General features: G+C 30.8%; 48 protein-coding genes (1 of these 48 running past the window's edge). 32 read left to right on the top strand and 16 right to left on the bottom strand.

The features are described 5' to 3' along the window. On the top strand, nt 1–637 hold the 3' portion of the coding sequence (locus L1S47_RS11840) for a hypothetical protein (protein ID WP_238883743.1). It extends 155 nt beyond the left edge of the window; only the last 637 of its 792 coding nucleotides appear in the window; its start codon lies beyond the left edge, outside the window; the stop codon is at nt 635–637. A 144-nt stretch (nt 638–781) separates the two neighbouring features. On the opposite strand, the gene L1S47_RS11835 is transcribed toward L1S47_RS11840, so the two are convergent. After that, nucleotides 782–1,393: a LysE family transporter gene (locus L1S47_RS11835; protein WP_238883742.1), complete on the bottom strand. Its 612-nt coding sequence runs from the start codon at nt 1,391–1,393 to the stop codon at nt 782–784. 195 nt (nt 1,394–1,588) lie between these two features. Here L1S47_RS11835 and L1S47_RS11830 point away from each other — a divergent pair, with 195 nt between their 5' ends. From L1S47_RS11830 to L1S47_RS11820, 3 genes are all read left to right on the top strand, one after another. Continuing rightward, nucleotides 1,589–1,930, top strand: a complete 342-nt coding sequence (locus L1S47_RS11830; protein WP_238883741.1) for a hypothetical protein — start codon at nt 1,589–1,591, stop codon at nt 1,928–1,930. 249 nt (nt 1,931–2,179) lie between these two features. After that, nucleotides 2,180–2,446, top strand: a complete 267-nt coding sequence (locus L1S47_RS11825; protein WP_238883740.1) for a CD3324 family protein — start codon at nt 2,180–2,182, stop codon at nt 2,444–2,446. Nucleotides 2,447–2,598: 152 nt separating this feature from the next. Beyond that, nucleotides 2,599–3,399 carry an alpha/beta fold hydrolase gene (locus L1S47_RS11820; RefSeq protein WP_238883739.1) on the top strand — a complete coding sequence of 267 codons (801 nt, stop codon included), beginning with the start codon at nt 2,599–2,601 and terminating at the stop codon, nt 3,397–3,399. A gap of 52 nt (nt 3,400–3,451) precedes the next feature. Here L1S47_RS11820 and L1S47_RS11815 read toward each other — a convergent pair whose 3' ends face one another. Genes L1S47_RS11815 through L1S47_RS11800 form a run of 4 tightly spaced genes read right to left on the bottom strand, consistent with a single transcriptional unit; the run spans nt 3,452 to nt 7,473 of the window. After that, nucleotides 3,452–4,639 carry an NAD(P)/FAD-dependent oxidoreductase gene (locus tag L1S47_RS11815; RefSeq protein WP_238883738.1) on the bottom strand — a complete coding sequence of 396 codons (1,188 nt, stop codon included), beginning with the start codon at nt 4,637–4,639 and terminating at the stop codon, nt 3,452–3,454. A 2-nt stretch (nt 4,640–4,641) separates the two neighbouring features. Next, complete coding sequence (locus L1S47_RS11810) at nt 4,642–5,088, bottom strand: 4Fe-4S dicluster domain-containing protein (protein ID WP_275297835.1); 447 nt, start codon at nt 5,086–5,088, stop codon at nt 4,642–4,644. 24 nt (nt 5,089–5,112) lie between these two features. After that, the gene (gene cooS, locus L1S47_RS11805) at nt 5,113–6,999 is read right to left on the bottom strand and encodes an anaerobic carbon-monoxide dehydrogenase catalytic subunit (protein ID WP_238883737.1); all 1,887 of its coding nucleotides are present in this window, start codon (nt 6,997–6,999) and stop codon (nt 5,113–5,115) included. A gap of 60 nt (nt 7,000–7,059) precedes the next feature. Continuing rightward, a complete protein-coding gene (locus L1S47_RS11800) occupies nt 7,060–7,473 on the bottom strand; it encodes an Rrf2 family transcriptional regulator (protein WP_238883736.1) in 414 nt (137 codons plus the stop codon). A gap of 304 nt (nt 7,474–7,777) precedes the next feature. On the opposite strand from L1S47_RS11800, the gene yjeM reads away from it, so the two are divergent. From yjeM to L1S47_RS11785, 3 genes are all read left to right on the top strand, one after another. After that, nucleotides 7,778–9,268 carry a glutamate/gamma-aminobutyrate family transporter YjeM gene (gene yjeM, locus L1S47_RS11795; protein WP_238883735.1) on the top strand — a complete coding sequence of 497 codons (1,491 nt, stop codon included), beginning with the start codon at nt 7,778–7,780 and terminating at the stop codon, nt 9,266–9,268. A gap of 78 nt (nt 9,269–9,346) precedes the next feature. Beyond that, nucleotides 9,347–10,153, top strand: a complete 807-nt coding sequence (locus L1S47_RS11790) for a class I SAM-dependent methyltransferase (RefSeq protein ID WP_238883734.1) — start codon at nt 9,347–9,349, stop codon at nt 10,151–10,153. A gap of 152 nt (nt 10,154–10,305) precedes the next feature. Continuing rightward, nucleotides 10,306–11,205: an AraC family transcriptional regulator gene (locus tag L1S47_RS11785; RefSeq protein WP_238883733.1), complete on the top strand. Its 900-nt coding sequence runs from the start codon at nt 10,306–10,308 to the stop codon at nt 11,203–11,205. Nucleotides 11,206–11,235: 30 nt separating this feature from the next. Here L1S47_RS11785 and L1S47_RS11780 read toward each other — a convergent pair whose 3' ends face one another. After that, on the bottom strand, nt 11,236–11,814 hold the full coding sequence (locus tag L1S47_RS11780) for a hypothetical protein (protein ID WP_238883732.1): 579 nt from the start codon (nt 11,812–11,814) through the stop codon (nt 11,236–11,238). A 218-nt stretch (nt 11,815–12,032) separates the two neighbouring features. Between L1S47_RS11780 and L1S47_RS11775 the strand changes: the two genes are divergently transcribed. Beyond that, nucleotides 12,033–12,791 (top strand): NYN domain-containing protein, encoded by a 759-nt coding sequence (locus tag L1S47_RS11775; RefSeq protein ID WP_202765755.1) that lies wholly within the window; start codon nt 12,033–12,035, stop codon nt 12,789–12,791. A 108-nt stretch (nt 12,792–12,899) separates the two neighbouring features. On the opposite strand, the gene L1S47_RS11770 is transcribed toward L1S47_RS11775, so the two are convergent. From L1S47_RS11770 to L1S47_RS11760, 3 genes are all read right to left on the bottom strand, one after another. Next, nucleotides 12,900–13,115 (bottom strand): DUF2922 domain-containing protein, encoded by a 216-nt coding sequence (locus L1S47_RS11770; protein WP_202765754.1) that lies wholly within the window; start codon nt 13,113–13,115, stop codon nt 12,900–12,902. A gap of 38 nt (nt 13,116–13,153) precedes the next feature. After that, complete coding sequence (locus L1S47_RS11765; protein WP_202765753.1) at nt 13,154–13,378, bottom strand: DUF1659 domain-containing protein; 225 nt, start codon at nt 13,376–13,378, stop codon at nt 13,154–13,156. Between the two features lie 95 nt (nt 13,379–13,473). Then, nucleotides 13,474–13,644, bottom strand: a complete 171-nt coding sequence (locus L1S47_RS11760; RefSeq protein ID WP_202765752.1) for a YvrJ family protein — start codon at nt 13,642–13,644, stop codon at nt 13,474–13,476. 147 nt (nt 13,645–13,791) lie between these two features. Here L1S47_RS11760 and L1S47_RS11755 point away from each other — a divergent pair, with 147 nt between their 5' ends. From L1S47_RS11755 to L1S47_RS11740, 4 genes are all read left to right on the top strand, one after another. After that, nucleotides 13,792–14,010, top strand: coding sequence for a DUF1659 domain-containing protein (locus L1S47_RS11755; RefSeq protein WP_238883731.1), 219 nt, complete (start codon nt 13,792–13,794; stop codon nt 14,008–14,010). Between the two features lie 162 nt (nt 14,011–14,172). Then, nucleotides 14,173–14,484 carry a PTS sugar transporter subunit IIB gene (locus L1S47_RS11750; RefSeq protein WP_202765750.1) on the top strand — a complete coding sequence of 104 codons (312 nt, stop codon included), beginning with the start codon at nt 14,173–14,175 and terminating at the stop codon, nt 14,482–14,484. Between the two features lie 160 nt (nt 14,485–14,644). Continuing rightward, nucleotides 14,645–16,522 carry an APC family permease gene (locus L1S47_RS11745; protein WP_202765749.1) on the top strand — a complete coding sequence of 626 codons (1,878 nt, stop codon included), beginning with the start codon at nt 14,645–14,647 and terminating at the stop codon, nt 16,520–16,522. A 230-nt stretch (nt 16,523–16,752) separates the two neighbouring features. Then, entirely contained in the window at nt 16,753–18,621 is a 1,869-nt protein-coding gene (locus L1S47_RS11740) for an APC family permease (protein ID WP_238883730.1), read from the top strand. A gap of 56 nt (nt 18,622–18,677) precedes the next feature. On the opposite strand, the gene L1S47_RS11735 is transcribed toward L1S47_RS11740, so the two are convergent. The 4 genes from L1S47_RS11735 to L1S47_RS11720 all read right to left on the bottom strand — a co-directional run bounded on the left by L1S47_RS11735 (nt 18,678) and on the right by L1S47_RS11720 (nt 23,550). Further along, entirely contained in the window at nt 18,678–19,232 is a 555-nt protein-coding gene (locus L1S47_RS11735; protein WP_238883729.1) for a hypothetical protein, read from the bottom strand. Nucleotides 19,233–19,655: 423 nt separating this feature from the next. Next, nucleotides 19,656–20,912, bottom strand: coding sequence for a Ger(x)C family spore germination protein (locus L1S47_RS11730; RefSeq protein ID WP_238883728.1), 1,257 nt, complete (start codon nt 20,910–20,912; stop codon nt 19,656–19,658). Further along, nucleotides 20,909–22,003 (bottom strand): GerAB/ArcD/ProY family transporter, encoded by a 1,095-nt coding sequence (locus L1S47_RS11725; protein WP_238883727.1) that lies wholly within the window; start codon nt 22,001–22,003, stop codon nt 20,909–20,911. Before L1S47_RS11725 ends, L1S47_RS11730 begins: the two co-directional genes overlap by 4 nt. Nucleotides 22,004–22,059: 56 nt before the next feature. Continuing rightward, entirely contained in the window at nt 22,060–23,550 is a 1,491-nt protein-coding gene (locus L1S47_RS11720) for a spore germination protein (RefSeq protein WP_238883726.1), read from the bottom strand. Between the two features lie 180 nt (nt 23,551–23,730). On the opposite strand from L1S47_RS11720, the gene L1S47_RS11715 reads away from it, so the two are divergent. From L1S47_RS11715 to L1S47_RS11670, 10 genes are all read left to right on the top strand, one after another. Continuing rightward, nucleotides 23,731–24,525, top strand: coding sequence for a histidinol-phosphatase HisJ family protein (locus L1S47_RS11715; protein ID WP_238883725.1), 795 nt, complete (start codon nt 23,731–23,733; stop codon nt 24,523–24,525). A 271-nt stretch (nt 24,526–24,796) separates the two neighbouring features. Continuing rightward, nucleotides 24,797–26,677 carry an APC family permease gene (locus L1S47_RS11710; protein ID WP_238883724.1) on the top strand — a complete coding sequence of 627 codons (1,881 nt, stop codon included), beginning with the start codon at nt 24,797–24,799 and terminating at the stop codon, nt 26,675–26,677. 165 nt (nt 26,678–26,842) lie between these two features. Next, nucleotides 26,843–27,232, top strand: a complete 390-nt coding sequence (locus tag L1S47_RS11705) for a hypothetical protein (RefSeq protein ID WP_238883723.1) — start codon at nt 26,843–26,845, stop codon at nt 27,230–27,232. A gap of 31 nt (nt 27,233–27,263) precedes the next feature. Continuing rightward, nucleotides 27,264–27,962: a response regulator transcription factor gene (locus L1S47_RS11700; RefSeq protein ID WP_238883722.1), complete on the top strand. Its 699-nt coding sequence runs from the start codon at nt 27,264–27,266 to the stop codon at nt 27,960–27,962. A gap of 1 nt (nt 27,963) precedes the next feature. Next, on the top strand, nt 27,964–28,899 hold the full coding sequence (locus tag L1S47_RS11695) for a sensor histidine kinase KdpD (RefSeq protein WP_238883721.1): 936 nt from the start codon (nt 27,964–27,966) through the stop codon (nt 28,897–28,899). Nucleotides 28,900–29,156: 257 nt separating this feature from the next. After that, nucleotides 29,157–30,080: an ABC transporter ATP-binding protein gene (locus tag L1S47_RS11690; protein WP_238883720.1), complete on the top strand. Its 924-nt coding sequence runs from the start codon at nt 29,157–29,159 to the stop codon at nt 30,078–30,080. Continuing rightward, nucleotides 30,073–30,750 (top strand): ABC transporter permease, encoded by a 678-nt coding sequence (locus L1S47_RS11685; protein WP_238883719.1) that lies wholly within the window; start codon nt 30,073–30,075, stop codon nt 30,748–30,750. Before L1S47_RS11690 ends, L1S47_RS11685 begins: the two co-directional genes overlap by 8 nt. A 189-nt stretch (nt 30,751–30,939) precedes the next feature. Next, complete coding sequence (locus L1S47_RS11680; RefSeq protein WP_238883718.1) at nt 30,940–31,293, top strand: PadR family transcriptional regulator; 354 nt, start codon at nt 30,940–30,942, stop codon at nt 31,291–31,293. Beyond that, nucleotides 31,277–32,230 carry a permease prefix domain 1-containing protein gene (locus tag L1S47_RS11675; RefSeq protein ID WP_238883717.1) on the top strand — a complete coding sequence of 318 codons (954 nt, stop codon included), beginning with the start codon at nt 31,277–31,279 and terminating at the stop codon, nt 32,228–32,230. Before L1S47_RS11680 ends, L1S47_RS11675 begins: the two co-directional genes overlap by 17 nt. A 160-nt stretch (nt 32,231–32,390) precedes the next feature. Next, nucleotides 32,391–33,260 carry a methionyl aminopeptidase gene (locus L1S47_RS11670; protein WP_238883716.1) on the top strand — a complete coding sequence of 290 codons (870 nt, stop codon included), beginning with the start codon at nt 32,391–32,393 and terminating at the stop codon, nt 33,258–33,260. Between the two features lie 36 nt (nt 33,261–33,296). On the opposite strand, the gene L1S47_RS11665 is transcribed toward L1S47_RS11670, so the two are convergent. Beyond that, nucleotides 33,297–33,944: an MBL fold metallo-hydrolase gene (locus L1S47_RS11665; RefSeq protein ID WP_238883715.1), complete on the bottom strand. Its 648-nt coding sequence runs from the start codon at nt 33,942–33,944 to the stop codon at nt 33,297–33,299. 222 nt (nt 33,945–34,166) lie between these two features. Here L1S47_RS11665 and L1S47_RS11660 point away from each other — a divergent pair, with 222 nt between their 5' ends. The 4 genes from L1S47_RS11660 to galU all read left to right on the top strand — a co-directional run bounded on the left by L1S47_RS11660 (nt 34,167) and on the right by galU (nt 38,552). Then, nucleotides 34,167–35,204: a DUF2935 domain-containing protein gene (locus L1S47_RS11660; protein ID WP_238883714.1), complete on the top strand. Its 1,038-nt coding sequence runs from the start codon at nt 34,167–34,169 to the stop codon at nt 35,202–35,204. 101 nt (nt 35,205–35,305) lie between these two features. After that, nucleotides 35,306–35,872: a GNAT family N-acetyltransferase gene (locus L1S47_RS11655; protein ID WP_238883713.1), complete on the top strand. Its 567-nt coding sequence runs from the start codon at nt 35,306–35,308 to the stop codon at nt 35,870–35,872. Between the two features lie 131 nt (nt 35,873–36,003). Further along, complete coding sequence (locus L1S47_RS11650; RefSeq protein WP_238883712.1) at nt 36,004–37,578, top strand: [Fe-Fe] hydrogenase large subunit C-terminal domain-containing protein; 1,575 nt, start codon at nt 36,004–36,006, stop codon at nt 37,576–37,578. 113 nt (nt 37,579–37,691) lie between these two features. Beyond that, complete coding sequence (galU, locus tag L1S47_RS11645) at nt 37,692–38,552, top strand: UTP--glucose-1-phosphate uridylyltransferase GalU (protein WP_202765731.1); 861 nt, start codon at nt 37,692–37,694, stop codon at nt 38,550–38,552. Between the two features lie 49 nt (nt 38,553–38,601). Here the strand turns inward: galU and L1S47_RS11640 are convergent, their stop codons facing one another. After that, the gene (locus L1S47_RS11640) at nt 38,602–38,844 is read right to left on the bottom strand and encodes a GNAT family N-acetyltransferase (protein WP_373689076.1); all 243 of its coding nucleotides are present in this window, start codon (nt 38,842–38,844) and stop codon (nt 38,602–38,604) included. Nucleotides 38,845–38,875: 31 nt separating this feature from the next. Then, on the bottom strand, nt 38,876–39,082 hold the full coding sequence (locus L1S47_RS11635; protein WP_238883711.1) for a hypothetical protein: 207 nt from the start codon (nt 39,080–39,082) through the stop codon (nt 38,876–38,878). 194 nt (nt 39,083–39,276) lie between these two features. Here L1S47_RS11635 and L1S47_RS11630 point away from each other — a divergent pair, with 194 nt between their 5' ends. From L1S47_RS11630 to L1S47_RS11595, 6 genes are all read left to right on the top strand, one after another. After that, entirely contained in the window at nt 39,277–40,197 is a 921-nt protein-coding gene (locus L1S47_RS11630; protein WP_238883710.1) for a metallophosphoesterase family protein, read from the top strand. A gap of 16 nt (nt 40,198–40,213) precedes the next feature. Then, nucleotides 40,214–41,014, top strand: a complete 801-nt coding sequence (locus L1S47_RS11625) for a hypothetical protein (RefSeq protein WP_238883709.1) — start codon at nt 40,214–40,216, stop codon at nt 41,012–41,014. 150 nt (nt 41,015–41,164) lie between these two features. After that, nucleotides 41,165–42,946 carry a S8 family peptidase gene (locus L1S47_RS11620; RefSeq protein WP_238883708.1) on the top strand — a complete coding sequence of 594 codons (1,782 nt, stop codon included), beginning with the start codon at nt 41,165–41,167 and terminating at the stop codon, nt 42,944–42,946. Between the two features lie 54 nt (nt 42,947–43,000). Then, nucleotides 43,001–48,301 carry a S8 family peptidase gene (locus L1S47_RS11615; RefSeq protein WP_238883707.1) on the top strand — a complete coding sequence of 1,767 codons (5,301 nt, stop codon included), beginning with the start codon at nt 43,001–43,003 and terminating at the stop codon, nt 48,299–48,301. Between the two features lie 111 nt (nt 48,302–48,412). Continuing rightward, nucleotides 48,413–50,227 carry a S8 family peptidase gene (locus tag L1S47_RS11610; protein WP_238883706.1) on the top strand — a complete coding sequence of 605 codons (1,815 nt, stop codon included), beginning with the start codon at nt 48,413–48,415 and terminating at the stop codon, nt 50,225–50,227. 46 nt (nt 50,228–50,273) lie between these two features. Beyond that, nucleotides 50,274–57,578: a S8 family serine peptidase gene (locus L1S47_RS11595; RefSeq protein ID WP_373689075.1), complete on the top strand. Its 7,305-nt coding sequence runs from the start codon at nt 50,274–50,276 to the stop codon at nt 57,576–57,578. Nucleotides 57,579–57,671 lie beyond the last annotated feature (93 nt).

Here is a 57,671-nt window from a genome sequence, read left to right as displayed (position 1 = left end):
TATAATTTTCGACAAGCCTGTTTCCAAGAACTTTTCAGGAGTTCATTTTCATATCAAGGGTATTCCTGTTGATTGCATGCTCTTATCAGTGGAAGATTTTATGTCAGAGGTTGTACTAAATGAATTTTTATTAGTACATCTTAATTGTAAAATATTATACGATAGAAACAATATAACAGCAGATATATTGAGGAGAATTCAAATTACTTGGTCAACCCCAAGAGAATTATCCGATTTTGAAAAGATGCTATTTAGATTTACATTTAAGCATATACTTGATAAATTAAAACATAGATTACATGATAATGAACTCTACACAAGGTATTTTATTTATTCGCAATTTGATTGGTTTTTATCATGTTATGCACGAATTAAAGGATGGGAAGTTGGCAAACCCAAACTATACTTAAAACTTATTGAAACTCATGAGCCTAACTTATTTCGTATAATTTCAAATTTATATTCGGAAAATCGTTTAGAAGTACAATTTGAGTTGCTTAATCAATGTGCAAATTACATGATTAACCCTATCGGTGGTTTATGGGAAGAAAATGAGGTTTTGTTTCATTTATTACCAGATGGAGAAAATGATGAAAATGAACAGAATACATTTTTGAAAGTATTAATGAAAGAATAAAATAACTCTATTTGCAGTAGCCTATAATAAATTAATAACAGTTTTTAAATACAATTTAAAGGAACTCTTTGGTGAGTTCCTTTAAAAAAGATTTATTATCAACACTATTCTTTAACATAGCCTTAATAAAAAATCTTTTTCTATTTAAAGATATAGTTGAATAAAGGAATATCCCAATTTTATACCGTAAATAATCAATATTGTTCCGCAACCTATATTAATCCATTTGATAATATTAGTTAATTTGCTACGAAATATTGTTACGAAAGTTGCAAGAGCATTAAACCAAATAAATGAAGCAAAACAAACTCCAATTATAAAGTATTGAGACATATCAATTGGCATAGAGGCACGAAATCCACCTAGAAGTAATGATCCATCTATTATTGCTTGAGGATTTAACCAAGTAACTGCAAAACAAGATAAAATGATTTTAAAAAGAGAGTTGTCCACTTTTTTCTCATCAGAAATTTGAACCGAGGAACGTATTAATCCTACGCCAATATAAGCTACAAGTATGCACCCAGATAAAAGTAACAATCCTTTTAATATTGAAAACTTGTCAATAAGAAAACCAAATCCAAAGAAACATGAAATAGCTAAGGTTATATCAAAGAAAATCGTTATAAGTGCAACTTTATAGGTCTCTAGCCCACTTTTTATAGTGGCAGTATTAATTACATATAAGTTTTGTGTACCAATAGGTGCCACATAGGCAATCCCAAATAAAAATCCTTGAAGCAAATATTTAAACATGTAGGTATTCTCCTAAAAACAATATATTGAAATGTCTTTTCATATTATAATAATGAGGGTGGATTAAGTCAATTTCTTTACTAAATAGAACACAGGAGTCCTTTTTAGTATACACTAATTGCATGGAATGTTATAATTAGTAAATAGGGAATTTAAGATTAGTAAGTGCTTAATAATCTGAAGGGGTGTGTTAAATTGAATTGGCTCGGGATGATATTGATAGGTTTAGGGTTAATATACTTATTATATTCATTATTAAATAAGAGTAAGATTAATTACTACTTCAAGGGATATGTCAAACGAAATGAAATGAAGATTATAAAGCCAAGTGAATATTTTAAATTACAATTAAGTTTTTCAATATTTAACGCTCTAGTATTTGTAGCATGTGGGGTATTAATAAGCATTTTTGCTCCAAATGATATATTCTTTATTGTTGCATTAGTACCATTTCATTTTATAAACTTATTGCTTATGATTGAAAGTAAAAAACGAGGATATATAGATTACAAGGCATATAAAACCTATAAATCATGAGAGTATTTCATTGAATACAACTATAATTTTTGTTATTATTTATAAAAGATAATGGGGGGGAGAGAATATGAGATCACAACTTTTAGAAAGACAGAATACATTATTGCTCTGTGCAAAGTCTGTAGGTATGACAGATGGCGACAATTTGCATAGAGAGCGTAGAATTAAATATTAGTCGCATAATAATAGTCATTTATGTACAGGCTTTGCCTCTTAAATTTTAAGTATAAATTTAAGGAGCTGAGCTTTGTGAGATATATTAAGGCAGAAACAATTTTACCGGTGGATTTAGTTAAGGAAATCCAAAAATATGTTCAAAGTGGATATATTTATATACCATCTGAAGCAGAGAAAAGAAAAAGATGGGGAGAAAACTCAGGTACTAGAGCTTATATACAATGTAGAAATGAAGAAATTTTTATGAAGTATAGAAGCGGCTATAAAATTAAAGAGTTAGCTGAAGAGTTTTTTCTATCTGTTGAGAGTATAAAGAAAATTATTTATTCTAAAAAATAAATATTACAAAAGCTACTACATTTTATAGACTTAAAAGGTAGTAGCTTTTCTTAAGTAAAGAATAGTATAGAAATGTTTATTAACTATTATGTTCACGTATAAGAATATTATAATTAACTTAGAAAAGTAATATGTATAAAAGGAGTAGCGGTATGGAGTGTGTAGTAAAAGATTTAACTTTAAATTATGAAATAATTGGTGAGGGAAAACCCATACTTATGATACATGGTTATGGTGTAGATCATAGGATAATGACTGGATGTATGGAACCTATTTTTAGTGAGAAAGAAAATTATAAAAGGATATATTTAGATTTGCCTGGTATGGGGAAATCCCAGTGTGCAGAGTGGATAATTAATTCTGATATTATGCTAGAGATTGTAATGGAGTTTATTAATAAAATAATTCCTAATGAAAATTTCTTAGTTGCAGGTGAATCCTACGGAGGATATATTACAAGAGGGTTAGTATATAAAATGGCTGATAGAATTGAAGGGGTTTTATTAATATGCCCAGTAATATTACCTAAGTATAGCGATAGAAATGTTTCGGAACATATTGTTTTAGTTAAGGATGAACAAGTTTTATCTAAATTAACTACTGAAGAAGCTAGTTCTTTCAATGATAGCACAGTTGTTCAAAGTGAAAGAATTTATGAAAGATATAAGAAAGAAATTATAAGTGGTGTAGAATTGGCTAATGAGGAATTTATAGAGAAGTTTATAAAAACTGGATATAGTTTCACTTTTGCAGTTGATAAGCTAGATAAAAAATATAATAAACCAACTCTTATTCTTCTAGGTAAGCAAGATGATTGTGTAGGATATAAAGATGCCTGGAACGTCCTTGATAATTACCCAAGGGCAACCTTTGCAGTTTTAGATAAAGCAGGACATAACCTGCAAATAGAACAAGAAGAACTTTTCAATGCACTAGTTAAAAAATGGCTTTAAGAGTAATAAGAAGGTTATGTTTGCATTATTAATCAAACATAACCTTTTAATTTTAGAAATCAGCTGAGTTTAATTTAAATATACTTTTGTTTATGTGAGAAATGTTAGTCTTATTTTTTATTAGATTAGTTAAAATCCCACAGTAAGATATATCTCCTTGAAGCAAAGCACCATAAATTATTCCATCCTTATGAATAATTTTTTTGTATACATTTTTTGTTTCACAAATCTCAGTAGTGTAAGTGCTATCTGGAGCTTCAATTGTTCCAATTGAAACTGACTCAAGACCTAAGAATTTCATTGAATTTAGGTATGCAAAATTGTCATCACAAGTTGCTTCTTTACCTAACATATTAAGTGCAGCACATTTACCTTGTCTGGCTGCAACTGGCCATATTGGGGATAGGGCAGTCACATCACCAGCAGAAAATATGTCTTTTATATTTGTTTTGCAAGTATTATCTATTAAAATACCTCTATCTGTCTTAATCTTAGTATCTTTTATAAAATCTATATTAGGTCTAACTCCAGCTGCAACAATAATTAAATCACATGAAATTTCAGAGCCATCACTTAAGGCTAATGCAGCAGCTTCCCCTTTTTCATTTAAAATAACTTCTTTTGCTGAAGAATTAAGATATAACTTAACATTATTTTTAATAAGAAGGTTTTCGTATTTTGAGGAAGCAGTTTTATCTAATTGAAGAGGTAAGATTCTATCAGCCATTTCAACTAAATGAATACTAGCACTTTTGTGAATTAATCCAACAGCCGCATCAATGCCAACAAGTCCTCCACCTATTATAACTACATTATCTCCATATTTATATCTCTTTGCTATAGAGATAGCATCTTCTATATTTCTCAATGGAAATACATTTGTAGCTTCTCTTAGATTTTTAACTGGAGGAATAAAAGCTGAAGCACCAGAAGCAATTAGAAGTTTGTCATAGCTTAAAGTTTCATTATTACTTAATTCTAAAGATTTTAATGTGTCGTTTATTTGCATAACACTTAATCCTTTAAGCCAAATTATTTTATTTTTATCAAAGAAATCATTTTCAATAAAGGAAAGAGAATTTAAGTTTCTTTCACCACTTATATACAAATGAAGCATACATCTAGAATATACATTTTCATCTTTGGAGATTAATACTATTTCACATTCTGAGTCTGTTTCTCTTAGAGTTTTAGCAGCATTTATACCAGCAGCACTAGCCCCTATAATTACATATCTCATTTTCATGCCTCCTTACTTAAGGAAATAGCTCCAGTTGGACAATTCTCAACACATCTAGGAACTGATCTTCCATTACATAAATCACATTTTAAAATAACTTTTTTTGTATTATCGTCAGCTTTAAGAACTCCATATGGACATGACATTACACACATAAAGCATGATGCACATTTGTCTTTATTATAGGATACAACACCAGTTATTGAGTCTTTAGTCATAGCTCCACTCATGCAAGCATTGACACATTCAGGTTCATCACAATGTCTGCAAAAAATAGGAGATGCTTTACCATTAGAATCCAAGGTTATATAACTTCTGCTTTCATTTTTTGTATCTTCAAGATCTAAGCTGAAAATTGAAGTCCCATTATCATTGTGTTCAGCCATACAGGCAAGGGTGCAATTTAAACACCCTTGGCATATAGCTTTATCTATTACTATCCTATTCATAAGCATTATCCTCCTAAAATTTAATTAGGCTAAGCCTAGACTATTTCTTCTATTAAGAATAATCTCTTCAAGACGATCCGCTGCTTTAATTACATCATCTTCAAGAATAAGCTGTCCACCTGTAATATCTTTTAAGTCTTCAGTTAAAACCTTAGTAACAACCTTACTTCCAGTTATAAAAGGTGGAATCGCAAGATGTAGGGGAAGCCCTAAAGCAAGTCCAAATGCCCCATCAGCAAGAGCTTGTTCTTCTAGCCATTGAGGTGCAGATAAAACTAATGGAAGTTCCGGAATATCTATTCCTAAGTATTTGGCAAGCTCAGATGCAACTATTTCAAGTCTACCTATAGCTAAGCATGGACCGAAGTTTAAAACTGGAGGAATTCCCAAGCTTTCACAAACAGCTTTTAAGTTATCACCAGCAAGGGAGGCAGCAGAAGGTGACATTAAGCCAACGTTTTCTAAACCACCACTTGAGCAACCGGCAGATAAAACTATGATATCTCTTTTAATAAGTTCTTTTGTAAGTTCAACTGTAAATACATCATGTCCTTTAGCAGTAAGATTTGAACAACCAACAACACCAGCAACCCCTTTGATTTTCCCACTAGCTATTAAATCAACAAGAGGCTTCCAAGTGCCACCTAGGAATTCTCTAAGTGAATTTTCACTAACTCCAGTGATTACATCATCAAAACCATGATCCATTGGTATATTTATACCAACATTTTTTCTTCTATCTGAATAGCTTTTAACAGCTTCTTCAATTATTTTTAAGGTTATTTCTTCTCTTTCCTCATAGCTATAGTTTATATAATCTGCATTCGCTTTTTTGGCAACATCATCAAGACAAATCATTTTAACTTGGAATTCATCAGCAATTGGCTCTATACCAGGCAATGTACAGTTAAATTCTGATAGAATTATATCTATACCGCCTGTTGTAATAAGAGCTTCACTTGTGAAATTATTTCCTGCATGGCCAGAGAAAACATCTTTGTAATGTTCACCTCTAAGTTGTAAGTCTTGTCCTACACAAGTACATCCTACAAGTTTAAAGCCTTTAGCGCCAATAGCGTTAGCTTTTGCTACAATGTCCTCATCTAAAAGTCTATCTTGCATGTGGGCAAATATTGAATGTTGGTGTCCAGTTATCATTATGTTTATATAATCTGAATCTACAACTTTAAATCCAACCTTTGCAGGACGAATAACTGGTTCTCCAAGCATAACGTCATTAAGTAGATTTGTTAAAGTAAGTCCATAGAGACCAGTGGATATTCCAAGATTTAAACAGTTAAGTAGCATATCAACGGGGTCACTGTTTAGATTTGTAGATGTTTTTACTACAGCATCAAAAACTTCGGATTTAGCACCGCCAGGAAGTATATTAAGTTCTTGCCATTTTTTAAATCTTGGAGCATAAGCCATTTTTTCTGTTAACTCCATTTTTTCATATCTTGGTTTATATAAATCTTTTAAAACAGCTTCAGATACTAAGATGGCTTTCTTATGCATATCATCTTCTTTTATATCAAAAAGTTCTGCAAGGTGATTTAGGGCATTTACACCTTTAATAGTTCCATTGTTTTCTCCTGTTTTCTTTAAGTTAAGTGCAGTTGATTCAACAATATGAAGATAACATCCAGCTCCAGCAGCTACTGCTCTCAAAAAATTGCGGGCAACAATTGTATCAGCATTAGCTCCACATACTCCACGAGGTGATTTTGGAGTTATACGGCATGGTCCATTTGAACAAAGACGGCAACAAACACCTTGCTGACCAAAGCCACACTTAATGCTTTGAGTTTCCACTCTATGATGAGAGGTTTCAACATCGACCTTTGCAATAAAATTCTCAAGAACTTTATCAGCACTTGAGCATGTTGTACAGTTTCCACAAGTATTCATTTAAAACTCCTCCTTGAAAGTATACCAAAATGGTATAGTATTAATTATAAAAAATGGGGATTAGTATTTCCCCTCTTTTAAATCTTTAAAATTAACTCCTTGAAGCTTAGATACGAGGCTTTCCTGTATACCTCCTAAAGCTCTATGGATTTCACAGCGATTACCTTTATGAGCATTACAGTAGGAAGGATCAATCATGCAACGATTTACGTAAATAGGACCATTTATTGATTCTATAACATCCTTAAGTGTGATTTCTTCAGGAAGTTTGTTAAGAGAATAACCACCATTAACACCACGAAAGGACTTTATAATTCCACTGGCAATAAGTTTCCTTAAAAGTTTAAGTAAAAATCTTAATGGCAAGCCTTCATGCTCTGATATAGTAGCTGCGTCAACTTTAGCCCCTTGCTCTAATTTTGATAAATAGAGTACTACACGTAATCCATAATCTGCCTCTTGTGTTATTTTCATATAATCTCTCCTAATGTATACTGATTTGGTATAGTATTAATGTAATACTTTGAGATATTTTTGTCAAGAGATGGGAAAAAAGTTTTTGCTATTTTTGGAAGGAGTATTTTTTGCATTTTAAATAATATGAATCAATTTCGAAATGTAATTAATGATATATTAAAAAACAGATAGTTACTTTGCTAAATTCGATATATTAAACCATTCTATTGATAAAATGATTTTTAATGTATTTGAAAATGGTTTGCTTTTATTTTATAATCTCTACTTATGTGGAAAAATATCATCAATAGGGGAGTTCAAAATGGAAAATAAGAAAAAATTAACATTAGTACCATTAGTATTAATGGTTTTTACATCAGTTTTTGGATTCAATAATATTTCAAAAGCTTTTTATAAGATGGGATACGCGGCAATTCCGTGGTATATATTATCAGGATTAACCTTTTTCATTCTTTATGCATTTATGATGGCAGAGTATGGAACCGCATTTAGAAAAGAAAAGGGCGGAATATATTCTTGGATGGAGAAGTCCGTTGGAGGTAAGTTTGCGTTTATAGGAACCTTTATGTGGTATTCATCCTATGTAATTTGGATGGTAAGTGTTGCAACGGAGATATGGATACCTCTTTCAAATCTAGTCTTTGGTAGGGATATCACTGATGAACTTTCATTTTTAGGTTTAACATCAACGCAAATACTTGGAATACTAGCAATATTATTTGTTATTTTAGTTACGTTTATTGCGTCTAAGGGGTTAAAGAGTGTAAGCAAGGTAACGTCAGTAGGTGGAACAGCAATTGCATTACTTAATGTTGTATTACTAATTGGAGCAATTTTAGTTTTTGCATTACATGGTGGAAAACTTGCTGAACCAATTACATCAGTAAGAACATTTATTAACTCACCTAATCCAAATAGTAATTCATTAATAAATATATTATCATTTTTGGTATTTGCAATATTTGCATACGGCGGTATCGAAGCAGTTGGTGGACTAGTTGATGAAACTGAAAAACCAGAAAAAACATTCCCAAAAGGAATGATTATATCTGCAACAATAATTGCTGTTGGATACTCATTAGGTATATTTATGTGTGGTATGTTCTTAAATTGGAATGATTTAAGTGCAACTAAGGGTATTAACCTTGCTAATATAACTTATATAATAATGAATAATTTAGGTTATACAATAGGTACTAGTTTTGGATTAGGACAGGCAACAGCAGTTAGCATGGGAGCATTTTTTGCTAGAGTAGTAGGGTTATCAATGTTTTTAGCATATACAGGCTCATATTTTACATTAATATATTCTCCTATTAAGCAAATAATAGAAGGAACACCGAAAAAGCTATGGCCAGAAGCCATTAGTAAAATAGATGATGATGGAATTCCAAGAAATGCTATGTGGATGCAATGTGGGTTAGTATGTGCATTTGTAATGCTTACAGCATTTGGTGGAGATGGAGTATCACAGTTTTTCTCATATATAGTACTTATGACTAACGTTGCAATGACGCTGCCATATTTGTTTATAGCAATAGCGTTCATTGGATTTAAAAAGAAGACAGAAATAGAAAAACCATTCGTAATATTCAAAAGTTATAGAAGTGGAGTAATTGCAGCAGTAATAGTTACAATTACAGTATTTTTTGCAAACCTATTTACAATAATTGATCCTATATTACAGGACAAGCCAGATTTTAAATCAACTTTGTGGATGATTATAGGACCAATATTCTTCTCATTTGTGGCATTTATAATGTATAGCAGATATGAGAAGAAAATAAAATAAGGTAAAGGGACATTTTGTTTGTGAAGCAAACAAAATGTCCCTTTGTGCTATAATAAAAATAGAAAGGGATGAAATATAATGAAAGAGAATTTACAAATTAATGCAGATAGGTTTTCTGGATTTGCCGATATATATGATAGTGCAAGACCGAGATGCCCTGAAAAAGTTACACAAATTATACTGAAATATTTAAGGAAAAAGCCATTGCTTGTGGTGGATTTGGGCTGTGGCACAGGACTTTCATCAATGGTTTGGAGTAAAATAAGTAATAAGGTTATTGGAATAGAACCAAGCAAAGATATGATTGAAATAGCAAAAGAGAAAGCTTCTGACTTAGAAAATATTACATTCATTTCTGCATTTTCAGATAAAACTGGACTAGAAGATAATTCAGCAGATATTATAACATGTTCACAATCCTTTCATTGGATGAATCCTGAGACTACTTTAAATGAAGTACAAAGAATATTAAAGAAGGGTGGAATTTTTGCAGTTTATGATTGTGATTGGCCACCAATATATAAATTAGAGATAGAACTTGAATATACCAAACTCTTTGAAAAAGTGCATGAAATAGAATCTAGACATCCTGCTATTAAAGATAAATCTATTAGATGGGATAAAGATAAGCATCTTTCAAATATAAAAAAAAGTGGGCATTTTCAATATGCAAGAGAAATAGTTTTCTCAAATACTGAAATTTGTAATGCTCAAAGAGTTATTGAGATGGCTTTAAGTCAAGGAGGGTTACAAGCTATTATCAAAGCAGGGATAAATGAAATTAATCCTTATATAGATTCATTTAAAATGAAGATTTTTGATGTTTATGGAAATGATGAATTTGAGGTGGAATTTTGTTATCGTATGAGATTAGGTATTAAATAAGTATATTTTTACATGGAATAATATCAAAAATTAGGACCTTATTCAATAATAAAGATTCTAACAAAGTATAGTACCCTTGCAAATTGGTGCATAATATGCAAGGTATTATTAATACTTTCTGGCTATAATTGTAAATGAAGGGGAGTGGGTGAATGGATTGGCTTAAGAGAATGAACGGAGCTATAAATTACATTGAGGATAACTTAACTCAGGAAATTGATTATAGCAAAGTTGCTAAGATAGCTTGCTGTTCAAATTATCATTTTCAAAGGATGTTTTCTTTTATAACAGATGTACCTTTGGCTGAGTACATTAGGAGAAGAAGACTTACTTTAGCAGCATTAGAACTGCAAAATAGCAGTATTAAGGTAATAGATCTTGCGCTAAAGTATGGCTATGAATCTCCTGAGGCATTTACTAGAGCATTTAATAAAATGCATGGGGTTTCACCAACTATAGCCAGAGAAATGGGAACACTTTTAAAAGCTTATCCACCATTATCCTTTCATATTTCAATAAAAGGAGATGCAGAGATGAATTATAAAATCGTAGAAAAAGGTTCATTTAAGGTTTTTGGAGTAGAAGAGGTTATTGACTTAACAAATGGTAACAACTTAATTAGGATACCTAAGTTTTGGGAAGAATGTTATGAGGCTGGTATTCTAGACAAATTAAGTGAGGTACAACAAAAAGTTGAGACTGAAAGTGAATTTAAACTTTGTGATGCTAATGGAATTATGGGATATAGAGATACAGGAAAAGATACTATGCCATATATGATAGGTGTTGTTGATTTTGAAGATGAACTTAAAGTTCCAGAAGAATATACCTCAGTTTCAGTTGATCCTTTTACATGGGTAGTATTTAGAACAGAGGAGCACTATGAATCAGAAGTTACAGATAAGATTCAAGAATTATGGAGACGTATATTCCAAGAATGGTTCCCAAGCTCAGGTTACGAGCATGCTGAAGGGCCAGAAATGGAATTATACTATACAGCAGACGATGATAGATTTTTCTCAGAAGTGTGGATACCAATTATAAAGAAATAGAGGACTACACATGCACATAAAAAACTGTTATTACATAGCCTTACTTTGTAATAACAGTTTTTCTATTATTTCATATATTTCATTCCAGTTATGAACTCTTGTGATATTTTCATTTAAAGTATGTCTATTGTAGTTTGTATTAAGCAGCAGAACTTTGAAGCCAGCAGTTGATAGCTGAATAGCATTTTCATAATTATCTTCTATAAATATATCACAATTTAAATCTTTTGCTTTATCTACCTTATAGTGGCTACCTAAAACAAATAAATCATTATAGTGAATATTATTCTTTCTTAAGTATCTGTGTGTAAGCATACTAAGACTTTTATCTCTTGCAGTAACAAAATATATACTATTATCTTCAGATAATTTAGCTAATATTTCTTGAACATTTTCTCTTAAGGGCTGATCCTCATGGAGTATAAACTTATTTTTATTATAAAATTTGTTGTATGATTCTTCCTCAATGCCTAGCACATTATGAATAGCATATTCAGTTACTTGTTCTTTCGTTATATTAGTATTAAAGTATTCATTACAAAAATCAAGCCAATAATAAGCATCTGTTATTGTACCATCGATATCAATGCAAATATTTAAATTAACCATTCGTTGCACCTCCTTTTATTTTAATAATAACATCTTAATGTTAAGATATAATTAAGTAGAAGTTAAGTCATGATATTATAGTATAATATCATTTATAATAAGGATTACATTCAAAAAGGAATGATAGAATGAAGGAAATATTAGTCAGTTTGTAGAATAAATAAAGATAGGTATAAGTTAAGTGATAAGTTATCGCTTAAGAAAGAAGGAGATAAATAATGGATAAAGATAAGGATAAGAGAATAGCTGTTTTGATAGATGCAGATAATGTGTCAGAAAAATATATAAAATATATCATAGATGAAATTTCAAATCATGGAGTACCTACTTATAAAAGAATATATGGAGACTGGACTAAGCCACAGCTTGCACCTTGGAAGAATGTGCTATTGAACTATTCCATAACTCCAATTCAACAATATAATTATACAACGGGAAAAAATTCAACTGATGCGGCATTAATAATTGATGCAATGGATATATTATATTCAAAAAATGTTGATGGGTTTTGCATAGTTTCAAGTGATAGTGATTTTACAAGATTAGCGTCAAGATTAAGAGAAGCTGGAATGTATGTAATTGGTATGGGGGAGAAGAAAACCCCAACTCCATTTATTGCTGCCTGTGAAAAGTTTAAATATCTTGAGGTGCTTGCATCTATGGCATCTAATATTGAAGAAACAGAAAGTGTTAAGACTGTTCATAAGAATCAAGAGAATAAGGTTGGTACCATAAGTAGAGAAAAACTAATAGAAGCTATTAAAACTATAATTACTGAAATTTCTGATGAAGATGGTTGGGCATTTTTAGGTGAACTTGGTAGTACCCTTAATAAGAGGTATCCAGATTTTGATAGTAGAAACTATGGATATACAAAGCTTACTCCATTTGTAGCATCATTAAATAAGTTTGAAATAAGATCAATTAAAACCAGTAATCCTAGTATAACTTTAAAGTATGTTAGAAATAAAGAATAATTATGTGTTTTCTGCAATTAATATAATGAAACGAAAGAGTTCAACTGATAAGTTGAACTCTTTCACTTTTTTAACTATTAATATTCAAATGTAGATAGTAATAATATACTAAAGATCAAATTTTGTGACTTGTTTTTCAGTTAATTGTGCGCCGTATTTAGATACATAAGAACCACTTTTAGTAATAAATATATCTTTAGCAATTATTGTATCCATTAATGCTGAGACTTCTGCTTCAGTTATTGACTCTTTTACTCCAGTAATAGAAAAAGAAGCTTTATCTCCACCTGAAGTTACGAAGGTCATTGAAAGTACATATTCCATTATTTCACCTACTTTCCATAATAAATTTTAAGTTGAATTTAGTTGTTTGATAGCTTAGAAGTTTCGTTTAAAAATAAATCTCTGGTAGGATTGTTTAAAATACCTTTAATAGCTTGGGCAACATCCAAAACATTTTCTGGTGCTGCAGTTAGCTTAATTCCAGAGAAATTCTTTTTTCTGAAAACAGGTGCACCAGCTGCATCTGTTCCACTTTGAACTTCTAGACTAAGAGTGGTGGAATTTATAACTTTGTTTATAGCCATTTACATAACCTCCTTTCTGAACTCTACATTAAGGATATATGTCCTTATTGTGAAATTTACCAAAATGTTGAAAATTTTTCAAACAAGCATTCTTATTACTCATTTTCAATAACTACTCCAAGTTTTGTTGAAATAATTGTATTGAGTTTATTAATAGATAAGGTCAAGCCAATTATGTTTTTCTCAAGTCTAATTAATAAATAAGCAGAAATAGCAACTGGAAAACCAACATTACCTATTAAATTAATTAGTTCATTTACTTCCATAAAAAATCACCTCCTTCATGAAATATATATGTTATGAAAAAATGTTTTGATTTTTAAATTTTCAATGTGATGGAATTGCCTTAAATGTAGATAAGTATAATTGAAGCATATATTCATGATGTAATTGATATAAAGGAGGTGATATATATGGCTGAAGCAATTTTATCATCACTTTCATTAGTGATAAAATATAAGGCTGGCATAGATAAAGAAGGACATGACGTTTTTAAAAGACAAGCTTTTTTGAATATATCTGATACCGCATCAGATGATGATTTAAGTATTGTTGGTCACGCAATTGGAGAACTTTTAAATACACAGATTTACAGCATTCTTAAAGAAAATAGATTTGAGATACTTGGTTAATAGTGCTAGGGGATGACTAAACTGGAAATTTATGAAAAAAGAGCAGTAGAACTTAAGGATAAAAATAATAAAAAATGTAGTTATAAGAAAAATATGTAAACATTGACATTTATTCTTTATAACTATAAAATTTATATATGTTGTTTTGAGAGGAAGAGGTTTATGGTGAATATACTTTTAGTTTGCGCTGGTGGAATGTCTTCAAGTATGTTAGCAGTTAGAATGAAAGAAGCCGCAAAAGAAAGGCAATTAGATATTTCGATTAATGCATTTTCAGAATTTCAAATTGAGAAGCATTTAGATAATATTGATGTAGTTTTGGTTGGTCCACAGATTAGATTTAAGATTAAACAAATAGAGAATGTATGTATTAATAAAGAAATTCCAGTAGCTATTATGGACATGTTTGATTACGGAAGAATGAGAGCAGATAAATTAATAGATCAAGCATTGGCTTTGGTACAAAAAAAATAAAATTTTTAATATAAAATCTTTAGAATTAATTCTAAAGGTTTTTTTCTTTTTAAAATTTCCATTTGCTTATGTTTTTTTTTATTTAGGTTAAAATAACATAAATGATTATTTGAAAAAATTATTTTAATATGTTAGCAGGATATTATTTGGAGGTAATCATATGCTAGATAAGTTTATGGATATATTACTAGGTGAACCTTTATCTAATGAACAAGGTGCGCATGAAAAATATAATGTTCCTTTTGGACTTGCGATTATGGCAAGCGATGCAGTTTCATCTGTAGCATATGCAGCAGAAGAAATTTTGTTTGTTTTGGTGCCAGTCTTAGGAGTTGCCGCATTTAATTGGCTTACATGGACATCTTTAATGATAATAGGGCTACTTTTAATACTTACAATATCATACATACAGATTATTAGAGCTTACCCACATGGTGGTGGAGCTTATATTGTTGCAAAGGAAAACTTAGGAGTTAAGTCTGGACTTGTAGCAGGAGCAGCACTTCTGATAGATTACGTACTTACAGTTGCAGTAAGTGCAAGTGCAAGTGTGGCGGCAATAACTTCAGCTTTTTCTGAACTTAATAGATATAAAGTTCTTATAGTTATCACCTTAATCATTATTTTAACAATTTTAAATTTGAGGGGTATCAGTGAATCCTCAAAAATTTTCAGTGTACCTACTTACATCTTCATTGTTAGTATGATTTTTATGATTTTATATGGATTATTTAAATTTTTAGTTTTGCATATTGAGCCAAATCAATTGGTTCACATACCTAAAAGAATGGATGTCATAGGAAGTGTAAGTGTATTTTTGATTTTAAAGGCTTTTGCATCAGGATGTTCTGCGCTTACTGGATTAGAAGCCGTAAGTAACTCAGTACCTAATTTCAAACAACCAGCCCAAAAGAATGCAAAGATTGTAATGATATTATTAACTGGGTTAATATTATTTATTTTTGGTGGAAGTTCTTTTCTTGCAAGGTTTTATCAGGTTTTTCCTTTACATGAAGGACCAACTGTAATTGCTCAGCTTGCATATGGGGTTTTTAACAATGGAATTATGTTCTATGTTATTCAATTTAGTACAGCAATTATTTTGCTAATGGCATGCAATACTGCTTTCACAGGTTTTCCGATGTTGATGTATGTTGTTGGTAAAGATGGATATGCACCAAGACAGTTTACTATAAGAGGTAAAAGACTAAGCTTTACAGTGGGAATAGTTGCGCTAGCTTTTGTAGCATGTTTCTTAGTTATAGCATTTAATGCAGAGACTCATCTCTTAATCCCTTTATATTCAGTTGGTGTTTTTATGTCATTTACTTTAGCTCAAGCAGGTATGGTAATTTATTGGAGAAAAAGTAAGGAAACTAGATGGAGAATACGTGCATCTATAAATGGATTTGGTGCATTTGTTACACTAGTAACTACTGGCATTATTGCATACGAAAAATTTATTCATGGTGCTTGGATAGTCATAATACTCGTTCCTATGATAGTTTATGTTATGGTTATGATACATAGACATTATAGTAGGGTTGCCTGTAGGTTAAGGGTAACAAAGGCATCTTTAAAAAATACAAATTTAAGGGTTAAGTATAATCATATTGTTGTTGTTCCACTTGCAAGTTTAAATAGTGCTACTATTGGGGCTCTTCAATATGCACAAAGTATTAGTTCGAATGTAATTGCACTAAATATATCGACTAGTAGAGAGGATTTAGAAAAATTAAAGCATAAGTGGGAATTACTTGATACAGATATATTATTAGTAGCAAAGTATTCTGCATTTAGAGCTGTGGTTACACCTATCTTAGATTATATAGATAAAATATCAAATGCAGCAGGTGAAGATGAAAAAATCACAGTTATTTTGCCTGAATTTGAAACCCATGAGTGGTGGGGAAGTTTTTTACATAACCATACAGGTTTCTTTTTAAGAGAAACCTTACTTAGAAAGAATAATATAGTGGTTGCAACATATCCATATCATTTATCTGAGGCAGATGTTTGTGAATTGGAAGATGATTAAAAATAATAGGACTATAAGCGGATTTATGCAAAAAATTCACTTATAGTCCTTATTTTTTACAATATTCATCAAATTTTAATAAATTAAGATAATTTTTAGATATTTTTTTAAAAAAATGTGATAGAATTATGACTATGTTTGCTGTCAGATATAAATGAACAATTTGTAAAACTTAAGTTGTTAACATTTAATTTAAAGAAATTATTCAATACTAACGGGGGTAAAATAATATGCTTGAAAAATTTATGAATCTACTGATAGGAGAACCTTTAGCGAATGAACAGGGAGGTAGTGAAAAGTATAACATTCCTTTTGGATTAGCAATTATGGCAAGTGATGCTATTTCTTCAGTAGCATATGCGGCTCAAGAAATTCTTTTTGTATTAATTGTTTTAGGAGCTACAGCTTATCAGTGGTTGACATGGACATCCTTTATGATTATAGGATTGTTAATCATATTAACAATTTCATATATTCAAATTATTAGGGCGTATCCTCAAGGGGGAGGAGCATACAAGGTTGCAACAGAGAATATAGGTACTAAAGCTGGTTTATCTGCTGGAGCAGGTCTAATAATAAGTTACATACTTACAGTTGCAGTTAGTGCAAGCGCAGGTGCAGATGCTATAATTTCTGCATTTAGTGGCCTATCAGAATACAAGGTATTATTTGTTGTTAGCATTATTATAGTTTTAACTATATTAAATTTAAGAGGTATCAGTGAATCATCAAAAATATTCGCAATACCAACTTACATTTTCATTTTCAGTATGGTTTTTATGATCGTTTATGGATTGTTTAAATATTTTGTACTAAATATTCATCCAGAACCAATGTACACAATTCCAAGTACTGCAACAGAAAATTTATCGTTGTTTCTTATCTTGAGAGCATTTTCTTCAGGATGTTCGGCATTAACAGGAGTAGAGGCAGTAAGTAATTCTGTTCCAAACTTTAAGGAGCCAAGCCAAAAAAGTGCAAAAACAGTAATGATTTTACTTGCAGGATTGATATTCTTTATATTTGGCGGTACCTCTATACTTACAATTTTCTATACTGCAGTACCAATTACTAATGGTCCTACAGTAGTATCACAAATAGCTTCAGCTATATTTCATAATGGATTTATGTATTATGTAATACAATTTAGTACAGCAGTAATTCTACTTATGGCATGCAATACTGCTTACACAGGATTTCCGATGCTAATGTACATAGTTGGAAAGGATGGCTTTGCACCTAGACAATTTACAATAAGAGGGAAAAGACTAAGTTTTTCTTTTGGAATTGGTGCATTGTCTTTTATAGCTTGCCTATTAGTTATTATTTTTAAAGCTGATACTCATAGACTAATACCATTGTATGCTATTGGTGTATTTATATCATTTACATTAGGCCAATATGGTATGGTAAATCATTGGAGAAAAGAAAAAAGTGAGGGATGGATAAAACGTGCTTGTATAAATGGATTTGGAGCTTTAGTTACCTTATTAACAACAATTATAATACTAGTAGAGAAGTTCAGTGAAGGAGCTTTTATTGTTGCTATTCTAATTCCAATTATTATATTAGTTCAATTAAAAATTAAAGCACACTATGACAGAGTTGCTTGTCGTTTAAGTATAAGTCAATTAAATTTGAAAAAAGTTGATTTAAAGGTGAAATATACACATATTATAATAGTTCCAATTGCAAGCTTAAATAAAGCAACGATTGGAGCATTACAGTATGCACAGAGTATAAGTGATAATGTTATCGCTATAAATATTTCTACAGATAAAGAAGCTATGGAAAGACTAAAACAAAGATGGAGTGAATTAGATACAGATATTTTACTAGTAGCGAAATATTCCCCATTTAGGGCAGTAGTTACACCTCTATTAAAAAATATAGAACAGATTGTAGATGCGGCTGCTGAGAATGAAAGAATAACAGTAATTGTTCCGGAGTTTGTTACGCATGAACGTTTTGGAGAAGTTTTACATAATCATACAAGCTTTTTTATTAGAGAAACATTATTAAGAAATAAAAATATTGCAGTTTCTACATTCCCATATCATTTATCAGATGAGGATGTATGCGAAAGAGAAATTAATTAAGAAATAGGACTATAGTATATTTGAATTTAGCCAATATACTGTAGTCCTTAAATTTATTATTTAGCGGTTTTTGCAGCTTCAACTAGGGCAGTAACATATCCTTTTGTATCTTGAAGAGTAGCTCCACTTACTGCATCTACCATTTTCTTGGCATCATTATCCTTTAAGGTTTTTTCTAAATCAGCAACAGTTTTTCCAGTTACATATTTTTCAATAGCAGCATAAGACTCATCAAGTGGTTTTGTTGCCTTCGCTTCTTCTTTCATTAAATCACTATAATATTTTGCATTAGCTTTTTTTGAAGCTAAAACCATGTTTGGATCTTTATAACCTTGAAGTCCAAAATCTTTATCAGAATTTGGAACTCCTTTTGCAACATCCTTTCCCATGAATTGGTAGTCATCAATAGAAGCACCAACTATAGTATCTCCAGATACAGCTACTACTGCAACTGTGAAACATTTTGTCCCATGGGCAGCATACTCAACTCTTCCCATCTTTATGTTGCTTGTGTCTACCTTAGCTGCAGTTGTGGTTTCAGTTTTATTTCCACAACCTACAAGTGAAGCAACAATACCTAAAGTAAGAACGATTCCTAAAAATTTTTTCATTAATATCTCCCCTTTATTTAATTTGATTTATGTATAGGGTTTTTTATAGGAAACTTAATTTATTCGTGTTTTAAAACACATGAATAAACTACTAGTTGAACTTAAAACCCTCTATTAAGTGTTTTGACATAAAATTAACGGTCTTTCATTCTCAATATATTGTTTGGGAGAGTATATTATTACTTATGCTTCATTAGAAAAACAAATACAGTATAAGTAAAACATATGAATAAGAATTGTCTATATTAATTAAAAGAACTCAACATAAATGCAAAGAGGTGGAAGTATAGCTGCTAAAATGAAGATGTTGACACTGGCAAATTTATTTCCCTCGTTCCATGTCTTGAGTGAAAGTTTAAATGTGTATAATGATATAAAAATATATAAAATCATGATTAATAAGTGCATATATATCATCCTTTATTATTTATTATCTTTTTCTGGAGGATTCATTTGTTTACCAAATCCTAAAATGTCAATTTTATAATCAATATTTACCTTGGCATTAGGATATTTATCAGACCAATTGTAATTCTTATATTCCTCATATGTGAAGAATTTTGGCCTTAAAACTTGAGATCCCCATAAGAAGGGCTCACCTTTAAATTCTTGCTGAGTTTTTCTTACTAATTTATATGAAGCAACTTTTAATTGATCTTCCATAGAATGTTTTAGTATTTCTTGTTTCTCAAGGTCTTCTACATATTTTGTAAAGCTTGGAATTGCAAGAATTTCTACTTTTAATGGGATTGTTACTTCAACTTCAGGATAAGTACCTTTAATATTAAAATGATATTTATTTTTTTTATACTGCAAAATTCTTGCTGTAAATTTATATTCTTTATCTAATGGATCTTCAAATGTAAATATCATGCTCCTGACACTTAAAGAAGGTCTTAATATCACGTTGATGCGGTTTTCATTTCCAGTTAAAACCCCTATCATTTTACCATCTTTAAAGACAGCTGAACCTATCATTTGAGTCGGATTACCGCCCTCAATATCAATTTCTCCTGGAAGATAATCAGCTTCATTACCTAATGTGTCAGGGGATGTATATATATGCTTTGGAGTGTTTTTTGTAGCTGAAAGATATACCGCTAAATATAAGCTAGACTTTCCTTCTGTTCTTTGCATGAATTTATTTAAGTCAGATTCCGGAACGTAACCAGTATCCTTCCACCTATCATACATAAAATCGAAATATTTACTGGTTCTATTTTCAACTTTAGGATCATTAGCACGCAAAAATTCTGAAGCAGGTTCTTTAGATACAAGTATATTCATACCTCTTTTTAGTTGGTTTTCACGAAGTGCGGCTTCTAATTGGTGAAAAAAGTCAGGGTCACGTGCAAAATCCTCTCCAATAATTAGAATTTTTGCATGAGTTAGTGTTATTCTTCTTGATATAACTGTGTTTGCAAGATGACGTGCTGAAATGAAATCAGGAGCTTCAAATGTAATAGTTTCATTTTTAGGACCTGTATCAGTTTCGGTTTTAGCCCCATGTCTTACATTTGTAATTTGGTAAGTTATGCTTAATCTATCTTCCGTTCCTTTATCTATACCTATTGCAGATACATAAGCTTGTTCCTCTAATTCAGTTCTATCCACACAACCAGATATAGAAGACAATGTCATAAAAAATAGAAGAAAGATAGATATAGATTTTATTTTCATTTATTATAATCCCCTTTCCATTGCGCAATAATTGATAATGTTATCGGAAGTATAATAATAAAAGTGGATAATATAGGTAATAAATACGTGTGTATTAATAGTGATATCTTTATGGAGTTTTCTGGAATTAAACATAGTAAAGTAATTAATGCGGTAACTGGTAAAATAAAGGGTTCAATTTTTTTTAGTTTAAGTAAATATGTAAACATTGCAGTTACTAGATAAAGATATACAGAATAATATAAAACTAATATTATTACTGAAGGAAGAAATAGTAGTGCTTCTAAATTACTTAAAAATCTTGTGATATTAATTAGCCTTACAAAAGTAAAAAATGGAAGTGCTATGATGCTTGTTGCAGGGTAATCAAATGTCATTTGAAGAATTATAAATATAACTGCTATAAGAATACAGGATATTAATAATGAAAATAAACTAGATTTTTTAAAGCTTTTATGATTTTTAAACATAGGAAAACAGATAGATAGCAATATAATAACTTGAAATATAGGTACATTTAAAAGTGAGGCTTTAAAAATGCTTTTTATTCCACCACCTGCTAAAGGAAATAAAAAAGCTGGGATTATAAGATGTTTAGAAAAAATTAAAATTAACAATAAATTTATTATAAAATAAAAAAGAAAAAGAAAAGCAGTTCTTGCACTTGCTTTTAGCCCTAAGGATCCTAAATAACAACTTGATCCAATTAGAGTAAAAACTAAAATTTCAGTACTAGTTTTCGGGAAAAATAAAGTACTTATGGTACTACAATTGTCTCTTATGTTTCCGATTAAAAAGAAAATATTTAATACTATAAGGAGGAGTATCAAAATAAAACCAACATATTTTCCTATAAGTATATAAATTATCTCAATTAATCCTTTATCTTTAAATTTTTTTAATAGATTTAATGTGCAAAGTATTGGAATTAGAATGATTACTGCCGAAAAAATAGGAACTACCCACCCCGCATTCTTTGCATCTTTAAATATAAAGGAAGGAGTATTATTAAAAGTATTTGTAAATAATAAAATAGTGATTAAAGTAATTGTTTCTTTAGTTCCTATTTTGCTATCAGAATTCTTAAACATATAATTTTTCACCCACCAATTGTTAGTTATATTGACTAGTCTCTAGGCTATTTGTACTATTCATTTTTATTAGAATTTTGAGGTTCTAGATTCATTGGTTGTTTGTTTAGTTTAAATATTGGTAGTCTTGTAAAAAAGTCCTTTGAGGATGGGTAATGTGGAGATTTTGGAGAAAAGAAAGGTACTCCGAAGGACTCAACTACACTTGTATATGCAATAGCTGCTGTTAAAATTAATCCAATTCCAAAGAAACCACCGAGAGTTCCTGCAAATAAAAAGATGAATCTACTTATTCTTGCTATAAAGCCTAGGGATTGTTCTGGAATCGCGAAAGATGATAATCCAGTAAGTGCAACGACAATAACTAATATAGGACTTACGATATTGGCTTCAACTGCTGCTTGACCTAATATTAATGCGCCAACTATACCTATGGTAGGACCTACAGCAGTAGGAATTCTTACACCAGCTTCTCTAATGAGTTCAAAGCTCATCTCCATTAGAAGTATTTCAACTAAAGCTGGAAAAGGAAGTTTTTCTCTACTTGCAGCAATGGCAATAACTAAATCTGTAGGAATTATATCTGTATGAAAATTAGTTACGGCTATATAAAGTCCAGGAAGCATTATGGCTATAAAAATAGCAACTACTCGTATAATTCTAAGAAAGTTGCCAAAAATCCACCTTTGATACATATCGTCTGCAGTATGAAAAAATGTCCAAAAAGTTACTGGGACAATGATGACATTTGAAGAAGAATCCATTAAAAGTGCAATATGACCTTCTTTCAAAAAGTAACATACTCTATCTGGCCGTTCAGTTGTAAAGGTAGTTGGAATTAGTGAATAAGGTCTATCTTCAATCCATTGTTCTAGCATAACAATTCTATCAATGTCTTCATTATTTATGGAGTATATTCTTTCCTTAACCTTACTTAATAGTTCAGAATTAACTAAATTATTTAAATACATTAATGAAACAGCTCTATGTTTATCTTTACCAATTGAAAGTGTCTCTGTAACAAGAGTGGGAGTTTTTAAGGATTTTCTAATTAAGGATCTATTTCCTTCCCCCCATTCTGTAAAGGCTTCCTTAGGACCTTTTAAGGTATTTTCATTTGTTGGTTTTTCAATTGCACGATGTTGAAAATTATCAGTATTAAGAATTATAGCTGTATTGCATTTATCGATAAGTAAAATCGTATTTCCGCTTAACACTTCGTCTATTATAGTATTGATATCATTAGTGTTTTTGGTGTCCTTAAGTGAAAGTACTTGTTCAACTAAAATTGTGCCTATATCACCTGAAATGTTATCAAGCATTGTAAATAAAAGAGGAGAAATTATATGATCATTTATTCTTTGTTTATCAACTAATGGATCGACAAATAACACAGCACCTTTTCTCATTAAGGATTTTATTTGTAGATTTTTTATTGTAAAGTCATCATTAACATCAGTAGAAAAAATTTGTTTAAATATCTTAATATTATTATCAATGTTACTTGTTAACGTATTATTTTTTGGATTATCTGTCGTAGTAATCACCTCCAAGATCTCTAATTTTAAATCTGTTAAACAATATTTATTATTTTAATATAGCAGTGTAAATATACGAAAAGTTCTTATCCAAGTTATGCCATTTTACTAGACAACTTTAACAAAATCTAAAATAGATTTATAATAGAATAATAACAATAGAAATAAACATAAGAAGGAGAAAAAAGAATGAAAAAGTACTATGGAGATTATCACTTGCATTCAAGCTTTTCCCCAGATTCTAAAGAAGCAATTGAAAATATATATAATAAAGCAAAGGAAAGCTATTTAAGTGAGATATGTTTAACTGAGCATATAAGCATGAATGAAAATGATAGTAGTTATGGTTATTTAAAATATGATGACTATATAGAAGAAATTAATAAGTATAATGGACAAGAAGGTTCAGTTTTACCAATGAAAATTGGATTAGAAATTGGAGAAGGACATAAATACATAAAAGAAGTGGAGGAGTATATAAAAGATAAAGATATAGATTTCATAATAGGTTCTCTACATAGGATTGATACTATTGGAGTTATTGGCTATCTAGAAAAGTATGACTTGAAAAAGGTATATGAAGACTACTTTAAAGAATTGTATGAAATAGCTGATAGAAGCAATTATGATGTTATAGGGCATATAGATTTAGTACAAAGATATGCATGGAAAAAGTATGGAAAATATGAATATAGAAATTATGTTGACTTAATTGATAGTATACTTAAACGAGCAATCGAAAGGGGGAAGGGGATAGAAATTAATACTTCTATTCTAAAGAACCGAAAGGAATATATGCCTAAACTAGAAATAGTAAGAAGGTATAGAGAGTTAGGTGGAGAAATAATTACGGTTGGATCTGATGCACATAGCTTTGACAGAGTTGGTGAAGGTATAAGCTTGGTTTATGAACTTTTAAAAGATAGTGGGTTTAAGTATATTTCTAGATATGATAAAAGAAAGTGCTATTTTGAATCTTTATAACTATATAATCAATAAATAAAGTAAGTTTTAAAAATAAACTTTCTTGGATAGAAAGAATCTAGGTAGGTTTATATATTTACTGTGTCATTTGTTAACAAACTTTAAACTTTTGACAACAATGTGAACAAGTACTTTGATTTTAAGTAATTTATGTTAAAATTAACTTTGGTAAATTTATATTTATGTTTGATGGTACATAAATTTTCGAAATAACTAAATAAAAAACAAATTTTTAAAGTAAAATATCGAATACTAATGGGGGTATTATAAAATGCTTGAAAAGTTTATGAACATACTTATAGGGGAGCCATTGGCCAATGAGCAGAGTGCCCAGGAAAAGTATAATGTTCCTTTTGGACTTGCAATAATGGCAAGTGATGCAGTTTCATCAGTTGCATATGCAGCAGAAGAAATTTTATTGGTTTTGGTACCAATTATTGGAGCGATGGCATATAGCTGGCTTACCTGGACTTCTTTTATGATTGTTGGATTATTGTTAATCTTAACTATATCTTATATACAAATTATAAGGGCTTATCCTCATGGGGGAGGAGCATATATAGTTGCTAAGGAAAATCTCGGATCAAAAGCTGCATTAATTGCTGGAGCTGCACTGCTAATTGACTATATACTTACAGTTGCAGTTAGTGCTAGTGCAAGTGTTGCTGCTATAACCTCAGCATTTTCAGAATTAAATGAACATAAGGTTTTAATTGTAATTTCATTAATTATAGTTTTAACCATCATGAACTTAAGAGGAATTAGTGAATCTTCAAAGATATTTAGTATCCCTACATATATTTTTATTATAAGTATGATTTTCATGATTTTATATGGATTATTTAAATATCTCGTTTTACATATAGAGCCTCATCAATTAGTAATAGATCCTGAGGTTACAAAGGGAATGGGAAGTTTAAGTGTATTCTTAATTATGAAGGCTTTTGCTTCAGGATGTTCTGCACTTACAGGATTAGAAGCAGTAAGTAATTCAGTACCAAATTTTAAAGAACCAGCTCAAAAAAATGCTAAGATAGTAATGGTATTGCTTACTGGATTGATATTATTTATATTTGGTGGAAGTTCAATATTAGCAAGATTTTATGAAGTTGTACCTAAAGATGGTGGACCAACTGTAATAGCTCAATTAGCATATGGTGTATTTAACTATGGACCAATGTTTTATGTTATACAATTTAGTACAGCTATAATATTACTTATGGCTTGTAATACTGCATTTACTGGATTTCCTATGCTTATGTATGTTGTAGGTAAAGATGGATATGCCCCAAGACAATTTACTATTAAAGGTAAAAGACTAAGTTTTTCAGCAGGAATTATTGCACTTTCATTTGTAGCATGTTTCCTTGTTGTAGCATTTAAAGCTGATGTTCATTTGTTAATTCCGTTATATTCAGTTGGAGTATTTTTATCATTTACTTTAGCTCAATCAGGAATGGTTATTCATTGGATGAAGAGTAAGGAAGCTGGCTGGCGTTCCCGTGCAGTTATAAATGGATTTGGAGCTTTTATTACTTTAGTTACTACTGGTGTTATAGTGTGCGTTAAATTCTTCTTAGGAGCTTGGATAATTATCTTAGCATTACCTATTGTTGTGTATGTTATGATTAGCATACATAATCACTATGATCGTGTTGCATGTAGATTAAGATTAAACAATAATTCACTTAAAAATTATGATCTTAAAGTAAAATTTGATCATATTGTTATAGTACCGCTTGCAAGCTTAAATAAAGCTACTTTAACAGCTCTTCAGTATGCTCAAAGCATAAGTCCACATGTAATAGCTATACATATATCAACGGATAAAGATGCTTTAGAAAAATTGAAGGCTAGATGGGCTTTGTTAGATACTGATATTATTTTGGTTGCGAAGTATTCCCCATATAGAGCAGTAGTTACTCCTTTAATTCAGTATATAAATCAAATTGCAGATGCAACAACAGATAATGAAAAAGTTACAGTAATATTACCTGAGTTTGAAACTCATGAATGGTGGGGCGGAGTACTTCATAATCATACAGGCTTCTTCTTAAGAGAAACACTACTTAGAAAGAAGAAAATAAATGTTTCAACATGCCCATACCATTTAACAGAAGATGATGTTTGTGAATTAGATAATGATAATTAATAATATATTATGTAGAGAGCCTTGCAGTAAATGTAAGGCTCTTAATTTATTTACTTAAGATAACATAAGGAGCTTTAATAAATATATCTAAAAATAAGTAATTTTATGGTACAATTTACATAAGTTAAAAAATATTGCTACTATAATTGATTAGGAGGGCAAAATATGAAAAATATAAAATCAGAAAATATTATTAAATTAATGTATATAGTATTTATAATATGGTCAGTGGCTACTATTGTGGTAATCAGTAAAAATATAGAGAGTAAAAGTGCAATTATAAGTGTAATAGGATATGCAATTTATTTATTTGTTATGGTTTTTTATTTAATTATAAAAACTTTAATGAATATTAGGAGTTTAAAATTAAGAGAAATAAGAAAAAGGTTTATCAAATTTTTATTGATGGCTGTGATTTTTGGTGGAACATCTTGTTCTATTGATTATTTCTTTAGACCAGAAAAATTTGATGTTTTTAGATCTTTCTCCATATCAATTTCCTTAGCACTTGGTATATGTTTCGTGGATTTAGCATTTAAGAAAAAATTAAACTAAAAAATAAATACAAAGAGGGGGATAGTGAGATATGAATGATAAAATATTAATGATTGAAGATGATAGATCCATTAGTGATATGGTTAAAAATTATTTGACTAAAGAGGGTTTTAATATAGATACTGCTTATGATGGGGAAGATGGGATAACTAAATTTCTAAAGGGCAATTATGATTTAGTTATTTTGGATTTAATGATGCCCAAATTAGATGGTATGGAAACTATGAAAATAATTAGAGAAAGAAGTTCAGTTCCAATTTTAATTATGTCTGCAAAGGACACAGATGTAGATAAAGCCATAGGATTGGGTTTAGGTGCAGATGATTATATAGCAAAGCCTTTCTCTATGATTGAGATTTCTGCTAGAATTAAGGCTTCTATTAGACGAGCTACAAAATATTCGTCTACAATAAATAAAGGAGAGGACAATATAGCAAAGCTTGGAGAGCTTACAATAAACTTTGAAAACTTTTTAGTTACTAAAAATGGAGATTCTATTCAGTTAACATCGAAGGAATTTGAGATACTCAAATTATTTATTAAAAACCCAAGTAGGGTTTTTACAAAAGCACAAATATATAGTTTTGTTTGGAATGATGACTATTTTGGGGATGAGAATGTTATTAATGTTCATATGAGAAGGCTTAGAGAAAAAATAGAAGATGATCCATCAAAACCTAAGTATATAAAAACGTTGTGGGGAATAGGATACAAGCTGGAGGGGAACTAATATGATTATTTTTTTACTTGTAATAATAGGCATACTTATTGGAGTAATTATATTTCAGTACTTGTCCAAAAGTGAGAGAAGCAAAAATTTAAAGTATATTGAAGATAAGTTGCAAGAGATAACGAGTAAAGGTAAGAATGGGAAAATTTTAGTTGTAAATGATGATGAAAGAATAAAAGGATTATTATTAGAAATTAATAACTTGTTAGATTATAGCCAAAAGGTTCTTGTAGATTATAGAAAAAAAGAAATATCAATGAGGAAAATGCTTTCAAATATTTCTCATGACTTAAAAACACCTTTAACAGTGGTGTTAGGTTATATAGAAACAATACAACTTGATAATAATATGGAGAGTGAAGAAAGAGAAGAATTGCTTTCTAAGGTTCATAATAAAACTTTGGAAGTTATAGATTTAATGAACAAGTTTTTTGATTTAGCAAAGCTTGAATCGGGTGATAAGGACATTCCAATTACTCGAGTTAACATGAATGAAATATGTAGAAAAAATATATTAGATTTCTATGATATATTAAATAATAAAGGAGTAAAGGTTAATATAAATATATCTGAAGAAACTATTTACTCTCACGGAAATAATGAAGTTTTAGATAGAATTATAAATAATCTTATTTCAAATGCAATTAGATACGGAATGGATGGGAACTACTTAGAATTTAATCTTAAGTTCGATAACGAATATTCATATATTGAAGTTATAGATAAAGGAAAAGGCATAGAGGAAAGTCAAATAGAGAATGTATTTGAAAGAATGTATACACTTGAAGATTCAAGAAATAAATTATTCCAAGGTAGTGGGTTAGGACTAACAATTACTAAAAGATTAGTTGAGAAGTTAGGTGGAGAAATTTATCTTAAAAGTGAACCTTATGAGAAAACCATCTTTACAGTAAAACTAAAAAGAATAACATACTAAAAATTATAAAAAACAAGATGTTTCAATATAATGCATCTTGTTTTTCTAATATAAGTTAGATTCATATGATGAGAGTTGAATTTTAAAGGTACAGAATTCATGGGCAAAACCGAAGGAATGCTAAACAGGCAGCGCATGGATGAGGTTTCTTCCTTATGCACGTAACTTAAGGATTTTGTAAGATTTGATTAATAAAAAAGAGAAGTCCAGAAATTAGAATAGAATTATAGAAGATAAGTAAAGAGAGGAGCAAGAACATGAGTTATATATTGAGAACTACAAATTTAACTAAATCTTTTAAGGATAAAAATGTTGTTACAAATGTAAATATGAATATTAAAAAAGGTGAAATATATGGTTTTTTAGGTCCAAATGGAGCAGGTAAAACAACTATTATGAAGATGATTACTAATCTTGTGAAGCCTACAAGTGGAGAGATAGAAGTGTTTGGTGATAAGCTGATGAATAATTCTTTTGAAATATTAAAAAAGATAGGAACCATTATAGAATACCCAGTATTTTATGATAAACTAACTGGAAGAGAAAACTTAGAATTACATTGTGAATATATGGGTTATTATGACAAAGGAGCTATCGATAAGGCATTAGACTTAGTAGGATTAAAGGATATAGATAGCAAAATGGTCAAGGAATATTCCTTGGGAATGAAGCAAAGGTTAGGAATTGCCAGAGCTATTATAAATAAACCAGAATTATTAATATTAGATGAGCCAATAAATGGACTTGATCCAATTGGAATTAAGGAGATTAGAAATTTATTTAAAATGCTAAACAAGGAATATGGAATGACTATTTTGGTATCAAGTCATATTTTAAGTGAGATAGAACAAATAGCAGATACAATAGGTGTGATAAATCATGGAAGATTAATAGAAGAGATTTCTATGGAAAGTATTAGAGACGAGAACACTGAATATGTAGAAATAATTACTAAAGATTGTACTAAAGCAGCTTATATATTAGAAAGTGAGCTTAATATTTCTAATATTAAGGTGGTCAATAATTCATTGATAAGAGTTTATGATTTAAAGGTTTCGCAAAATAGTATATCTAAGGCGTTGATTTTAAATGGGGTAGAAATAGACGCAATAAACAAGAAAAATATTTCTTTGGAAGATCATTTCTTAAAACTTTTAAATGGAGGGGATTTAAGTGCTTAAATTAATGAAGTTAGAACTAAAAAAGTTTAGAATAGGGGTAAAAGGTGCAGTAATAGCTAATCTAATAATGCTAGCAGCCATAGTTATGACAGTGTTTGTTTCTCAGGATTCCAAGGAATTTTCAAGTTATAGCCTTGTATTTGAACTAAATGGATTAACAGTAAGAGCAGTTTTCATAATATTTTCAGCAAGCATTATAGCAAAATTGATAGTTGGAGAATATAATAATAAAACTATAAATCTTATGTTTATGTATCCAATTAATAGAATGAAAATTATGATTTCAAAAATAGTAATAGTTGTAATATTTGCGTTTATTGCAATGTTTGCATCAAATATTTTTCTAGATGTCAGTATATATTTAATTAATTCATTTACTCATATACTACAAGATACTTTAACAATTGATATGATATCAAAGACATTAATAAACTGTTTAATATATTCATTTATATTTGCATTTGTTAGCTTAATTCCTGTATTTGTAGGCATGAGGAGAAGAACAACAGGTTCAACTATTATTACAGGAGTTATTGTGACAAGTATATTAAGTAATGGTAGTGGAACTGCATTAAGTACATTTATAATAATTCCAATTATATTTGCGATGCTTGGAGTAATCGGAACTTATATATCCATAAGAAATATAGATAGTGCAGATATTGTATAGGCTAAGGAAGTTCATTTTGAACTTCCTTATTTTTATGGAATAAATGACTTAATATTCAAGTTTATAGAAAGGTTTTAATAAGAATTATAAAAAAGTACTTTACATTATTAAGTACTCAACATTATAATAATATTAAGTACTTAATAATACAAAGTAGTTTGAAAAGATTATTTTGTGAGGAGGATAGACATGGAGTTCGATAAGGAAATACTTAAAGGATATATTGATACTATGATAATATCAGTGTTACTGGAACGTGACATGTATGGATATGAAATAGCTAAAAGAATAAGAGAAAAATCAAAAGTTAATTATGAAATAAAAGAAGCAACATTGTATTTATCATTGAAAAGATTAGAAAAGAAAGGTTGCTTAGAAGGTTATTGGAATGATGAAGAAGCTACAGGTGGTGGAAGACGAAGATATTATAAAGTTACACTAGAAGGTAAAAACCTTTTTAAAGATAAGATTAGAGAGTGGAGTATGTTACAAGAACTTATAAGTAATTTTATGGAGGGGTTTCATTATGAAGAGGATAGATAATTTTGTAGATAAAGTATATAAAGATTTTGATAAAAATGATGAAGAAGTGAAGATATTAAAGGAAGAAATGAAGGCACATCTTTATGATAGTGTTAATGATTTAATTAGTGAAGGACATAGCGAAGAAGAAAGTATGGATATAGCATTGCGTAATTTTGGAGATGAAAATAGCTTTTCAAGTGAAATGGATGCAATTATAAATAGACCAAAGAAATATTTGGATAGGTTATTACAAATAACTATTATTTTATTTGTAATAGGGGTTTTATTTAAGATAGGGGCTGTTTATACAGAATTTAAAAATATAGCAGAGTGGGATAAAATCAGACCAACAACAGAAACAGATGTAAATAATGAAATAAGAACTATATTAAAGGGAAAAGATAAATTGTCTGCTAGTGATAAGAATAATATTGATGAAGTATTAAATAAATATAATAACGAATATGAAAATGGATTATATTATGTTCAAATAACAAATTATAGTGTGTCATACTATGAATATAGTAGAGAAGTTTCTCATGAACTCATAACTAATTCTAATCAGGGAGTATCTGGAGACAATACTGGTTGGAAAATTATAAGTAAACAGACGGATAAAGATTCTTTAAGGAGTAGAGAAGTGTGGGAAGGAATGCCCACAATAGATAGATACTCTAATTCAGCACAATTTATATTAAATAAGCTTGGACTTCTAGTTATATTGTTTTCCTGGGTGCTTTTTGTTATGTATAATGTTCGTAAGATAATATTTATTGGTAAAGATATTAAGAAGGTTGTGATGGTTTATTCTATAGAAACAATACTAATTTTAAGTTCACTTTTAATAGATAAAGATATAATTGCAATAGTTGTCGCAATATTCATGGTTTTAGATTGTTTATATCTAAAAGCTACAAATAAAAAAAGAGACATAGAGATACTAGGAACAGCGTAATTAAAATAAACTCATGGACATATTCCATGGGTTTATTTTAATTATAAGAAAATTTTCATAGATGCAATTATAGTATAATAGGAGTATTATAAGATTAAAGAATTCAAAAATAAAAGATTTATAGTAGTTTAATTATATATAATGACAAGGAGAGGATAAGATGGACGTAGGCAGAAATGATAAATGTTGGTGTGGAAGTGAACTTAAATATAAAAAGTGTCACATGGAATTTGACGAAAGGTTGCAAGAATTAAAGAATCAGGGTCATATAATTCCACCAAGAGAAATTATCAAAAACAAAGAACAAATTGAAGGAATTAGAAGAAGTGCTAAAATAAATAATGCTATTCTAGAATTAGTTAGCAGTAATATAAAAGAAGGTATGAGTACAGAGGAACTAGATAAATTAGTTTATGATTATACTATATCTCAAGGGGCTATACCTGCTGACCTTAATTATTATGGATATCCAAAGAGTATTTGTACTTCAATTAATGATGAGGTATGCCATGGAATACCAAGTGAAGATATAATACTTAAAAATGGAGATATTATTAATGTAGACGTATCTACAATTTTTGAAGGATATTTTTCAGATGCCTCTAGAATGTTTAAAATTGGAGAGGTAAGCGAAAATGCTGAAAAATTAGTTAGAGTATGTAAAGAGTGCTTGGAGAAAGGTATTGAGGCAGTAAAGCCATGGGGATTCTTAGGAGATATAGGAGCAGCAATACAAGAGCATGCAGAAAAAAATGGTTACTCAGTTGTTAGAGATTTTGGAGGACATGGAGTTGGTATTAAGTTCCAGGAGGAGCCATTCGTACCTCATTATGGGAAAAAGGGAACTGGAATGGTTCTAGTTCCAGGTATGGTTATAACTATTGAGCCAATGATTAATGAAGGGGACTATAGACTATATGTGGATCATAAAAATGAATGGACAGCACATACAAAAGATGGTTCACTTTCAGCTCAATGGGAGCATACAATTTTAATAACTGAAGATGGTACAGAAATAATATCTAAATAAATAGAGAAACAGAAGCAGTTGCTTCTGTTTTCTTATTTAATTATGTAGTTTTATAAATGGACCATGACCAGAAGCTATGTATTTTATAGGAAGTTCTGATAATACATGTTTTATTATTTCAAGAGCTTTTGGTGAAGGAATTTGCCTTTCAGTAATTGCATTTATTTCTTCTTCTATAGTAGAATCAATTATTTGTTCATCAATATTATCATAATTTATAATTAAATCGCTACTAAATAGAATATTGCGTTTAGTATCAAATACAATAAGTCCTTCCCATAAGTGCATCTCAGAAGGATAGGATATAAATTTAAGAGAATATACATCTTTTTCTAATGTATCATCAGGATTTTTAATTAGTAAATCATAATTAAATCCAAAACCATTAAATTGCATTGAAGTTGTTTTTGAGCAAATTGTGTGAGCATCAGGATATTGCTCAAGTATTAGGTCAATACCTCCGCATTCATCTCCTTCAAAATGAGATACGAAAATATAGCTAAGTTTTTTCTCTCCTAATATTTCTTTAAGTTTAGGAACTAAATCTTTTGCCATATTATGATTTCCTGTATGAATTAACATGGGATCATTTCCTAAAAATAAAAATTGATTAAAATTAATAGGTACGTTAGGAATTGAGTGATTAAACTTATAAAGATCATCTAAAACTTTTATTACTTCCATTCTATAACCCCCAGACTAAATTAATTATCATCAGTATATCATTATTAAAAACAAAGTCAATTTTAATAATGTTAGTATGGAATAAAAATTTTGTAGCAAGTATTGAATACAAACATATAATAGAATCAATGATTAATTATTAAATTAAAAGGGGCAAATATGATATCTAGTTCCAAGTTTATAAATCAGTCACTGGAATTACATCTTTTTTTCGGAAGGATTATGAAAGAGCATGCATTGTTTCTACAATTAAGCTTTACTCCAAAAGATGTAGAGTATATGAAACAGGCAGATATGTTTAGAAGGAGATTTGATAGATTATTCAGTGAAGTACTTAGAATGTCTAGTGGAGTAGTAAGGCCAGAAGTTATGAAATCAGGAGAGTTAGTAACACCATTTACTTTAAAGGCTGAAATTGCTACTCAATATTTTACTGGCGTGGATATTGCAACAGAGCTTACCCAAATTGAATTAGGACAGAGAGCAGACATATTAAAATCAGTTAATTATAATCAAACAAATGGTATGATAAATCAAAATATGATGAAACCCAATATGATAACTCAGCAAAATCCCATGATGCAACAGGATATGACTATGCAGCAGGGAGAAATGGGTGAGCAGAATGCAGCAATGCAGCCAGGAATGGAAATGGGGTCAAAGAAGGATATTAATATGGATGGTGCTGCAATAGAGCGTAGAGTTTTTATACTTAATCAAACGGCTTTAGATTTATTAGAGGAATTTGCAGAATTTAAGGGAGATGTTTTAGGTAATATTAAGGCATGTAAAATGGTTACAACTAATATTTATCCAACTATGCTTCGACATTTAATACATGAAGCTCAAGATTACTATAAAATGATTCAGAAATTACAAAGTAGACAAGATGTTGACCTTGAAAAGGAAGCATATGAAGAAGAGTCAACCTGGAATAATCTTATGGGTGAACATGCAAAATTTATTAGAGGAATGCTTGATCCATCAGAAGACGATCTTATTAAAAAAGCAAATGAATTTGCAAATGAATTTGATGAACTTACTAAGGCAGCAAAAGATGCTATGGATAATGTAATGCCGCTAGATGATGTTACAAATGAGAGTATAGAGGCAACTACTGAATTAAGAGATTTTAAAGCACAAGGAACTCAAGGAATACTAGAATGTAAAATTAAATCTTTAATACTTCCATTGCTTTCAGACCACGTTTTGCGCGAGGCAAATCACTATTTAAGATTATTAGATAAATATAAACAATAATTATATAGAAATCCTCCTGAAGACTTTAATATCCAGGAGGAATTTTAAATTCATATTACAAGAAATGGTATAATATATAGAAAAAGATAAGGAGTATATCTATGGATAAATCTGAAAGGGTAGGTATCCAATCATTAATTGACAATAAGTACAAACTTATCCCCTTAAATTATGGACATATTGAAACATTATACAATTGGAACTTACATGAGAAGGAACTTGAGAATTTTACTTGTAGACCAATAATGAAATATAAATCTTTAGAGGAGTATTTAAGTAGTACAATAAATAGAATTTCAGAAGGAAAAATAAAAGTATATGTGCTCGTAGAAGAAAAAACAAGTAAGCCTTTAGGTAGAATATCACTATTTGATTTTAATAAAAGAAATCATAGTGCAGAATTTGGTTATTATCTACCTAAGGATTATAGAGGAAAAGGGTTAGGGAAAATATTGCTAAGAGATTTATTAAAAACTATTTGGGAACATGATGAACTTAACTTAAATAAAGTTTATGCTACAACGTCTTCAAATAATATAGCGTCAATAAAACTGCTAGAAAGATTTGGATTCAAGTTAGAGGGGGCATTAAGAGAACATTATTGGATTAATGATGCTAGATATAATCAGCTTATTTATTCAATTCTTAAATGTGAATGGACTAAGTAATCAATCTATAGTATTTCATAAAAAGATTAGCTCAAATAAATTTGAGCTAATCTTTTTTATTTTTTTATACAAGTAATAATGAAGGGATATAAAAAGTAACTATAAATATATAAGAAATACGGAGTGATAATATGGGAAAGTCAAAAAGAACTACTAGGCAAGAAGAAATTATAAATATCGATAAGAGAAAATGTATTGGATGTACAGCGTGCGCATTTACATGTGCAAGGGCTACAGGGACATCAGTATTAAGATCTATAGCAGGGGTAAGAAAAACTGTTGAGCCTAAAAAAGAGAGCTTTGAAGCATCAGCATGCATATTTTGTGGCCAATGTACATCAACATGTCCAACTTCTTCAATAAATGCAAGAAATGATATTAATTTAGTAAATGAAGCTTTAACGAGTGGCAAATATCTAATTGCAACAGCAACTCCTGCAGTAAGGGCTACATTAGGAGAAGAGTTCAATCTTCCTATTGGAACTGATACTTATGGGAAAATATCAGCTTCAGCAAGAAAATTAGGTTTTCAAAGAGTCTTTGATTCAGCATTTTGTGCAGATATGATATCCCTAGAAGTAGGAAATGAATTAATTAAGAGATTATCAAGCAAGGAAAAACTACCTGTATTTACTTCCTGTTGTCCAGCATGGATAAATTATGTGGAAATTTTTCATCCTGAAATAATTAATTATATTTTGCCAACTAAAACGCCTGAACAAATGATGGGAACATTAATAAAAACATATTTTGCAGAGAGCTATAATGTATTGCCAGATAATATTTTTGCTGTTGCTATAAGCACATGCACTTGTGCTAAATATGAGGCTTCAAGAGCTAATATGGGAAGAGATGGTTATAAAGATATAGACGTAGTATTAACTATAAGAGAATATGCGGAGTTATTAAGAGAACGAGGAATAAATATTACTGCAATACCTGATGAAAAACCAGATATTCTTATGGAAGAACATACTGGAGCTGCAGCATTAACAGGCATATCAGGTGGAACTGTAAATTCTATACTAAGAGTTGTTGAAAAGTACTTAAATGGAGAAAAAGTAAAGGTTGATGACATAGAATTTACTCAGGTTAATGGATATGAAAATGTTTTTGAAGCTATGGTCACAATTGGAACGAGTCAAGGAAAAGTAGCAGTATTAAACGGATTAAAAGATATTGATAAATTCATAAGCAATTCAAAGTGGAAGGAATATATACTTATTGAGGTTATGGGATGCTCAGGTGGATGTGTGAATGGTGGTGGTACAAGGAAGATTAAGAAAAAATCAAATATTAATGAAAAGCTATGTATAAGATGTAATACCTGTATATTAAATTGTCCTACTGGAGCCATATATCATAAACCAAGTGGAAGTGCAGCAAGCTTACCTGATAAGTGTGTTGGATGTACGCTTTGTAGTAAAATTTGTAGGGCAGGGGCAATAAATATGCTGTATTTTGATAGTGCTAATGATAAGCTTTTGACTGAAGATTATATAAAATTAAGAGCAGATGTGCTAAAGGCCATTGATAAAGCATCTAGTATTAGAATTTCTGATGAAAATTGTACTATGCAAGAGATTTATAGAAATTATATTGGTAAACCAGGTGAGGAGAACGCTAAAAGTTTACTGTATACAGAACACCAAGATAGATCCTCTATACTAGAAGATGAAAAAATAAGAAATAAAAGAAAGAGTTAACTTATTTAGCTTATTTCACATAAAAATTACACAATTGTCACATTATAATAATACATTGGTAAATTAATATTTATTTGTATATTAATTTATAATTAATAGAAGGAGTGTATATTATGAAAGTGAGAAAAGCAGTAATTCCAGCAGCTGGGCTCGGAACAAGGTTTTTACCAGCTACAAAGGCGCAACCTAAAGAAATGCTTCCTATAGTAGATAAGCCTACAATTCAATATATTGTCGAAGAAGCTGTAGCTTCGGGAATAGAAGAAATTTTAATAATTACTGGTAGAAATAAAAGAGCTATTGAAGATCATTTTGATAAATCTGTTGAACTTGAGGATGAACTTGAAAATAATCATAAAGAAGAATTATTAGAACTAGTAAAAAAGATATCAAATATGGTTGACATACATTACATACGTCAAAAAGAACCTAAAGGATTGGGGCATGCTATAGGCAGAGCTAGAACCTTTGTTGGCAATGAACCATTTGCTGTAATGCTTGGAGATGATATTGTAGATAGCAGAGTTCCATGTCTTAAGCAATTAATTGATTGCTATAATGAGTATAAAACTACTATACTTGGAGTACAACCAGTTAATAAAGAAGATGTGTGTAAGTATGGAATTATAGATGGTTTAAGGGTTGAAGATCGTGTTTATAAAGTTAAGAATATGATTGAGAAGCCAAAGGTTGAAGAAGCGCCTACAAATATAGCTATCCTTGGAAGATATATAATAACTCCAAACATATTTGAAATTCTTGAAAATACAAAACCAGGAAAAGGTGGAGAAATACAATTAACAGATGCATTAAAAGAATTATCTAATACAGAAGCAGTATATTCCTACTGCTTTGAAGGGAAACGATATGATGTTGGTGATAAGTTTGGATTTTTACAAGCAAATATTGATTATGCATTAAAAAGAGAAGACTTAAAAGAAAACTTACTTGCATATTTTAAAACACTTCAGTAATATATTTAAGCCCGTAGAATGATATTTCTAAGGGCTTTTTTTATTAGATTTATAAATTTAAGCTTAATACATATTGTAGACCAACAGCTCCCATTCTTCTTAAACCAGTGTCATTGAAACTAGATTTCTCATATAATTTTTGAGCAGGTATATTTCTTTCGTTAACTCCAAGTAGTACTTCATTTATTCCCATGAAGTTATTTTTTATGAAACTTGGTAAAAGTCTTAGTGCCTTTTTAGCATAGCCTTTTCCTTGATATGGGTAATTTATTGAGAAGTAACGAAGAAGTATGGCGTTAGGGTTATTTTTATATTCTAAAACTTCATCGCCCTAAGTGTAATCCCAAAAAACCAATTGGGATTCCATTTAGTAAGATGACAACAGCTTTTTTATCTTCATCTAATATAGGTGAAGATAAAATCTTTTTAGGCATAGAAGTAAATATCTCTATATCTTCAGGAAGATAAAATTTAAATAAATCATTTTTGTATTTTTCTTTAAAAAAACTTAGTTTTATGTCATCATTCATATTAATCTAATCCTCCTACAAGTGGCAATATATTAAGAAATTATATCATTATGAATTACTTCAGTAAATAATATTAATATATATTTTAACTTTATTGAAACATTAATACAGATAAATTATGATATATTGTATTTTAATAAGCAGTTAAAAACCATTTTCATATAATATAATATCAATTATAAAGGGGATTTAATATGGATTTTCTGCTTAAGTTTGACACCAAAGGTAAGTTTAAAATAGTTCAATTTACTGATATTCATGAAGGACCAGAATTAGATGAAGGAATTAGTGTAATGAGAAAGATATTGGATTATGAAAAGCCTAATCTTGTGGTCTTAACAGGAGATAATATAGATGGTAAATGCAAAACTGCTCAAGATGTTAAGCTGGCAATTTCTCACATAGCGTCACCTATGGAGAATAGAAAAATACCTTGGACTATAGTTTTTGGAAATCATGATGATGAACATGGTGTTATGTCAAAAGAAGAAATGATGAAGTTTTATATGAGTTTCAAATATAATATAAGTCAAATTGGTTATAGAACTTTTGATAGAGTAGGAAATTATAATCTTATTGTGGAAGGAAGTAAAAATAAAACACCTGTTTTAAACCTCTACTTTATTGACTCAGGTAAGTATGCCCCATTTTTTGTGGGGGGATATAATTGGATAAAACTAACTCAGATTTTATGGTATAGAAAAATAGCTTTAGGGTTAAAGCAAAGATATAATAAAATAATACCTTCATTAATGTATTTCCATATACCACTGCCAGAATATAAAAAGGCGTGGAGACGTGGGAAACCTAAAGGAGAAAAATTAGATTCAATAGATTCACCTTTAATAAACATATGTGGAGGACTTTTTCGTGTTCTCATCAACACAAAAGATGTAATAGGGGTATTTGTAGGTCATGATCATTTTAATAATTTTGTTGTGAAATATAAGGGGATTTTACTTGGGTATGCAGGGTACACAGGCTATGGAGGGTATGGAGATTCGAAAATTCCTCGTGGGGCAAGAGTAATATTAGTTAATGAAGCTAATCCAACGGATATTAAGACTTGGCTAAGAAGAGAAGGAGATAGGGAACTAAGAAAATTATATAATTGAAAGGTGATTACCTAGGATGAATATTTTTGTAGAATTAATTATTAAAACAATTTTAGAAACATTTTATTTAACAGGAATAGTGATAATAATTGGATTATTACTAGGTGTATTAAGAAATAATACTTTGAAAAATTTTCAAAGGAGTTTTGGCAGTAAAGCATTAATGATTACTGGTTTTATCGGGGTTCCGATTCATGAGATTAGCCATGCAATCTTAGCAGTACTTTTTAGACATAGAATAAATAGTATAAAGTTACTTCAAAAACCTGATATTAATGGAGTTATGGGATATGTAAATCATAGTTATAGCAAAAACAGTGTATATCAGCAGGTTGGGAATTTTTTTATTGGTATAGCACCTATTTTTGGAGGAATTTTTTCAATTATTGCATTAATGCATTTTATTATACCTAAGTCCTATAATAAACTAATTCAAATATTAGAGAGTGGACTTAAGGTTACAACATTAAATAGTTCAATGGCTCAGGGAACTATAAATTCATATATTGAGTTGTTTAAAAGTATTTTTTCTTTAGAGAATTTTAGAAATCCGTACTTTTATTTATTCTTATTTATTTCAATATGTATTTCTTCTCATATATCATTAAGTTCCGCAGACATAAAAGGAGCATCAAGAGGTTTAGGCATTATTTTTATTATTTTACTTACGTTAAATATTTTTGGATTATCAAAATACATTTCAGAAATAAATGTAATAAGATATAATATTCTATTAACTGGAGTTTTGTTAGTAGCTGTAATTCTTTCAATAATTACTTATATAATTAGTTTTTTTGCGAGGGGTATAAAGATATAGAAGTCTGTTTAATCTTTGAGAATATTCTCATGGATTAAACAGACTTTTTCATTTGAACTATTTAGCATTCTTTTTACAATATAGTTTTAAAAATGTATGACTTGAATATTTTATATTAAAGAAATATTTTTTGGAGGTAGTTTGTATTGAATGGCGCAACTATTTGATAGTAGTTTTCCATGGGAAAATGCTGCTTACACAATAATTGAATATCAAGGCGATATAGAAACACCTTTGAAAGATATGAGTAATGTAAGAATTTTCATAGTAGATGATACTCGTGCAATACTTGCAGTAATTGGCGATTTAAATGAAGTTATAAATAAGTTATACGATCTCATAGTATATGTAAATCCAAATGGATTATATACACTTTGCGATACCTCTCCAATTGAAGTTTCTCAGGCAGATTTATTTCATAATAGTCCCTACTTACAACTGGACGGAAAAGGCGTAATTATAGGAATAATAGACACTGGAATAGATTATTTAAATGAAGAATTTATAAATTACGACGGTACAACAAGACTTATTTCAATATTTGATCAAACTATTTTTCAAGGAAAAGATGTAGAAGGACAACCGATTGGAAGTGAATATACAAGAGAAGATATAAATAGAGCTATTAAAGAAAAAATGCAAGGAAGAGATCCTTATAAGATAGTACCATCAAAGGATGAATCTGGACATGGAACAGCAATGGCAGGTATTGCTGGAGCTAGAGGGAAAAATAAGGAATTAATAGGTGCAGCACCAGGATGTAGCTTTGCAATAGTAAAGCTAATTCCAGCAGAAAAAAAATTATTGGAGGAGTTTGGGGTATATGGAAATCCGTTAGTATATTCAACTGTAGCTTTATTTTTGGGGATGAAATATTTATATGCCTTAGCTGGTGAGTTAGAAACCCCTATTGTAATTTTATTACCATTAGGGGGTAATGCTGGACCAAGGAATGGACAATCATTTCTTGAAAGATATATAAGTGAGATATCAAGAGTTAGAGGTGTAACAGTTGTAGTGCCAATTGGGAATCAAGGAGATTCGGATACACATACATCAGGTGAGATTAAAAAAGCAGGAGATACATCAGACATAGAATTGGAAATAGATTCAAAACAAAAAAATATGAGGTTTGAAATATGGATAAACAGCCCAGATAAATTAACACTTTCAATAATTTCACCTACTGGAGAAAAGGTAGAAAGAGTGATGCCACAAAGTAATAAGATTACAGAACTTAAATTCTTATATGAAAATACTACATTATATGTAGGATATTATATCCCAGAACAAGTTACGGGAGAAGAAAGAATTATAATTAATGCACGTAATATAAAGGAAGGGATTTGGGTTTTTAGACTTACTGGAGAGGTAATAATAATAGGAAGATACGATGCTTATTTAATGCAACGAGAATTAATTGCGCCAGGTACTAAGTTCTTAGAAAGTGATCCATACTTAACGTTAATGACACCAGCAGCTTCAATAGGGGCCATTTCAGTAGCAACTTATAATCAAAACAATAATACTATCGTTAAGGAATCCAGTAGGGGATATACAAGGGATGGAAGAGTAAAACCAGATATTGCAGCTGGAGGGATTAATGTAATAACTACAGCAGTTGGAGGAGGCACTCAAATAGTTAGCGGGACAAGTGCCTCATCAGCAGTTACAGCTGGTTGTGTAGCATTAATACTAGAGTGGGGAGAAGTTCTTGGAAATGATAAAGCAATATATTCTGCAAAAGTAAGAACTTATCTAACTAGGGGAGCAACTAAACCAAAAGGTGATATATTTCCAAATCCTGAATGGGGTTATGGCCTGCTAAATATGAAGGGTGTATTTGATGCATTAAGAAGCATAGATGAAGATTCAGGAGATGAATATTATATAGGGAACTTATTTGTTAGGTTGCCACAGATCAACCAATAAATTAGTTATCATTCTGGTGATTACTAAGAGCAAGTAAAAGGAGAGTCGCTAGGGATGTCAAAGAAGGGAAAGGAAAGGAATATTCATAATTATAAAAATTTAGATGCTACTAGAATAAAAGAGGAAGTTGAGTATAGCTATATTGAATATGATGGAGATATTGAAAGTTCTATAAGTAAAATCAAAGGAGCTAGAGTTGCTGTAATAGATAAAAATAGAGCAATTATAATAGGAGTAGAAAGAGATGTAGACGAAATTATTAAAGAACTAGGAGAACAAGTGATTTACGTTAGTCCAGGAGGAATACATACTTTATGTGATATTACTCCTATTGATGCTTCAGGGGTAGGTGCACTATATAGTAAAGCAGATTTAAATCTTGATGGTAATGGTGTAATTATAGGAATTATAGATACTGGAATAGATTATTTAAATAAAGAGTTTATAAACGATGATAAAACAAGTAGGATAATAGCTATTTTTGATCAGACAAATAGTAGCGGTAAATTAATTAAAAATCAACCTATAGGAAGTGAATTTTCAAGAGAAGATATAAACAGAGCTATTTTAGCAAAGGATGAAGGTAAGAATCCCTATGAAATAGTTCCCTCAAAGGATGAGATAGGACATGGTACTAGTATGGCTAGTATTATTGGAGCTAAAGGTGTTAATCCTAATTTGAAAGGTGTAGCAGACAAATGTGAATTTATTATAGTTAAGCTAGCAACAATTGATGAAAGGACAAAAGACAAATTTTGTATTTATGGTGATGTGCCTGCATTTTCATTTCCTTGTATAATGCTTGGAATGAATTATCTTTTTAAAATGAAATTTAAACTAGGCAAGCCTATGGTTATTTATATGCCTTTTGGAACAAATATGTCTGGACATAATGGCAGTTCAACATCAGAAAGATATATAGAAGAAATATCTAAAACTAGAGGATTAGTTGTGGTTACTCCAACTGGAAATCAGGGTTCAGGAAATACTCATACAAGTGGAGAAATAGTCAATGAAGGGGACACTAGCACTATAGAATTATATGTTGATGATAAACAAAAAAATTTAAGATTTGAGATATGGGTAGGAAGACCAGATAAATATGGATTATCAGTCACTTCTCCATCGGGGGAAATAATTGAAAGAATTTCTCCTAATATAAATGAAGCTAGTGAAATCAATTTTATTTTTGAAAAAACAAAAATGTTTGTAAAAATCTCTATTCCAGAAGAGGTAAGTGGAGATGAAAAAATTTTAATAATAGCTAGAAATATCAAGAAAGGTATTTGGAGTTTTAAATTATTAGGGGATATAGTAGCAACTGGAAAATATAATGCATGGTTACCACAAAAAGAATTATTAGCGCCAGAAACAAGATTTCTAAGTCCAGACCCTTATATAACATTAACAACACCATCCACTTCAAATGCGGCAATATCTGTTGGGTTTTACGGTCAAAATTATAACACCCTAGAAGAAAATTCTGGGAGAGGCTATACAGTGGACAACAATATTAAGCCAGATATAGTAGCAGGAGGAATAAATGCGTTAACAACTTCAACTGATGGAGAGGTGAGGGCGATATCTGGCTCAAGTGTAGCAGGAGCAGTAGTTACAGGGTGTATAGCATTAATACTGCAATGGGGCATAATTAAAGAAAATGAAAAAGGATTATACTCAATAATGGTTAAAAGCTACTTGATAAGTAGCACTTCCAAGAGAGCTGGAGATGTATATCCTAATCCATTATGGGGTTATGGTGCTATTAATATGAAATCTGTATTTAATAATATAAGAGGACTTCAAGAAAAAAAGAGAGAGGATGTATCAAAACCCAAACTTAATTATTTCCTAGAAGATAATAACCGTAATTATGTAATTGAATATAAAGGAGATATAAATAGTGTTGCCAAAAGATATCCTAATACAGCGGTGTATATAATTGATGATAGACGTGCAATTATTTCTGCACCCTTTAACATTTCAATAGATGTAGTAAAGAATACTCCGGAAATTATAGCCTTTGATCCTGGATCAATATATGAATTAAGTGATATTTCTCCAATCGATGCGTCAGGAGCCCCTTTATTTTATAAAAATGAATATTTGCCATTGGATGGCTCAGGGGTTTTGGTAGGGATTATAGATACAGGGATAGATTATCTAAATGAAGAGTTTATTAATGAAGATAGAAAAACAAAAATACAATCTATTTGGGATTTGAGTATTGAAGGAGATATAGAAAAAACAGGATTGATTCAAGGGACCGTATATTCTAAAGAAGAAATAGATAGGGCAATTGAAGCAAAAAGAAATGGTCAAGATCCATACGCAATTGTACCAACTAAGGATGAAATAGGTCATGGTACTAAAATGGCTGGAATAATTGCTGCAAGAGGGGTAAATCCAGTACTTCAAGGAGCTGCGTCAGGCACTGAACTTGTAATTGTTAAACTAAAACCCGCATCAAAGGCAGTAAGAGAGTATTATGGAGTTTATGGAGATGTAGTTTGTTATAGAAGCACAACTTTTTTATTAGCCATTCGCTATTTATATAATTTTGCTTCAAAATTAAATAAACCAATTGTTATTTATTCGCCACTTGGAAGTAATAATGGAGCGCATAATGGAGGGTCTCCAATTGAAAACTATATTGATGAGGTTTCAAATTATAGTGGAATTGCAGTAGTTGTTCCTGCAGGAAATCAAGGAAATAGCAATACACATACCTCGGGATATATAAAGAAAAAAGGAGATATAGGAATAATAGAGTTAATAGTTGGAGAAAAACAAAAAGATATTAGAGTGGAAGTTTGGATATCAACTCCTGATAAGGTCTCCCTTTCGATAACATCTCCAACAGGAGAAATAATTAGTAAAATAGCACCCAAAAATAATGAAATAACAGATATAGCATTTTTGTATGAAGAAACAAAAATGATAGTTGAGTATTTGATTCCAGAAAATCTAACTGGGGATGAGAAAATAACCATTATTGGAAGAGGGATGAAAGCGGGAATATGGCAATTTAAATTGATAGGTGAATTAATTATTGTTGGAAGATATGATGCATGGATACTTCAAAGGGCATATCTTGCACCAAATACAAGATTTATTAAACCAAGCCCTTATACAACATTAACAATACCGGCTACATCTGAGCAAGCCATAAGTGTAGCCTATTATAACCAAAACAATAATTCAGTAGCAGTTGATTCTGGACGAGGTTATACAAGAAATAATGTGATTAAACCAGATATTGCAGCAGGTGGAATTAGGCAATTAACAACAACTGCAAACGGAAGAGTAGAATATGTATCGGGTTCTAGTGTTGCAGCAGCAGTAGTAGCAGCTTGCGCTGCATTAATATTTCAATGGGGAATTATCGATGAGAATGACACATCCATGTATGCATCAAAGGTAAAAACTTATCTACTTAGAGGAACCCAAAAAAGACCAGGCGATGTTTACCCTAATCCCAATTGGGGTTATGGAATGTTAAATATATATGGAACTTTTGAAAATATTCGAAGTATAAGAGATGATTTGAAAAGAGAATTGCCTCCAAAGAAGACAAAAAAGATTAACTATTTCGTGAAGCCTAATAATAGAGGAATATTGATTGAATATAAAGGAAATATTGTTGAAGCAATGAGCAAATATCCCAATACAGATGTGTATATAATAGATGAAAAGCGAGCAGCTATTACAGTTCCAATAGATCAAATAGATCAAGTCATAAAAGAAACAAAGGAAATAGTATATGCAGATTCTTTAGCTGCATATACCCTCTCAGAAATATCTCCTAAAGATTCAGCTAATACAAATGTATTTCATAACAATTTATATTTCAATTTAAATGGTAAAGGAGTAATTATTGGAATAATTGACACTGGAATTGACTATCTAAATGAGGAATTTATTAATGAAAATGGCACCTCTAAAATACTAGCCATTTGGGATCAAACAATAAATTCTGATGAACAATCAGACTTAATTTTAGGAGTAGAGTATACACGAGAAGATATAAATAAAGCAATACAAGCTAAGAAAAATGGACAAGATCCATATTTAATTGTTCCTTCAAAGGATTATATAGGACATGGAACTAACATGGCAGGAATTGTGTCAGCTAAAGGAATAAATCCAACGCTTAAAGGGGTAGCACCAGAGAGTGAATTATTAATAGTGAAGGTAAGACCTATTCCTGATGAAGGAAGAAGCAGTTATGGTATATATGGCAATGTACCGGCATATAGAAGTGTTGCTGTATTTATGGCCATAAGATACTTGTATAATTACGCTAAGAAAAATGATAAGCCTATAGTGATTTTTGTTCCATTGGGTACTAATAATGGTGCCCATGATGGAGAATCTTACATTGAAAGATATGTACAAGAAATATCTAAATATGCTGGGGTTGTGGTTGTATTTCCAACTGGTAATCAAGGAAATAGCTCCACACATGTATCGGGAAAAATTAAAAACACTGGAGATATTTCAACTTTTCAATTAAAAATAGATAAGAATCAAAAAAATATTAGATTTGAGATATGGGTTGTTAAACCAGATAAAGTTTCTTTAAGTATAACGTCACCTACGGGAGAAGTGATTAAAAAAATAGTCCCTAAAATTAAAGAAAAGGTTAATATTAATTTTATATATGAGAGAACCTCAATGGCTATTGATTATATAATTCCAGAAGAGATAACTGGAAATGAGAAGATTATAATATTTGCAAAGAATATTGTTGAAGGAATATGGCAATTTACCTTGATAGGGGACTTAATTACTGTAGGTATATATGATGCTTGGATATTGCAAAAAGAACTAAATGCACCAGGAACTGTGTTTCTTGATCCAGATTTTAACACAACATTAACGGTGCCAGGAACTTCAGATAAAAGTATCACAGTAGGGTACTATAATCAAAATAATAACACAATTGTTCCATCGTCTGGTAAGGGATATACAAGGAAAAATACAATTAAGCCAGATATAGTAGCAGGAGGAATCAATCAGGCTACAACAGGAATTGGAGGAATTACACAAGTGGTTTCAGGTTCAAGTGTTGCAGCAGCTATTACAGCAGGTTGTTGTGCATTGTTATTTCAATGGGGGATTGTGAATAAAAATGATACAACTATGTATGCAATAAAGATAAAGACCTATTTAATAAGAGGTGCAAGCAAGAGAGAAGGAGATATTTATCCAAATCCTAATTGGGGATATGGAATGCTTGATTTAAAAGGAATATTTGATAACGTAAGGTCATTAGAAATGAGAAATATTAAAAAAAGAGATAATGAGTACTATATAGGAAATCTATTTATCAGAATACCTATGAAGTTTTGAATAAAAGATAGTTAAGAGAAAATATGATAAGTGATGAGATAAATAATCAAAATAATTGTATTTAGGTAAAGAATATTTGAATATCCTATAATAATACTGTGAGTATAAGAGGTGTTTAATATAGAACGTAGAGAGAAGATAATTAAACCAGGGAGTTTTGATGAGAAATTTCCTTGGCAGGAAGCATCATCTTTTGTAGTTGAATACCAAGGAGATATAGAAAATAAGGTTAAAGGTATCCCAAATGCAAGAGTAATTATCATGGATGACAGAAGGGCAATATTATTTTCATCAGGAGATATAAACGAAGTTATAAATAAACTTTCGGGAGTGATAGTAAGTGTAAGTTTAAATGCACTTTATACTCTTTGCGATATATCTCCATTAAACGCATCACAAGCAGACTTATTTCATACTAGTCCCTATCTGCAGTTAGATGGGACAGGAGTTATAATAGGTATTATAGATACTGGAATTGATTATTTAAATGAAGAATTTATGAATGAGGATGGTACCACTAGAATAATAGGAATTTTTGATGAAATCGTTGGGGCAGAGTATACAAGTGATGAAATAAATGGAGCTATCAATGCAAAAAGACAAGGTAAGAACCCTTATGAAATAGTTCCAAGTAGAGATCTTATAGGTCATGGAACCAGTATAGCTGGAATTGCAGCAGCCAGGGGAAAAAATCCAAATGTAATAGGTGTTGCTCCAAAAGCAATGATAGCTATGGTAACTCTTGCACAGGCGAACAAAAGTTTAAGAGAAGAGCAAGGAGTATATGGAAATGCGCCAGCATACTCAAGTGTAGGATTATTTATAGGAATAAAATATCTAAATGATCTATCTGTGCAACTTAATAGACCAATAGTAATACTAATACCTTTAGGGGCAAACATAGGTCCAAGAAATGGATTAACTACAACTGAAAGGTATTTAGACGAATTATCTTCAAGAAAAGGAGTTACATTTGTAGTACCAACTGGAAACCAAGGAATTGGTGATAATCATACTTCAGGTGTAATAGGAAGCACTGGAGAAAGTTCTAATATTGAACTTAAAATTGATCCAAACCAAAAAGATATTAGATTTGAAATTTGGGGATCTAAACCAGACAAGTTATCACTTTCAATAGTTTCTCCGTCAGGGGAAGTAATCGATAGAATTCCACCAGCATCAAATAAAGTAACTGAAATTTCATTTTTATATGAAGGAACAAAAATGTCAATCTTATACTTACTTCCAGAAACTCAAACTGGAGACGAGAGAATTCTTATAACTGCAAGAGATATAAAAGAAGGAATTTGGATATTTAAGCTCACAGGAGATTTAGTTGTAGTAGGAAGATACGATTCATATTTGAATTCGAAAGAGTTACTGGCACCAGAAACAAAATTCTTGAAACCAGATCCATTTATAACACTAACCACACCCTCTTCTTCAAGAGCTGCAATTTCAGTGGCATACTATGACCAAAATGATAATTCTAATGTGGCGGAATCGGGAAAAGGATATACTAGAGATAATAGAATAAAGCCAGAAATTGCAGCAGGAGGAATTAATGCATTAGCTACTGCTGTAGGTGGAGGCACTAGGGTAATTAGTGGATCTAGTGTAGCATCAGCTGTAGTTGCAGGATGTGCTGCTCTTATAACTCAGTGGGGACAAGTTGAAGGAAATGATCCGGCTATGTATTCTACAAAAATTAAAACCTATTTAATTCGTGGAGCAGGTAAGCGAGAAGGAGATACATATCCAAATCAAGACTGGGGATATGGAACTACAGATATGAAAGGTGTTTTTGATAATATTAGAAGTTTGGTTAATGAAGATAGAGGCTTAATAAAAGAAGGTAATGCGTATGTGGAATTTTATAAAGGAAATTTATTTGTTCGTATACCAAATAGTAGTATTCAAAACTAAAAATTTAGAATAATTATAGTTATATAGAGATTATTCGGGGTGTTGTATTATAGATAGTAATAAGCTTGATACTAAAATTAACCTATTAAATAAATTACCAGATCAACTTATATATAAGATTGCGTCATTAGCAGAGAATGAAAAGATAAACAAAGGAAATATAGAAGTAGTAGTTTTATATGGTAATAACATAAGGGAATTTTCCGAATCAGTTAATAAGATAGGTGGTACCTTAGAGGATTTGGGTTTTGGATTTGGAATTGTAACGATTAAGGCTTCAGATATTCGTAGAATATCTGAACTTCAAGGAGCTCAGTACATTGAATTGCCAAAGGTATTATTTACTTCAGATTTTAATAGTAATAAAGCAGCATGTGTTACAGATGCATGGAGTCAATATGGACTTTCAGGTCAAGGAGTTTTAGTAGGATTTATTGATACAGGAATTGATTATACTCATCCGGCATTTAAAGATGAAGCAGGAAATACTAGAATTGAATTTATATATGATTTAGGAGAAGATAGGAAAGTATATACTAAGGCGCAAATTGATGAGGCATTAAAATCTCCAGATCCTTTATCTATTGTTAATGTAACAGATCCTCTTGAACATGGAACACACGTAGCAGGGATTGCTTGTGCAGGAGGAAGACTTCCAAGACAAAATTGGGGTGTAGCATATAAAAGTTCAATAGCTATGGTAAAGACAACAAGAGGTGGAAATTTAAACTATGCACTAAGCACTCAGATAATGAGAGGAATAAAGTTTTTAATTGATAGAGCAAGTGAATTAAATAGACCACTTGTAATAAACATAAGCCTTAGCAGTAATGATGGAGCACATAATGGAACAAGCCTTTTAGAGCAATATATAGAAACAATATGTAGACTTGAGAGGGTAGCAATGGTTATAGCAGCAGGAAATGAAGGAGATGCTGCTCACCATGTAGGAGGAGAATTAAGTGAAGTAAATAATATTTCATTAAGTGTTTCTGGATTAGAGCCAGCACTAACATTACAGTTATATAAGCCATTATTAACTGATTTATCAATAGAAATAGCAAATCCATTAGGGCAGAGAACTGGCCAAATAAGCTTAAATGAAGGATATAAAGATTTAACTATTGGAGTAGATAGATGTATTATTTATAATACAGGGCCAAAACCATTCGACATAAATGGAGAAATAACAATAAGTTTTTTACCTAATGCAGAAGTATTACCGGGTGGAAACTGGACAATAATTTTAAGAGTGTTAAACAAAAGTTTTGGAATTTATGATATGTGGCTTCCTATAACTGAAGCAATAAATCCGAGTACTAAATTTTTAAATCCTGATGTGTATAATACCTTAGGGATTCCAGCTACAGTACAAAGTGCTATATCAGTTGGAAGCTATAATTATTTAACAAATGCATTTTCCTCATTTTCAGGAAGAGGGAAAAGGTTCAGAATTTCTTTTGATAAACCAGATATAGTTGCTCCTGGCGAAGGAATAAGATCCACAGTGCCTGGAGGAAATTTTGATCTTAAATCAGGTACGTCAATGGCATCTCCACATGTAGCAGGGATATGTGCACTTCTTTTGGAGTGGGGAATAGTACAAGGAAAAGATCTGTTTTTATATGGAGATAGAATTAAGTATTATCTATCAAAGGGAGCAAAACGGGAGCGTACAGAAATTACTTATCCAGATCCAAGTTGGGGATATGGAACAGTTTGTCTTTATAATTCATTAGAGCTTTTAAAGGTAGCTAATGTAAGAAATAATAGTTCAGAAAATGACAATAATGAATTTAATAAAGAAATTCGTCAAAACATAAATCTAAATATACCTAAGAACATAGTACAAGTTCCTCAGCAAAATCAAACACCTAGTATTCAACAAAGCATACCTCAAGTTCAAGTGCCACAAGCAGGACAAAGTTTACCACCTAAAGCTCAAATATCTAATTCACAACAAAATTCACCTCAAAATCAAGTGTCTAGTAATCAACCCAATATTCCACAAAATATATCTCCAATTCCACAAAATTTACCTTCAAAAGCAATACAACCAGTAAATCCTAATTCCAATGATTTTGATTTTAATTATGTACAATATAATGGAGATATAGAAAGTGCAGTAAGTAAAATACCTGATGCAAGAGTTGCAGTTATAGATAGATATAGGGCTATATTAGTCTCCTATGGGAAAAGTGTAAATGAAATAATGGATCAATTAGGCGATATTATAGTTTATAGAAGTCCGGGAGCTATGTTTTCGCTAACAGAGATTTCTCCAAGTGAAGCAGCAGGAGTAGGAAGATTTAGTAGTAATGAATTTTTATCACTTGACGGAGAGGGAGTAATTGTAGGCATTGTTGATACTGGTATTGATTATTTGAATCAGGAGTTTATGAACAAGGATGGAAGTACAAGAATAATTTCTATTTTTGATCAGACAAACAATAGCGGTAGAAGGGTAGAGAATCAACCGGTTGGAAGTGAATTTACAAGAGAACAGATAAATATGGCCATCAATGAGAAAAGGGCAGGAAGAGACCCATATACTATAGTTCCTTCCAGAGATGAAGTTGGTCATGGAACAAATATGGCAGGAATTATAGGTGCAAGAGGAATTAGCTCTCAAATAGATGTAATAGCACCAAAGTGTGATTTTGCCATAGTTAAACTAATTAATATTAGTGAAAGGATAAGAAGAAGATATTGTGTTTATGGAAGTGCACCAACCTATCATACAGCATCATTACTCTTAGCTATAAATTATTTGGTAAGTTTAAATGAGACGTTGGGAAGGCCAATGGTTATTTACGTGCCATTGGGTACTAATATGACAGGTCATAATGGACTTGCACCAGTTGAAAGATATATTGATGAGGTATCTAGAATAAGAGGAGTAATTGTAGTAGCATCTACTGGAAATGAAGGGGAAGGAGATACTCATACTTATGGATTAATAGCAAATAAAGGGGATACTAGTAGCATAGAACTTAATATAGATGCAAAACAAAAGGATATTAGATTCGATATATGGATTCCTAAGCCCGATATATATTCCTTGTCAATTATATCTCCTTCAGGTGAAATTGTTGATAGAATACCACCTAAACTCAATGAATCAACTCAAATTAATTTTATATATGAACAGACTAGAATGTTTGTGCAATATTTTATTCCAGAAGTTATTAGTGGAGATCAGCAAATAACAATTGTAGCCAGAAATATAAGAGAAGGTATTTGGATTTTTAGACTTACTGGTGAAAATGTCTCTATCGGGAAATATGATTCTTGGCTACCTCAAAGAAAAATTATTGCACCTGAAACAAGGTTTATTAGACCAAATCCATATATGACCTTAACAAGTCCATCGACCTCTAGAGAAACAATTTCTGTAGCGTATTATAACCAAAATTTTGATTCAATTGAAGAGAAGTCAGGTAGAGGATATCCAACTAGTGGGGAAATAAAACCTGATTTAGCGGCTGGAGGAATAAATGCAATTACAACGTCAGTGGGTGGTGGTATAGCAACAGTAAGTGGATCAAGTGTAGCTGGGGCTGTAGTTGCAGGGTGTGTAGCACTATTGTTGCAGTGGGGGATATTGAAAGGTAATGATCCTGAAATGTATTCAACCAAGATCAGAACATATTTAACAAGGGGTACTTCAAAAAGAGAAGGAGATACTTATCCGAATCAAGAATGGGGATATGGCACGATAAATATGAAGTCTGTTTTTGATAATATAAGGGGGGGAGAGGTTAGCGATACAAGGGAAAGTAATGAGGGGAAAAAAATTAATTATCTTACACTTCCAGAAAATAGAAATTTTGTAATTGAGTATCAAGGAGATATTGTAAATGCATTAAAAAAGTTTCCAAATACAGGAGTATATTTAATTGATGATAAAAGAGCAATTATTTCTGTGCCAGCAGGGAAAATTAATGAAGTTACTAGAGGAACTCCAGAAATAATATATGTTGATACTGGAGGGATGTACACCTTATGTGATATTTTTCCAACCGATGCATCTCAAGCTACGCAATTTTATAATAATGTTTACTTGCCTTTAGATGGATCAGGAGTGATTATTGGTATTATAGATACTGGAATAGATTATTTAAATCCAGAATTTATAAATGAAAATGGTACTTCAAAAGTACTAGAAATTTGGGATCAGACAATAGATGGTAGCACTGAATCACCAGATGTTGCACTTGGAACCGTATATAGGAATGAAGATATTAATAGAGCAATACAAACACGAAATAATGGGGGAGATCCCTACTCAGTTGTACCTTCTAAAGACACTGTAGGACATGGAACAAGTATGGCTGGTATTGTGTCAGCCAGAGGAGTAAATCCTGATTTAAGAGGAATAGCCCCCAATAGTAGCTTGTTTGTTGTAAAAATACGTGAAGCTACTCAAGCAGTTAGAGATGATTTTGGAGTTTATGGAAATGTTATAGGATTTAGAAGTACAACTATTTTTTTAGCATTAAGACATATGTATGAATTTTCTTATAAAATTAATAAGCCCATTGTAATTTTTCTTCCATTAGGGAGTAATAATGGGGCTCATAATGGTGAATCAACAATAGAACGGTATATTGATGAAATATCAACATTTAATGGAATAACAGTTGTAGTGCCTACTGGAAATCAAGGGAATAGTAATACTCATACTTCTGGGACAATAAAAAAAACTGGTGATGTTGGAATTATAGAACTAAGAATAGGAAAAGAACAAAAAAATATTTTTCTTGAAATATGGATATCAAAACCTGATAAGATGGCACTTTCTATAACTTCTCCTTCAGGAGAAGTTATAAGAAGAATACCTCCTAAGTTAAATGAAGTTTTACAAGTCAATTTTGTTTTTGAAGAAACTAAAATGAGTATAGAATACTTAATACCAGAGGAAGTAACTGGTGAGGAAAAGATAATTATAACTGCAAATAATATGAAAGAAGGTATATGGCGTTTTAAGCTAATAGGAGATTTGATCTTAATAGGAAAATATGATGCGTGGATTCTTACAAGGGAATTCCTAGCACCAGATACAAGATTCCTTAGTCCAGATCCCAATATTACATTAACAATACCATCAACAGCAACCGCTGCTATAGGTGTAGGATTTTATAATCAAAATAATAACTCAATTGTGGTTGATTCTGGAAGAGGCTATACAAGAAGTGGTGAAATTCAGCCATGTATTGCAGCTGGAGGAATAAATCAAATAACAACAGCAGTTGGAGGTGGAATTAGATATGTTACTGGTTCAAGTGTTGCTGGTGCAGTAGTTGCAGGGTGTTGTGCATTGTTATTTGAATGGGGGATAATTCATGGAAATGACCCAACAATGTATTCTTCTAAAATAAAAACTTATTTAGTAAGGGGAACTGAAAAACGACCAGGAGATATATATCCAAATCCAGAGTGGGGATATGGAATGGTGAACCTAAAAGGAGTTTTTGATAATATTAGAGGAATATTTGAAATAAATACTAGAGAAAACCCTCCTCCTAAGAAGATTAATTATTTTATACAAGAAGGCAATGAAAATAGGATAGTTGAATATAAAGGCGATATTGTATCGGCTATTTCAAAATATCCTGGAACTGGGGTATTTGTTTTGGACTTTAAAAGGGCAGTTATATCCTTGCCATATAATAGGGCAGAGGAAATACTAAGGAATACACCTGAAATAGTTTTTGCTGATGTTGGTTCACTTTACACTTTGTGTGATATATCAGCTATAGATGCATCTACTGCACCAACTTTTCATAACAGCCCTTACCTACAACTTGATGGATCTGGTGTAATTATTGGAATAATCAGCAGTGGAATAGATTATTTAAATGAAGAATTCATAAATGAGGATGGTACATCTAGAATTTTAAATTTATGGGATCAGACAATACAAAGTGATATACTAAATCCCAAACTTATAGCAGGAACCGAGTATACAAACGAAGAAATTAATAAAGCTATTCAAGCAAAGAGAAATGGACAGGATCCCTATACAATAGTTCCATCAAAGGATACTGTAGGGCATGGAACAAATATGGCTGGAATAACTGCAGCTAAAGGAGTAAATCCAGATCTTACAGGAGTGGCTCCATTAAGCAGTCTAGCTATTATAAAGTTAAATCCTGTTACTATGGCAGGAAGAGAAGCATTTGGAGTTTATGGGGATGCTATCGCATATAGAACTTCTGCAATTTTCCCAGCTATTAGGTATCTATACCAACTATCTAGTAAACTTAAAAAACCCATAGTAATATATGCTCCATTATGTACAAATGTTGGAGCACATAATGGAGAATCAACTACAGAAAGGTATATAAATGAAATTTCTAAATATAATGGGGTAGTAGTTGTGACTCCAGTAGGAAATCAGGGGAATAGTAGTACTCATACTTCTGGTATTATACAAAATACTGGGGATACATCTTTAATTGAATTAAGAGTAGGATCTAACCAAAAGAGTATACGCTTTGAAATATGGATATCAAGACCAGATAAGGTTTCACTTTCAATAACATCCCCAACTGGAGAGATCATACAAAGAATCGTGCCTAAAATTAAAGAAAAGACAGAGATTAATTTTATATATGAAAGAACAAAGATGACAGTAGAATATTCTATACCAGAAGAAATCACAGGAGATGAGAGAATTACTATTTTTGCAACTAATTTAAAGGAGGGCATATGGCAATTTAAGCTTATTGGAGATTTAATAGTGGTAGGAAAATATAATTCGTGGTTATTACAAAGAGAATTATTAGCACCTGGGACTAGTTTTTTAAATCCCAAGACTAATATAACACTAACGAGCCCTTCCACTGCTGAGGAGGCTATTTCAGTTGGATATTATAATCAAAATAATAGAAGTATAGTAGCTGATTCAGGTAAAGGATATACAACGGCCAATGTTATTAAACCAGAAATTGTAGCAGGAGGAATCAATCAGATTACAACAGCTGTAGGTGGAGGGACAAAGACAGTATCAGGGTCCTGTGTAGCAGGGGCTATTATAGCTGGCTGTTCTGCACTTATTTTGCAGTGGGGAATAATTGAAAAAAATGACCCATCTATGTATGCATCTAAAGTTAAGACTTATTTAATTAGAGGAACAGATAAACGTCCAGGAGATGTATATCCTAATCCTAATTGGGGATATGGAATGGTAAACCTAAGGAAAAGTTTTGATAACATTAGGGCGTTAGATGGTATGATGGCAATTCCAGTTATGTCATCGATGTACACGGGAAAGCAAAAGATATTTAAGGAAGAAATTGAATATAATATAGGAAATTTATTTGTAAGGATACCGAAAATGGTTTAACAAAAAAGAAGTCTTTTATGTGAACTGCCCCCTGTCAAGTAGACAGGGTAAATAATAAAAAATCATGCTATTAAGGTGTGGCTCCTATATTCA

This window comes from Clostridium sp. YIM B02551, from assembly GCF_022324735.1.
In the GTDB taxonomy this organism is placed as follows: domain Bacteria; phylum Bacillota; class Clostridia; order Clostridiales; family Clostridiaceae; genus Clostridium_T; species Clostridium_T paridis.
Note: the sequence above shows the minus strand (reverse complement) of the source record. Positions and strands in the feature narration are given on the sequence as shown.

What these genes read in the sequence shown, in the direction of transcription:
- L1S47_RS11635 (WP_238883711.1), bottom strand. Translation starts at nt 39,082, where the DNA reads ATGAATGATGACATAAAACTAAGTTTTTTTAAAGAAAAATACAAAAAT.
- L1S47_RS11705 (WP_238883723.1), top strand. Translation starts at nt 26,843, where the DNA reads ATGAAAAATATAAAATCAGAAAATATTATTAAATTAATGTATATAGTA.
- L1S47_RS11660 (WP_238883714.1), top strand. Translation starts at nt 34,167, where the DNA reads ATGAAAGAGCATGCATTGTTTCTACAATTAAGCTTTACTCCAAAAGAT.
- L1S47_RS11755 (WP_238883731.1), top strand. Translation starts at nt 13,792, where the DNA reads ATGGCTGAAGCAATTTTATCATCACTTTCATTAGTGATAAAATATAAG.
- L1S47_RS11670 (WP_238883716.1), top strand. Translation starts at nt 32,391, where the DNA reads ATGGACGTAGGCAGAAATGATAAATGTTGGTGTGGAAGTGAACTTAAA.
- L1S47_RS11730 (WP_238883728.1), bottom strand. Translation starts at nt 20,912, where the DNA reads ATGAAAATAAAATCTATATCTATCTTTCTTCTATTTTTTATGACATTG.
- L1S47_RS11715 (WP_238883725.1), top strand. Translation starts at nt 23,731, where the DNA reads ATGAAAAAGTACTATGGAGATTATCACTTGCATTCAAGCTTTTCCCCA.
- L1S47_RS11760 (WP_202765752.1), bottom strand. Translation starts at nt 13,644, where the DNA reads ATGGAAGTAAATGAACTAATTAATTTAATAGGTAATGTTGGTTTTCCA.
- L1S47_RS11790 (WP_238883734.1), top strand. Translation starts at nt 9,347, where the DNA reads ATGAAAGAGAATTTACAAATTAATGCAGATAGGTTTTCTGGATTTGCC.
- L1S47_RS11835 (WP_238883742.1), bottom strand. Translation starts at nt 1,393, where the DNA reads ATGTTTAAATATTTGCTTCAAGGATTTTTATTTGGGATTGCCTATGTG.
- L1S47_RS11745 (WP_202765749.1), top strand. Translation starts at nt 14,645, where the DNA reads ATGCTAGATAAGTTTATGGATATATTACTAGGTGAACCTTTATCTAAT.
- L1S47_RS11775 (WP_202765755.1), top strand. Translation starts at nt 12,033, where the DNA reads ATGGATAAAGATAAGGATAAGAGAATAGCTGTTTTGATAGATGCAGAT.
- L1S47_RS11810 (WP_275297835.1), bottom strand. Translation starts at nt 5,088, where the DNA reads ATGAATAGGATAGTAATAGATAAAGCTATATGCCAAGGGTGTTTAAAT.
- L1S47_RS11710 (WP_238883724.1), top strand. Translation starts at nt 24,797, where the DNA reads ATGCTTGAAAAGTTTATGAACATACTTATAGGGGAGCCATTGGCCAAT.
- L1S47_RS11785 (WP_238883733.1), top strand. Translation starts at nt 10,306, where the DNA reads ATGGATTGGCTTAAGAGAATGAACGGAGCTATAAATTACATTGAGGAT.
- L1S47_RS11780 (WP_238883732.1), bottom strand. Translation starts at nt 11,814, where the DNA reads ATGGTTAATTTAAATATTTGCATTGATATCGATGGTACAATAACAGAT.
- L1S47_RS11750 (WP_202765750.1), top strand. Translation starts at nt 14,173, where the DNA reads ATGGTGAATATACTTTTAGTTTGCGCTGGTGGAATGTCTTCAAGTATG.
- L1S47_RS11770 (WP_202765754.1), bottom strand. Translation starts at nt 13,115, where the DNA reads ATGGAATATGTACTTTCAATGACCTTCGTAACTTCAGGTGGAGATAAA.
- galU (WP_202765731.1), top strand. Translation starts at nt 37,692, where the DNA reads ATGAAAGTGAGAAAAGCAGTAATTCCAGCAGCTGGGCTCGGAACAAGG.
- yjeM (WP_238883735.1), top strand. Translation starts at nt 7,778, where the DNA reads ATGGAAAATAAGAAAAAATTAACATTAGTACCATTAGTATTAATGGTT.
- L1S47_RS11650 (WP_238883712.1), top strand. Translation starts at nt 36,004, where the DNA reads ATGGGAAAGTCAAAAAGAACTACTAGGCAAGAAGAAATTATAAATATC.
- L1S47_RS11680 (WP_238883718.1), top strand. Translation starts at nt 30,940, where the DNA reads ATGGAGTTCGATAAGGAAATACTTAAAGGATATATTGATACTATGATA.
- L1S47_RS11815 (WP_238883738.1), bottom strand. Translation starts at nt 4,639, where the DNA reads ATGAGATATGTAATTATAGGGGCTAGTGCTGCTGGTATAAATGCTGCT.
- L1S47_RS11625 (WP_238883709.1), top strand. Translation starts at nt 40,214, where the DNA reads ATGAATATTTTTGTAGAATTAATTATTAAAACAATTTTAGAAACATTT.
- L1S47_RS11690 (WP_238883720.1), top strand. Translation starts at nt 29,157, where the DNA reads ATGAGTTATATATTGAGAACTACAAATTTAACTAAATCTTTTAAGGAT.
- L1S47_RS11700 (WP_238883722.1), top strand. Translation starts at nt 27,264, where the DNA reads ATGAATGATAAAATATTAATGATTGAAGATGATAGATCCATTAGTGAT.
- L1S47_RS11630 (WP_238883710.1), top strand. Translation starts at nt 39,277, where the DNA reads ATGGATTTTCTGCTTAAGTTTGACACCAAAGGTAAGTTTAAAATAGTT.
- L1S47_RS11675 (WP_238883717.1), top strand. Translation starts at nt 31,277, where the DNA reads ATGAAGAGGATAGATAATTTTGTAGATAAAGTATATAAAGATTTTGAT.
- L1S47_RS11615 (WP_238883707.1), top strand. Translation starts at nt 43,001, where the DNA reads ATGTCAAAGAAGGGAAAGGAAAGGAATATTCATAATTATAAAAATTTA.
- L1S47_RS11740 (WP_238883730.1), top strand. Translation starts at nt 16,753, where the DNA reads ATGCTTGAAAAATTTATGAATCTACTGATAGGAGAACCTTTAGCGAAT.
- L1S47_RS11765 (WP_202765753.1), bottom strand. Translation starts at nt 13,378, where the DNA reads ATGGCTATAAACAAAGTTATAAATTCCACCACTCTTAGTCTAGAAGTT.
- L1S47_RS11820 (WP_238883739.1), top strand. Translation starts at nt 2,599, where the DNA reads ATGGAGTGTGTAGTAAAAGATTTAACTTTAAATTATGAAATAATTGGT.
- L1S47_RS11735 (WP_238883729.1), bottom strand. Translation starts at nt 19,232, where the DNA reads ATGAAAAAATTTTTAGGAATCGTTCTTACTTTAGGTATTGTTGCTTCA.
- cooS (WP_238883737.1), bottom strand. Translation starts at nt 6,999, where the DNA reads ATGAATACTTGTGGAAACTGTACAACATGCTCAAGTGCTGATAAAGTT.
- L1S47_RS11620 (WP_238883708.1), top strand. Translation starts at nt 41,165, where the DNA reads ATGGCGCAACTATTTGATAGTAGTTTTCCATGGGAAAATGCTGCTTAC.
- L1S47_RS11695 (WP_238883721.1), top strand. Translation starts at nt 27,964, where the DNA reads ATGATTATTTTTTTACTTGTAATAATAGGCATACTTATTGGAGTAATT.
- L1S47_RS11800 (WP_238883736.1), bottom strand. Translation starts at nt 7,473, where the DNA reads ATGAAAATAACACAAGAGGCAGATTATGGATTACGTGTAGTACTCTAT.
- L1S47_RS11665 (WP_238883715.1), bottom strand. Translation starts at nt 33,944, where the DNA reads ATGGAAGTAATAAAAGTTTTAGATGATCTTTATAAGTTTAATCACTCA.
- L1S47_RS11725 (WP_238883727.1), bottom strand. Translation starts at nt 22,003, where the DNA reads ATGTTTAAGAATTCTGATAGCAAAATAGGAACTAAAGAAACAATTACT.
- L1S47_RS11655 (WP_238883713.1), top strand. Translation starts at nt 35,306, where the DNA reads ATGGATAAATCTGAAAGGGTAGGTATCCAATCATTAATTGACAATAAG.